The organism is Acinetobacter sp. SwsAc6 (assembly GCF_013391565.1).
Lineage (GTDB): Bacteria > Pseudomonadota > Gammaproteobacteria > Pseudomonadales > Moraxellaceae > Acinetobacter > Acinetobacter cumulans.
In genome coordinates, this window is sequence record NZ_JACAXE010000001.1 from 115,344 (window position 1) to 173,014 (window position 57,671).

The window sequence follows — 57,671 nt, forward strand, 5'->3', positions numbered from 1 at the left end:
CTTAGAAAGTGGTAAATATACGGCCAATACGGTGGTTAATACCTCGCCAGGGTCGATGCGTGTGGGCAACCATACCATTCGTGACACCCATAACTATGGGGCATTAACCCTAGGTGGGATTATTCAAAAATCATCGAACGTTGGTGTCGCAAAAATTACCTTATCGTTGCCATATCCGACATTACCCACTTTTTATAAGCGTTTAGGTTTCGGTCAGCGCTCTGCTGTGAAATTCCCTGGCGAAAGTGGTGGTTTAATTTTACCGCCGAGCAAGTGGAATGTATCAGAAGTTGCGACCATGTCTTATGGTTATGGTTTGAATGCGACCGTGCTTCAAGTTGCAGATGCATACGCCATGATTGCCAATAAAGGCAAAAAGATGCCGTTGAGTTTATATAAATTAGACGAAGCGCCGAAAGGCGAGCAAATGATTGATGCAAAAATTGCTGATCAAGTGCTATTGATGATGGAAGCAGTAACCTTACCAGGCGGGACTGCACAGCAGGCGAATATTCCTGGTTATCGTGTCGCTGGTAAAACGGGTACGGCACATAAATTACGTCCAGACCGTAAAGGTTATTCGCAAACAGATTATCGTGCACTCTTTGCAGGGGTTGCACCTGTAAGTGATCCACGTTTAGCCATGATTGTGGTGGTGGAAAACCCGAAAGGCGCATACTACGGCGGTTTAGTTGCAGCGCCAGTATTTGCACGTGTGATGCAAGAATCATTGCGTTTAATGAACGTTCCTTTAGATAAACCTTTAGATACTCCTAAAATCCAGTAAGAGACAATCCATGACGATTTGTTTTAATGAGATATACAGCCTAACGTCTACTGCTGACTGGATGAAACAACCTTTTCAGGGTTTTAATTTGGACAGCAGATATGTATCCAAAGGGCAAATTTTTATTGCTCTGACGTCATATTCGCAACCTGAAAAAACCATACAGTTTGCCCAAAGTGCGCTAGATCGAGGTGCTTTGGCTGTAATTTCTGAAATGGATTTGAACTTAGCCAATGCCGTGACCATTCCAAATGTACGTCAATTGATGGGGCAATGGCAGAAGCAGTATTTACAAGCGACTCAACCTGTTGTTGCTGCGCGCGTGATTGCAGTAACTGGCACCAACGGTAAAACCACGATTTCTCGTCTTATTGCTGAGTTGTTGATGCTACAAGCTAAAAAGTGTGCCGTGATGGGAACGACTGGTAATGGTATTTTGCCAAATTTAGAAGCATCGTCGCATACAACTTTAGATGCGTTGCACTTACAAAATGCTTTACATGATTATGCACAGCAAGGTGCAGAGTTTGCTTCTATTGAAGCCAGTTCGCACGGTTTGGAGCAAGGGCGTTTAAATGGTTGTGCAATTGAAATTGCGGCTTATAGTAATTTAAGCCGTGATCATTTGGATTATCACAAAACCTTAGAGGCTTATGCCGAAGCGAAGTCTCGCTTATTTGCCTTTGAGTCTCTTAAAGTGGCTATCATTAATATTGATGATGAGCATGCCTCAGTTATGTTAAATGCTGCGCGTCAAAATCCAGCGCAACCTAAAATTCTAAGCTATTCAACCACGCAAAAAGCGGATTATGAAGTGTGTGATATTCAATATAGTTTGAGTGGCGCGCATTTTAAATTAATCACTGTAGATGCTGTATATGACGTGCATAGTCCGCTGTTGGGGCACTTTAATATTGAAAATATTGTGGCGAGTTTAATTGCAGCCGAGCAGGCAGGTTTTGCACTGGCAGATTTAATCGCAGTCACTCCTAAATTAAAGGGCGCACCAGGCCGCATGCAAGTGATCCGTGATGGTGAGCGCTTATTTGTTGTCGATTATGCCCATACGCCAGATGCGCTGATTCAAGTACTCGTTACCCTTAAGCGACATGTTTCCCAAAATCTTTGGGCTGTTTTTGGTTGTGGCGGGGATCGTGACCGTGGTAAACGTCCATTAATGACACAAGCAGCATTAGATTATGCGGATGTGGTCTTAATTACGTCGGATAACCCACGTACTGAAAACCCAGAACAAATTTTTGCAGATATGAAAGCCGGTATTCAGTTTGCAGGCCATATCGTGCATGAAATTCATGATCGTCGTGAAGCAATTAAATTTGCAGTCCAACACGCTCAAGATGGAGATATTGTTGTGATTGCAGGTAAAGGTCACGAAAATTATCAAGAAATCGATGGCGTACGTCATTGGTTTGACGATGTTGTTGAGGTGCAGTCTGCGATTAATGCATTGCAGGGCACAGATTCAAGCTATCCAGCTCAATAGGAAATCATCATGCATACATCTACTACAAGTACGGTGCCTTTAGAGCCATGGACAGCATCTGAGTTAGCTGAGGCTACTCAAGGCTATTGGTTAAATGATCGTGTGCCAGACACGGACATTAAGCGTATATTGACTGACTCGCGTCATGCAGAACTGGGTGATGCCTTTTTGGCATTAAAAGGGGAACGCTTTGATGCACATAATTTTGTGGCTCAAGTTGCAGCGCAGGGTTGTCAGTTGGCGATTGTTAGCCAACCTATAGACGCAGATATTTGCCAGTTGGTGGTTGCTGATACACGTTTGGCTTTGGGTCATTTGGGGGCTTATCGCCGTGCCAAACACCCAGCGCTTAAAGTGATTGCGCTGACAGGCAGTAGTGGCAAAACCACCACCAAAGAAATGTTAGGCAGTATTTTGTCTCGCCTTGCCCCGACTTTAATTACCCGTGGTAACTTAAATAATGATTTAGGTGTACCGATGATGCTGCTTGAACTCCGCTCAGAGCATCAATATGCGGTGATGGAGCTGGGCGCAAGTCATAAAGGTGAAATTGACTATACTTCAAATCTGGTACAGCCACAGGTTGCGGGCATTTTGAATATCGGTACAGCACACCTAGGTGAGTTTGGTGGTCGTGAAGGCATTTGCTTAGCAAAATCTGAAATTTATACGCATATTGCAAAAGCGGGCACATCGATTGTGCCGGCGGCAGATGATTTTACCGATCAAATTCGGGGTGCAGTACAAACAGAGCAACAGATCAGCTTTGGTCTAGGTGGTGATGTTTATGCAACCGATATTCAGTTACATGCACAGTCTGCAACGTTTAAGTTGCATACCCCTTCTGCAGAACACCTTGTAAACCTACCTTTTGCAGGTGAGCACAATGTACAAAATGCGGTGGCTGCAACTGCATTTGCTTTAGCAATAGGTATAGGTTTAGATGACATCGTCACTGGCTTAGAACAAGCGCAAGGTGCAAAAGGTCGTTTAAACTTTATTCAACATAAAACACATTTGTTTATTGATGATACTTACAATGCGAATCCGACCTCAATGCGTGCGGCAGCAGAAGTGCTGGCACAGCAAGAGGGTGTACGGGTCATGGTTGTTGGTGATATTGGCGAACTCGGTGCATCTGCGGCTCAGCAACACTACATGCTAGGTCGTGATTTAGTTTCGGTTAAAGGCATCAATTTTGTCATAGCAGTTGGTGAATTTGCACCTGCTATGCAAGAGGGTGCGCGTAGTACACAATATGGTAAAAAAATGCAGGCTTTTCTGAATCAACAGCAAGCCTTGCCTCTTTTGATTAGTCTCGTTGAAACACATCAACCTCAGTCCATGAGTTTCCTGTTTAAAGGTTCTCGTTTTACCCACATGGAAACGTTGATGGCTGAATTGATGGAGAAGCTCTAAATGCTGTTATGGTTATTTGAACACTTGGCGGGCTATCATAGCTCATTCCAAGTGGTCCGTTATTTAACACTTCGTTCTTTACTGAGTGTATTGACGGCATTATTAATTGGCTTGACCTTGGGTCCAGTCATGATTCGTAAACTCCAAGCTTTGAAATATGGTCAAGCGGTAAGTTCATTCGCACCAGAAAACCATGCAAAAAAAATGGGTACACCAACCATGGGCGGGATTTTAATCCTACTATCGATTGGTGTTTCTACCCTGTTATGGGCAGATTTATCCAACCCTTATGTGTGGATTGTACTCGGTGTAATGGTGATTTTTGGTGCCGTAGGCTGGGCAGATGATTGGATTAAAATCCGATACAAAGACAATGCGGGTTTGCCTGCAAAGAAAAAGTTCTTTTGGACATCAATTGCTTCATTAGGTGCAGGTATTGCGTTGTATGTGATTGCAACACAGCAACCTAACCCTGAACATACTGCAGATATGCTGGATGTGCTTATACCATTCTTTAAAGAATTAAGTTTGCCACTCTCTGCAATTCCATTAGGTTTAGGGTTTATTGCCTTTACATATTTGGTGATTAACGGTGCTTCAAATGCAGTGAACTTAACTGACGGTCTCGATGGTTTGGCGATTATGCCAATCGTATTGGTGGCGGCTGGTTTAGGTGTATTTGCATATCTAGCAGGTGATATTCGTTTTGCGACCTATTTACATGTACCTTATGTGAAATATGCATCCGAGCTGGTGGTCATCTGTGCGGCGATGATTGGCGCAGGTTTGGCATTCCTTTGGTATAACGCACATCCAGCCCAAATCTTTATGGGCGATGTTGGCGCATTATCTTTAGGTGCAATGCTAGGTACAATTGCGGTAATGGTTCGACAAGAAATTGTCTTTGCCATTATGGGGGGTGTATTTGTGGTTGAAGCGATTTCAGTTTTCTTGCAAATTGGCTCACTACGTATGCGAAATAAGCGCGTATTCTTAATGGCGCCATTACATCACCATTATGAAAAGAAAGGCTGGCGTGAAACCCAAGTCGTGATCCGTTTCTGGATTATCACAATTATGCTGGTAGTTTTAGGCCTAATGACCTTAAAATTGCGTTAAGCAAAATTGAAATGAAAAGCCGGTCAATTGCCCGGCTTTTTTTATGCCTCAATGGCCTTGGAGAAAATGATGAATCTGCTGATGTGCCCAGTTTGTAAAACAAACTTGGTGCTTGAGGAAAGAACATGGCGCTGTGAAAACAACCATAGTTATGATGTAGCCAAACAAGGCTATGTAAATTTACATGTGGTACAGCATAAGCACAGTAAAAACCCAGGGGATACACCTGAGTCTGTGCAAGCACGTCGTGCTTTTTTAAGTGCAGGGCATTATGCGCCCCTCCAGCAAGCTGTTGTGCAAAAAATTCGTGATTTACGTATAGAAAATCTATTGGATATTGGCTGTGGTGAAGGTTATTACACCGATGCGATGCAACAAGAAGTGTTGCAATGCGTAGGGGTAGATATTGCTAAAAATGCAGTGCAAGTGGCGGCAAAACTCAATAAAAATGTCACTTGGGTTGTGGGTACAGGGGCGACTTTACCTGTGCTTGATCAGAGTATTGATTTGTGTACGAGTTTATTTAGCCCAATCCCGCAAGAAGAAATCTTACGTGTGCTGAAACCCGAAGCTTATCTTTTGGTGGTAACGCCTGCACCTGAGCATTTATACGCGATGCGCGAAGCTTTATTTGAGGAAGTAAAAGCGCATGAGCCAAATAAATTTGCGGAGCAATTGGCTGGCAACTTTACTTTAATTGATCAAGAAATTGTGCAGTCTAAGATGTGTCTTCAGCAAGAGGATTTAAAAAATCTGATTGCCATGACGCCGTATGCATACAAAGCAAAACCTGAGCGCCGCCAGGCCCTAGAGCAGAAAAATGGCTTTGAACTGACTGCACATTATCAAATCTACATCTTTCAAAAGAAGTGATTGTTTAAGGTTGTCGCAAGATCACTAAATCTGACGATAATAAAAAAGCCCTCGAATTCGAGGGCTTTTTTATTATTGTACTTGCTGGATCAAATGATCTAAGGCATCTCCACCTTGTTTAGGCGGGGGATTGTTATTTAGTGCAGGTGGTTTAGTTTGGTTTGGCACCAAAGGTTGATCACCTGGTAAATCTTCGAAGTCATTTTGCACAGTTGGACGTGGCGCAACTGGGGCAGGGCGATATAAAGGTTGTGCTAGAGCAGGTGCTGCACGATCCTGTTTATTTGCATCTTTATTTGGTACCGCCTGACCACGTTGTACAGGAAGTTTGGCATTTTTATCAAAACGAACCCAAGATTCTGGAGTGCCTTTTAATGCATTTTCCATAAAGTTGGTCCAAATTGGTAGGGCTGCGACACCACCATATTCGCGGCGGCCCAATGTGGTTGGTTGGTCAAAGCCCACCCATGCAATCGATACCAGCTTGCCATTGAAGCCCGCAAACCATGCGTCTTTAGCATCATTGGTGGTCCCTGTTTTCCCGCCAAGGTCATTACGACCAATTTTGAGGGCAGCACGACCTGTACCATGCTGAATAACATCACGTAAGATATTGGCCATATCAAATGCAGAGCTTGATTTTAAAATACGCTGTGCTTGGCGATAATCGCCAGTATCAACTTCTGCGCTATCACTTGAAGTGGCTTCACTTGCCGAATTTGAAACTTGGAAAGCTTCATCATCTGGCGTTGCCGGATTATCGCTTTCAGGAGCAGGTTCCTTTTCATTAATACATTGGATACATGCATATTCAGGATTAGCCTGATAAATGACTTTGCCATAAGCATCTTCAATGCGACTAATAAAATGCGGTTGAATACGATAACCACCATTGGCAAAGGCAGCATAACCTGTGGCCATTTGTACAGGCAGTACTTGAGGTGTACCCAAGGCAATCGTGTAGTTACGTGGAATTTGATTTTCTTGTAAGCCAAAATCCATCAGCAATTGGCGTGTACGTTCAATCCCCACCATTTGTAATAGGCGTACAGATACCGTATTACGTGAAAGATATAATGCACGACGCAGTGGAATCATTCCGAGGTAGCGACCATCAGAGTTTTTAGGGGTCCATTTGCCAATCGTAATAGGGCTATCATTAACCATACTATAAGGCGTTAAACCACGTTCTAAGGCCAATGCATATACAAAAGGCTTAATGGTTGAGCCGGGTTGACGCCAACCTTGAACAGCACGGTTAAAGGTGGATTGATAAAAATTATATCCACCCACCACCGCTTCAATGGCACCATTATTGGGGTTAATCGCAATTAACTGCCCTTGAACTTTGGGAATTTGTACCAGTGCCCAAGCTGTTTTATTGTCATTTGGTCTTAACCGTACAATATCGTCTTTTTTGACAATTTGTGAAGCATTGCTGGGCGCATTACCCACACTATTTGCATTGCGATAAGGGCGTGCCCAAGACATGCCTGACCACGGCACCGTCACTGTGGTGCCATCTTGTAAAAGTGCATCAAAACTTGAGCGATCGACTTTTACTACTTGAGCGGGGAAGGTGTTAGCAAATGCTGTGAAATTTTTAAGCGGTTCGCCATGCGCTTCAGCACCTCGCCAACCATGACGACGGTCATAATCCTCTAAACCCTCTTGTACGGCTTGTTCCGCATAGGTCTGACGTTGGCTGTTAATCGTAGTATAGACTTTATAACCAGAGTCAATCGCTTGCTCACCCAAGGTACTAATCAGTTCTGAGCGGACCATTTCGCCGACATAGGGAAAACGATTATTTACACCTCGTTCAGGCATATCTAAATTAATAGGTTCAGCAATTCCAAGCTCATATTCTTTTTGGTTGATATAACCTAGTTGTAGCATACGCCCCAAAATCCAATTACGACGTTCAAGTGCACGTTTTGGGTTAGCAACTGGATTATATTTTGAAGGTGCTTTAGGCAGGCCAGAAATCATCGCCATTTGGCCCAATGAGAGTTCATTTAGACTTTTGTTATAATAAATCTTAGCGGCTGCGGCGATACCGTATGCATTTTTACCTAAAAATATTTTATTGACATATAAAGAGAGAATTTCTTCTTTGGTGAGATTTTGTTCTATTTTACGAGCTAAAAATACTTCGGTGAGTTTGCGTTTTAATGTACGTTCAGGGCTTAAATAATAATTCTTGGCCACCTGCATGGTAATGGTGGAACCACCTGTCTGTACATCTGAGCCTGTAATAGACTCACTAACAGCCCGACCTAAGCCTTTGAAACTAATGCCACTATGCTCAAAGAAAGAGGAGTCTTCAGCTGCTAGAAAAGCATGGATAAAGTTGGGTGGTATTTGATTGTATTCTACAGGCACAGAAAGTTTGCCACCATATTCCGCAATAAGCTCATTATCGGCACTATAAACTTGTAATGGTTTTAATAATGGTGCCTTCTTCAGAGTGGACATTTCTGGCAAAGATGGTGCAATATAGAGATACATGCCATAAAAACCCATTGGAATAGAGATCAAAATTAAAATTAAGATCAAAAAAAATGGATGAACAAGGCCTGAACAAGATAGCTTTTTCATAACAAGTAAGTTTTAATAAGAGCTAATGGCAAACTAATTAGCGGTCAGTATATCCTTAAGGCGCGCAGATTGTTATATGAGATATTGTATCTGCGATAAATTATAGGCCGATTATAGTTAGTTAGTTACTTTTTTGGGGATAAAAAAATAATAGGAATGATATTGTGCTCAGGTTATATCGTAAGCCAAATAAGGGGTTAATAGGAGTAGATATTAGTTCAACTTCTGTTAAGGTTCTGGAACTTTCTGTAAAAGGCGGCAGGCATTGGGTCGAAAGCTATGCTTTGGTACCACTGCAAGAAGGCAGTGTTGTTGAAAAAAATATCTTAAACCCTGAAGCGGTTGGGGATTCTCTTGAGCGCGCAATTAATTTAGCCAATACGCAATCTTCAAATGCAGCATTTGCAATTCCAACATCTATGGTGATCACAAAGGTCATTGAGATGGATGCGGATATGACAAGTGATGAGCGTGAAGTACAAATTCGTATGGATGCTGAACAATACATTCCATTCCCGCTGGATGAAGCAAGTCTAGATTTTGAAGTTCTCCCTGACGTTTTATCTAATCCAAATCGCGTTAATGTTTTATTGGTTGCAACGCTGATTGAAAATATCGAAGGGCGTTCTGAAGTTTTAGAAATGGCGGGTTTAACACCTAAAATTGCGGATGTCGAAAGTTTTGCATTAGAAAATGCCTTTAAGGTTTTTTCAGATACGCTACCGATGGGTGTAAAAACGGTTGGGATTTTAGATATTGGTCATAGCATGACGACCTTATATGTAATGCAAAACAATAAAGTTATCTACAGTCGTGAACAGGTATTTGGTGGTAAACAACTTACCCAAGAAATTCAAAACCGTTATGGTCTTTCTTTTGAAGAAGCTGGGCGTGCGAAAAAAACGCGTGCTTTACCAGACGATTATGATGTTGAAGTATTAGAGCCTTTTCTAGAGGCCGTAGTGCAACAAGTTGCACGTTCATTACAATTCTTCTTTTCATCTTCACAGTTCAATGAAATTGATCATATTTTATTGGCTGGGGGAAATGCCAATATTCCTGGTCTTGCAAAATTGTTACAACAAAAGCTGGGATATCGAGTCACGATTGCCAATCCATTCTTACAAATGGGTTTTTCACCTCAAATTGATATTAAAAAAATTGAAAATGATGCTTCATCATTATTGGTGGCATGTGGCTTAGCATTGAGGAGTTTTGATTAATGGCAAAAATTAACTTACTCCCTTGGCGCGATGAGCTAAGAGAGAAACGAAAAAAAGAATTTATTGCGATTTGCATTGGGGCATTTTTTCTAGGGGTTATTGCAGCAGCTGCGGTTTGGTTCTACTACGATCAGAAATTACAAGATCAAGAGCAAGCCAATCAGTTGATTGTGAGTACTAACCAAAATTTAGATGTGCAGTTAAAGTCACTCGATGGTTTACAAGAACAACGTAATGCAATTATTGAACGCATGAAGCTTATTCAAGGCTTACAAAGTCAACGTCCAATCGCAGTACATCTGATAGATGAATTGGTTCGTGTGGTACCGAGTAATGTTTATATTACAAGGTTTACTCGATCTGGAGATAAGTTTACTTTTGAAGGTAAGGCGGAAAGTCCAAACGCTGTTGCAGAATTTTTGCGTAATTTGGAAGCTTCACCTTGGTATCGAAATGCTTTCATGAATTCGTTCTTGGCTGTTGAAGTAAATAAAGATCAAGCCCCAAAATCCGTGGTTCCTCGTGTTGAAGAAAGTTATGGTAATTTTGTGGTCACTGCAGATCTAGATACGATCCCACAACCCGTAGCAAATGCAGAAGGAAGTGCTACAGGAGCTGATTCAGCAGCATCTACAGCGGAGGTGGCGAAATGAGTCGTGAAGAATTTGATGAATTAAATCAAGCATCTGTTGCGCCCGCAAAGAAAAAAATGACGCTGGATAAATTCTTACAACAATTCAATACTTTGGATCCAAATAACTATGGTAGTTGGCCCTTATCGGTCAAAATTACTTGTTGGATTTTTATTGTACTGCTGGTATTAGCTTTAGCTTATTTTGTCATGATCAAAGGCAAAATTGAATCAATCGCAAATGCAAATGCACAAGAACAAAACTTATTAAATGAATTCCGTGAAAAAGAATCTAAGTTGCGTAATTTACAACAATATCAAACTCAATTGCAGGATATGGAGGCGCGTTTTAATCAGCAATTGGATCAATTGCCGAAAGAAACTGAAATTCCAGGTTTGGTTGAAGATATCAACGTAACAGGTGTGAATTCGGGGTTGAAGTTTAAGAATATTCGACTTGAACCGGAAGTAAAGCAAGAGTTCTTTATTGAACAGCCGATTTCGATGGAAGCAACTGGTGATTATCACGCCTTTGGTAGTTTTGTAAGTGGAATTGCAGGATTATCTCGTATTGTCACTTTGCATGATTTTACGATTAGCTCTTCTGAAAATCCTCAGAAAAAATCTGAAATTCCAAGCATAAATTATACTCTTCAGGCCAAAACTTATCGTTATGTAGGTAATAGTGATAATGCATCCACGGAAGGAGCACAATAATGAAAATGAATAAAATTGCCTTATTTTCACTCATTGGCTTTGTTTTAGTTGGATGTGATAGTCGTATTGATGCAGTTAATCAAGAAATGGCAAATATTCGTAATCAACCACCTTTGCCAATTGAGCCAGCACCAGATTTTACTTCGACAGAAACCTTTGTTTATGCTGCACATCAACTAAAGAGCCCTTTCTTGCCAAGTTCATTGGCAGCAGAGCTGAAAATTATGGCGGGTAAACGTGTTTATCCAAACTTTAATCGTCAGCAACAGCCTTTAGAAAGTTATGCTTTAGAAACTTTAAATATGAAGGGAAGTTTGCGTAATCAAGCGGGTGGTATTATCGCATTGATTCAAACTCCTGATGGGCAAATTGAGCGTGTTCAACGTGGTAATTATATGGGGCTTAATCAGGGGCGTATTGTTAATATCACGCCGACACAGATTGACTTGATTGAGGTTATTCCAGATGGGCGAGAAGGATATGTGGAACGTCCGAGAAGTCTTATTTTAATTGGACCAGCACCTTAAGCTTAAAGGAATAAAAATGAAAAATAGTATGCAAGATTTTATTTTTGGGGATGGCAATACAATGAACCGTATGTTTCGTCAGTTTTCTATGGGTGCTGTAGCAATGGCTGTCATGCAAGCCGCAAGTGCGGGTGTTGCAGTGACGAATGTGGTGCCAATGCAAATTCCAGGACAGGGTACTGAAATTCGTGTCATGTTCAATGGTTTGCCACCACAACCTCAAGCTTATCAGTTGGAACAGCCATCACGTTTAGTTTTAGATTTTGATAAAGCACAGCAAAATCTTAAACAAAGCTCGATCCCAGTTGCGACCAGTGAAGCAAATTCTGTTGATATTAGTTCAGATGCGCAGCGCGCTCGTTTAACCGTCAATTTAGCTGATGCAGGCGCATTTACAACACGTGTTGAAGGGAATACGTTCATTCTAAAAATTAATGCGGCAAATGCATTGGCACCTACACCTGTAGCGGCGCAAAAGCAGGCACAAGGCATTTCTGATATTGGGTTTAAACGTGGTTCAGCTGGCGAAGGCTTAGTTGTTATTGATTTGTTAGGAAGCAATACCCCTGTTGATGTACAACAACAAGGTAGCAAAATTGTTGTACGTACTTTAGGGAATAAAGTACCAGCACATTTGGCACGTCGTTTGAATGTGAATGATTTTGCGACACCTGTTGCTACGGTAGATGCACAAAATGATCGTGGTAGTGGGTTGATTACGATTTCATCGAGTGGTAGTTATGAATACATGGCTTATCAGACAGATAATCGACTAACCATTAGCTTAAAGCGTCCTGAAGATAAAAACCCAGCGCGTGCAAAAGCTTCAAATCACTATACGGGCAAAAAGATCTCTTTAGATTTCCAAGATATTGAAGTACGTCGTGTATTACAGTTACTTGCAGATTTTACAGATATCAATATGGTTGCTGCGGATTCTGTAAATGGCAATATTACATTACGTTTAAAAGATGTTCCTTGGGATCAAGCATTAGATATTGTACTAAAAACTAAGAATTTAGATAAGCGTAGAAATGGTAATGTCATTTGGATTGCACCTGTTTCAGAGTTGATTAAAGCAGAAGAAGATGAAGCAAAAGCCATTGAGCAGAGTATAAAACTTGCACCAATTCAAACAGAATACTTAAAGCTAAGCTATGCCAAAGTTGCTGATATTGAAAAGTTAATTACACAAAGTAAGACCAACAATACGGGTGGTACAAATAGTGGTAATAATGCTTCTGATGCATTACTTAGTTCACGTGGTTCAATCTCAGTGGATGCGCGAACTAACACTTTAATTGTCAATGATACAGCTCAAAATATTGATAAAATCCGTAAGATGGTCGATTTACTTGATGTTGAAGTGAAGCAGGTCATGGTTGAGGCGCGAATAGTTACAGCTCAAACAGAATTTTCACGTGAGTTGGGTGTGAGTTGGGGCTTGCAACGTAATAATCCAAGCTTAAGTGCTGGTGCAAACGGTTCAAACGTTTGGGGTGGAGATTATTCGCCTAAGTTTGATCTAGGTGTGGACTTGGCGACTGGGACAGCGGGAACCTTTAATTTTGGTTTGTTAAAGATTTCTGATTTTATGTTGGATTTACAATTAACTGCGCTACAGTCTGATGGTCATGGTGAGGTTTTATCAGCACCAAAAGTGATGACTGGGGATAAGCAGAAGGCATCAATTTTACGTGGTGATCAAATTCCATATCAATCGTGGAGTGCTGAGGGTGGTACGACAACTAGCTTCGTTGATGCTAACCTAAAGTTAGAAGTCACGCCGAGTATTACGCCTGATGGCAAAGTACAAATGGATCTCAAAATTGAAAAAGATACCATTGGTGAACTGACTTCGGCTGGTTATCTAATCAATACAAACAAACTTGAAACCAATGTTCTAGTTGGTGATGGTGAGACGATTGTATTGGGTGGTATTTTTGATGATATCAAACGTAATCAGTATCAAAAAGTTCCATTCCTAGGTGATTTACCATTTGTTGGAGTGTTGTTTAAAAACAATGTGAAGACAAATGCGCAAACTGAGTTGCTAATTTTTGTTACGCCACGAATTGTTAATGACAGTGTTTCAAGAAATCATTAATATATTTTGAAATTAACAAAATCAAAAGGTGACTCCTTGCCAAGCAAAGAGTTTGAATCCCTACCAAATATATATTTGGTAGGGCCTATGGGGGCAGGCAAAACAACCGTTGGACGGCATCTGGCAGAATTGTTAGGGCGTGAATTTCTTGATAGTGATCATGAAATTGAGCGTAAAACAGGTGCTACCATTCCCTGGATTTTTGAAAAAGAAGGGGAAGCGGGTTTTCGTAGTCGTGAAACTATTGTTATCGATGAGTTAACGGCTCGAGAACATTTGGTTTTAGCCACAGGTGGTGGTGCAGTCACTCAAGCCCCTAACCGCGAATTTCTCAAGCATCGTGGTATTGTGGTTTATCTCTATACGCCAGTTGAAATTCAATTGCAGCGCACCTTTCGCGATAAAAATCGCCCTTTATTGCAAGTTGAAAATCCTGAACAGAAGTTGAAAGATTTACTTGCGATACGTGACCCACTCTATCGTGAAGTTGCACATCATATTATTGAAACGAATCAAGGTGCAGCGCGTGATTTAGCGCATAAAATCTTGAACTTAATCGTTTCCACTCCTGTACTTAGTCAGTCATAGATCGGCGATATTCATGCAAACCTTATATGTTGAACTTGGCGAACGCCGTTATCCTATATTTATTGGTAGTGATTTAAATCCACAAAGCTTGTTAGCACCTTATATTCATGGGCAGCAAGTGATGATTGTATCCAATGAGACAGTCGCACCACTGTATTTAGAGCACTATCAGCAATCAATCCAAGCCTTGGGTAAAACAGTTGCGACATGTATCTTGCCAGACGGTGAGAAATATAAAAATAGTGAGCATTTGAATCTTATTTTTGATGCCTTACTTCAGGCTGGCTTCAATCGAGATTGTACTGTACTTGCTTTGGGTGGTGGTGTGATTGGAGACATGGCTGGATTTGCATCGGCATGTTTCCAGCGTGGTGTGTACTTTATTCAAGTACCTACTACTTTATTGTCACAGGTAGATTCAAGTGTTGGTGGTAAAACAGGCATTAACCATCCTTTGGGTAAAAACATGATTGGTGCATTCCAACAACCTCAGGTTGTGTTGGCAGATATGTCTCAATTGGATACATTACCCGATCGTGAGTTATCAGCAGGTTTGTCTGAAGTTATTAAATATGCGTTACTTGGTGATTCAGGTTTCTTAGTTTGGCTAGAACAAAATATGGATGGCTTAGTGCAGCGTGATGCTCACTTGCTAGCAGAAGCGGTATATCGCTCATGTGCACATAAAGCGCGAATTGTGGCCAATGATGAAAAGGAACAAGGTGAGCGTGCTTTGTTAAATCTAGGTCATACCTTTGGTCATGCAATTGAATCATACTTAGGTTATGGTGAGTGGTTACATGGCGAAGCTGTTGCTGTAGGTATGATTATGGCTGCTGACTTGTCGCATCGTATGGGTTGGCTTAGTGCAGATGATGTACAACGTACAAAAAATATCATTTTACGTGCCAATTTACCTGTAGTTTGCCCTAAAATTCCATTAGATCAATTCTTGTCATATATGTCGCATGATAAAAAAGTGTTGAATGGTCAGTTGCGTTTGGTGCTAATGAAGCAACTCGGTAAAGCTGTCATCACGAAAGAATTTGATGTGGAATTAATGAAACAAGCCATTCTGGCAAATCAAAGATAAGTAAAAGGTTCATCATGGCGCTTCAAAAGGCAAAATTTCCTATCCAGCAATACGTTTGGCTCGTATTTGGAGGGGCTTGCCTGTTTGGCGCGCTCGTGTTCTGGGCGGTTACAGACACCAAAGAATTAATAGAGGTGGATAAACAGCCCGAAACAGAAGTTGAATTACAAATTCAGCCTGAAAAAGTTGCTGCAATGAACCATCTTGGTGCGTTATATGATGAGGTGAAACCTTTAGATATGACTACACGTGTGGTGGTGACTGCACAGCATGAAGCTGAGTTTCGTGGTACAAAATTCATCGCTGAACATAAAAATGATGTGGCAGTCGAGATTTTTCGTAGCTCAAATGAAGAAATTGTAAAAAGCTTCTTGAAAAAGCAAAGTGATCGTAAGCCTTTCATCTATTTGAGACTTTCTGGTGAGGATCACCCAGAGCAATATGTTTTATTGTATGGTGTGTATCGTAGTAATAGTGAAGCAAATCAGGCTATTGCAGATATGAAAATAGGGTTACCTGCTTCTGTAAAGCCAGTAGTTATTGCGATTGATCAATATCAGCCCTTGGTGAATGATTTAGGTACAGAAGAATTAAAAAATAACAGTAAGGTTTATTCAGTTAAATTAAAAACTGCACCTCTGCCACAGGTTGATGAGGCACAGTTGGCGGCAGCACGAATAAAAGCACAAGCCCAGCAGTCAGAAACACAAGTGGATTCAACGAAAAATGTTACCACGAGTACCACAGTAACTCGACGAGATGCATCGGGTAATGTGGTCAATGTGCAGAAATCTCAGAGTAGTGTAGAGCCAAGTCGCCCTAAAACAACGCCAACAAATAGTGCGGAACATGAGGTGAGTGACCCATTTAATTAGTTCGGGCTAAAATGGCGCACTAAGTTGTCATCTTATTTTAAAAGTGCGCCTTATTGGTGCAATTTTGATTAAAAATAAAACATCAAATAACAATATTGAATATAAAATCCTTAACTCCTAGATACTTGCTTGTAGGTTTCTTTAATGTGGCATGAAACTTGCTTTATTGGTGCATCAATTGAATATATCTCCCTATTTTGGCGCGAAAATGATTCGATGAGAGTGCGAAGCGGTCGGGCTGATGAGAACTGATGGTTCTGCAAAATATGTCTCAATTTACATGCAAGATTATGATTTTCGGTATATCTTAAGCATGTGAAGAAGAAATAAATTTGCTCAGCAAAACAATTTATGTGAGTAGATTAAGACTAAATCGCGAAGAAAAAATTAGATTTTGTTATTGGCTCGAAAGAGCAGTGTAGAAAAGAAGGGTACGCTATGCACATGCCATCGCCTAATACTGTAGCTCCCGCTCAAGGTTTATACCAACCGGATGAGTTTAAAGATAACTGTGGTTTCGGTTTAATTGCCCATATGCAGGGTGATGCAAGCCATGATCTCGTTAAGACCGCTATTCATAGCCTAAGCTGTATGACCCACCGTGGCGGTATTGCTGCCGATGGTAAAACGGGTGACGGCTGTGGTTTGCTTTTGGCCATGCCAAAGCAATTTTTTCGTGAAGAAGCGAAAAAAATTAGTGATATCACTTTAAGTGAAGTCTTTGCTGTCGGAACGGTTTTTCTAAATTTAGATCCAGCCCTTGCTGCGCACTCAAAACAAGTATTAACCAAAGAAATTGAATCTGAAGGCTGTAAAGTTTTAGGTTGGCGTGTTATTCCAACAAATAATGACGCTTTAGGTTCAATTGCTATGCAGTCATTGCCTGGCTTTGAACAAATTATTGTGAACTGCCCAATGGGTGTAACTGAGGTTGAATTTAACCGTAAGTTATTAATGGCGCGTCGTCGCGCTGAAGAAGCGTTAACTGCAGATCCGTATTTCTATGTAACAACTTTGTGTTCAACTGTGATCAGCTATAAAGGTTTGATGATGCCTGCATATATTGCAGACTTCTATACAGACTTAGCTGATGAACGCTTAGCCTCTCATATTGTGGTTTTCCACCAACGTTTCTCAACCAACACTTTACCGCGTTGGCCTTTGGCACAGCCATTCCGTTATTTGGCACATAATGGTGAAATCAATACCATTACGGCAAACCGTAACTGGGCAATGGCGCGTACGCCTAAATTTGAAAACCCGCTCTTGCCGGGCATTACAGAGTTGAATCCAATTGTGAACCGTACAGGTTCGGATTCATCAAGTATGGATAACATGCTTGAGCTCCTAGTCGGTGGTGGTATGGACTTGTTCCGTGCACTGCGTATGCTCGTTCCACCTGCTTGGCAAAACGTTGAAACTTTAGATGCAGATTTACGTGCGTTCTATGAGTTTAACTCGAAGCACATGGAAGCATGGGATGGTCCAGCAGGCTTGGTAATTCAAGATGGTCGTCATGCGATTTGTATGCTTGATCGTAATGGTTTGCGTCCAGCGCGTTGGGTGATTACTAAAAATGGTTACATCACGCTTGCATCTGAAATTGGTGTATGGGGTTATGAACCAGAAGATGTGATCTCTAAAGGTCGTGTAGGTCCGGGTCAAATCTTAGTGATTGATACGCATACGGGCAAAATGCTCGATACCAAAGATGTGAGCAATCACCTCAAACGCATGCGCCCATACCGTCAATGGTTACGTGAAAACTCAGTTCGTATTCAGGGTAGCCCAGAGCTTGAAGAATATTTATGTGAGCAAGGCTTAAAAGGCGATGACCTAAAAGCGGCACAAAAAATGTTCTTGGTGACTTTTGAAGAACGTGATCAATTGCTTCGTCCAATCGCAGAAAGCGGTCAAGAAGCAGTAGGTTCAATGGGTGATGATACGCCAATGGCAGTATTGTCTCGTCAAGTTCGTCACGTCTCTGATTATTTCCGTCAACAGTTCGCACAAGTAACCAATCCACCAATTGATCCATTACGTGAATCAATTGTGATGTCGCTTGAAACATGTTTAGGACGCGAGCAAAACGTATTTGAACAAAGCCCAGAACATGCAGATCGCTTGATTATTTCAAGCCCAGTTCTATCTAATTCAAAAATGCATCAAATCCGTACGATTGGTCGTACTGGCTATGAAATTGCAGATATTGATTTGAACTATGCTGTAGAAGAAGGTTTAGAAGCTGCAATTGCACGTATCTGTGAAGAAGCAGCGACGGCGATTCGCGCAGGCAAAACTTTGTTGGTTTTAACGGATCGTAAAATCCGTCAAGGCTTCTTGCCAGCCAATGCTTTGATGGCAACAGGCGCAGTGCATCATCACTTGATTAATGCTGGTCTACGTACAGATGCTAACATTATTGTTGAAACAGCTTTGGCACGTGATGCTCACCAATTTGCCGTGATCTTAGGTTTTGGTGCGACAGCAATTTATCCATACTTAGCTTATGACGTGATTAATGATTTGATCGCGAAAGGCGAGTTATTGGGTGACCCAATTCATGCACAAGCAAACTTCCGTAAAGGCATTGAGAAAGGCTTACTCAAAGTACTTTCTAAAATGGGTATTTCAACCGTTGCGTCTTACCGTGGTGGTCAACTATTTGAAGCCGTTGGTTTGTCGGATGAAGTGGTTGCGAAGTGCTTTACGGGTGTACCAAGTCGTATTAAAGGTGCAACATTTGTAGACCTTGAAAATGATTTGAAAAAATTGGCAGATTTGGCGTGGAAATCACGTAAGCCAATCGATCAAGGCGGTATGTTGAAGTTTGTCTTTGACAAGGAATACCATGCATTTAACCCAGACGTGATTAATGCTTTACACAAAGCAGTACGTTCGGGCAACTATGCAGACTTTAAAGAATATGCTGAGTTAGTGAATCACCGTCCAATCGCAACGATTCGTGATTTATTCAAACTCAAAACTGACAATTCAATTGCATTGGATCAAGTTGAATCAGTAGAAGCTATTTTACCTCGCTTCGATTCAGCAGGGATGTCTTTGGGTGCTTTATCACCTGAAGCACATGAAGCGATTGCAATTGCGATGAATACGATCGGTGGCCGTTCTAACTCAGGTGAGGGCGGTGAAGATCCAGCGCGTTATGGCACAATCCGTAACTCGAAAATCAAACAAATTGCATCAGGCCGTTTTGGTGTCACTCCTGCGTATTTAACTTCTGCAGAAGTGCTTCAAATTAAAGTGGCTCAAGGTGCAAAACCAGGTGAAGGTGGTCAGTTGCCGGGTGGTAAAGTGAACGGCTTAATTGCACGTTTACGTTACTCTGTACCGGGTGTAACGCTGATTTCGCCTCCGCCGCATCACGACATTTACTCAATTGAAGATTTATCACAGTTAATCTTTGACTTAAAACAAGTTAACCCACAGGCGATGGTGTCAGTTAAGCTTGTTTCTGAGCCGGGTGTTGGTACGATTGCGGCCGGTGTAGCAAAAGCGTATGCCGATTTCATTACCATTTCTGGTTATGACGGTGGTACAGCGGCTTCTCCACTTTCTTCAATTCACCACGCAGGCTCTCCTTGGGAGCTTGGTCTAAGCGAGGCGCATCAAGCACTTCGTGTGAATGACCTACGTGGTAAAGTCCGTGTTCAAACCGATGGTGGTTTAAAAACAGGTTTAGACGTGGTTAAAGCAGCTATTCTAGGTGCTGAAAGCTTCGGTTTTGGTTCTACACCAATGATCGCTTTGGGTTGTAAATACCTACGTATTTGTCACTTAAATAACTGTGCAACGGGTGTTGCAACACAGCAAGATCATTTACGTCAGGAACACTATATTGGTGAACCTGAAATGTTGATCAATTTCTTCCACTTTATTGCAGAAGAAACGCGTGAATGGTTGGCAGCATTAGGTGTGGCAAGTCTAAAAGACTTGATCGGTCGTACAGATTTATTAGAAGCATTACCTGGCGAAACTGAAAAGCATGCACATCTAGATTTAAGCAAATTACTTGAATCACACCCAGCAGCTGAAGGTAAAGCACAGTACTGTCAAGTTGAAGGCAATGCGCCATTTGACAAAGGCTTGCTTGCAGAGAAAATGGTGGCAGAAATGCTTCCAGCGATTGAAGCGGGTACAACGGGTGAATATAGCTTCACGATTGGTAACTGCGACCGTTCAATTGGCGCACGTATCTCGGGTGAAATTGCAAAACGCTATGGTAACTTGAGTATGGAAGCACACCCAGTTAAAGTGAATTTAACAGGTACTGCGGGTCAGTCTTTAGGTGTGTGGAACGCGGGTGGTTTGCATATTAGCCTTGAGGGTGATGCAAATGACTACGTGGGTAAAGGTATGGCGGGTGGTCGTATCTCAATTTTCCCACCAAAAGGTTCACCATTCCAAACGCAAAATACGGCAATTATTGGTAACACATGTTTGTACGGTGCGACTGGCGGTAAACTCTTTGCTGCAGGTACTGCGGGTGAGCGTTTTGCGGTACGAAACTCAGGCGCATTTGCGGTGATTGAAGGTGCAGGCGACCATTGCTGTGAATACATGACTGGCGGTATTGTGACTGTACTGGGTAAAGTAGGTCATAACTTCGGTGCTGGTATGACAGGTGGTTTTGCTTATGTACTTGATTTGGATAATGACTTCGTTGATCATTACAACCACGAACTGATTGAGTTGAACCGTATTTCTACAGAAGCGATGGAAGAGCATCAAGAATTCTTACTTCGTATCTTAGATCAACACATTAAAGAAACAGGTAGTGCTTGGGCGTATAAGATCCGCCATGAGTTTGACTTCTATAGCCGTAAATTCTGGCTTGTGAAACCAAAAGCTGCAAACTTGCAGACTTTGCTAAAAACAACTCAAGCTGATCCACAATAATTCCACTACTGCAGAGATATAGGCAGATGCAGTGCTGACTTGGAATCAGTCTGCATCTACCCACGGAGAGAGACATGGCAGAGCGCCTAAATAATGACTTTCAATTCCTGGATGTACCACGCCAAGATCCAGAGAAAAAAGATATTGATGTCCGCAAAGCAGAGTTTGTGGAAATTTATAAACCGTTCACTGCGGAAGTGGCTGCCAATCAAACACATCGCTGTTTAGGTTGTGGTAACCCTTACTGTGAATGGAAATGTCCAGTACATAACTACATTCCAAACTGGTTGAAGTTGATTGCAGAAGGTCGTATTTTCCAAGCGGCTGAACTGTGCCATCAAACCAATACTTTGCCTGAAGTTTGTGGTCGAGTATGTCCACAAGACCGTTTATGTGAAGGTGCATGTACACTGAATGATGGTTTTGGTGCTGTGACTATTGGTAATGCTGAAAAGTATATCAATGACACCGCATTTGCTTTGGGCTGGCGACCAGATATGTCATCTGTGACATGGACGGACAAAAAAGTTGCGATTATTGGTGCAGGTCCTGCAGGTTTAGGGTGTGCTGATATTTTGGTACGTAATGGCGTAAAACCCGTTGTATTTGATAAACGTCCTGAAATTGGTGGCTTACTGACTTTTGGTATTCCAGAATTTAAAATGGAAAAAGATGTGATGAAACGTCGCCGTGAAATTTTCACAGGCATGGGCGTTGAATTCCGTTTAAATACTGAAATTGGTACAGACGTGACCATTGATCAGCTACTTGCAGACTACGATGCTGTGTTTATGGGTATGGGAACATACACCTACATGAAAGGTGGTTTTGCAGGTGAAGATTTAGACGGCGTTGTTGATGCGCTGGATTTCTTGATCGCCAATGTCAATCGTACTCAAGGCTGGGAAAAAGACCCATCTGAATATATTAGTGTAGAAGGTAAAAAGGTCATTGTACTGGGTGGTGGTGACACTGCGATGGACTGTAACCGTACTTCTATTCGTCAAGGTGCTGAGTCTGTAACATGTGCATATCGTCGTGACGAAGAAAACATGCCAGGTTCGCGTCGTGAAGTGAAAAACGCGAAAGAAGAAGGCGTTGAATTTAAATTCAACCGTCAACCGATCGAAATCGTCGGTGAAAATGGCAAAGTGACAGGCGTTAAAGTTGTAACGACTCAGTTGGGTGAGCCAGATAGCCGTGGTCGTCGTAGTCCTGAACCAATTCCAGGTTCTGAAGAAGTTCTTCCTGCTGATGCGGTACTTCTTGCCTTTGGTTTCCGTACTTCTCCGGCAGATTGGTTTGCAGGTGTGAACATTAATTTGGATGGTTCCGGTCGTGTAGTGGCAGCAGAACAGCAAGAATTTAAATTCCAAACGTCAAATCCAAAAATCTTCGCTGGTGGCGATATGGTTCGTGGTTCTGACTTGGTAGTTACTGCAATTGCAGAAGGTCGTCAGGCTGCGGAAGGCATCTTAGATTACCTTGATGTTTAATTGAGCCTATATCGTTTTAAAACCCGCCTCGGCGGGTTTTTTATTGGGCTGACTGCCTAAAATGATACGTATGTGGTCTATTCGGATAAATCCATCTTCAGATTGTAAAACAAGACTGAAAATTGAACAATTTTGCAAATGGGCTAAGCTTTTTTGCCATGTGTGCATGGCTTTATGATGCTCATACTGGATTCTTGAATTCTAAATTAGAGATGTTCAAAATGACTGTAGTGACGACACAAAAATCATATCAAAATCGTCCAAAAGCCATTGGTATTACTGCACGTAAACTACAGTTTAATCCTAAGGCTATTCGCCGGCACTATTTTGCCAATTCACCTGTGATGTCACATTTATTGACCGCACTGTCTTCAACATTTCCAATTGGTGAGCAATTTTTTGTACATAGTGTACGTAATGTGCGGAATCAGGTGACGGATGAAAAATTGCAGGCGCAAATCGCTGCATTTATTGGTCAGGAGGCGATGCATTCTAAGGCGCATGCCGAATTTAATGATGCTTGGCGTTCAGACGATTATAACTTAGATCGTTTTCAAGCATGGTTAGCGTGCAAAGATAGCTATGTGAAAAACCTACATCCTAAAATTCAATTAGCAATTACCTGTGCCTTTGAGCATTTTACCGCGCTATTGGGGGGCTATATTTTGCGTCATCCAGAGGTGTTAAGTACTTTAGATTCAGATGCTGTAAAGCTCTGGGTTTGGCATGCGATAGAAGAGATTGAACACCGCTCAGTGGCATTTGATGTCTATCAGCATGTTTATGGTGATGACAAGATCCGCCGTATGATTATGCGTAGTGTGACTACAGGTTTTGCCAGTTTAACTTTTTATTCTGCCACTAAGCTGTTTATGCAATACCGTAAAAAGAGTTTGCCCAAAGTAGGCGGTAATATTTTTGGCACGTATTTGTTGGCTAAAATGTTTATACAGTTAATTCCAGAATATTTATCTTATTACAAACAGAACTTTCATCCTTCTGAAATTGATTACACGGACATTGTGCAGTATTGGAAACAGCAACTTGCAGATGAATACCATGTGGAAAGCTTTCAAACGGAGCAGACGCTTATACGATATAGTTGAATGATGATGAAAGGCCCAAGAATTGAGCTTTTTTAATGTGTTTTTATCTTGTTAAAGAAATGCAACAAAACCAAAAGAAAATAGCGCTAGAATAATTTTATTTAAACAAATACAAATAAATACTCGAGGTTAATTGAGATGAATTTAATAAAAAATAGTATGTTGGCACTGGCTTTGGCAGGTAGTTTAAGCTTAACAGGCTGTGGTTATAACACTTTGCAAGTGAAGGATGAGGCAGTCAATGCATCGTGGTCTGAGGTACAAAACCAATATCAACGTCGTGCAGATTTAGTGCCTAACTTGGTCAATGTTGTGAAGGGTTATGCAAAACATGAAGAACAAGTACTGACTGAAGTGACGCAGGCTCGTTCAAATGTTGCCGGTTTAAAAGTAGATAAAGAAGTACTTGAAAATCCTGAACTATTTAAAAAATATCAAGAAGCACAATCGCAAATGACCAGTGCGTTATCACGTTTGATTGCAGTTTCAGAAAATTATCCAGATTTAAAAGCCAATGAACAATTTAAAGATCTACAAGTGCAATTAGAAGGTACAGAAAACCGTATTGCAGTTGCGCGTAATCGTTATATTTCAACTGTTCAGGACTATAACGGCTATGTTCGCCAATTTCCTCAAGCAATGACTGCAAAAGTGATTGGAATGAAAACAAAACCAAACTTTAGTGCTGAGCAAAGTGCTCAATCTGCACCTAAAGTGACTTTTGATTAAATTGTTGCGCTAAAGCCTGTAAGGAATGCTGATGTCTAAACGTTTGCACAACTCTAAAGCTTACTTGGGGTTGTATTTCGCTCTGTGCTTAAGTCTATTGAGTCTGAGTAGTCATACCTGGAGTGAGACTGCTGTTGCTCAAGATGAGGCTGTGAATGAAATAGCCGTGGCCTCTAAGATCATAAAAGAGCAACAATCGGCGACAAAGACGAGTCAACCAACAGCAACGGCATCAGCTGACGCAGTAACACAGCCTGCACCTAATATTGCCAATGATATGGCAGAAGGCCAAAGTGAACGAGCTTTACCCACACTAAACACACCAATTGTGGATCAAGCAGGCTTATTAAGTGCAGCGGAAAATCAGGCCATTAGCCATAAAATCCTACAGCTACATAAAACTGCCAAAGCACAGGTTGGTATTATTATTGTACCGACCACGGGGCAAGAAGACATTTTCTCTTATGCCATGCGAGTTGCAGATCAGTGGAAGCTTGGAACAGCCAAACAAGACAATGGTCTGTTAATGGCGATTGCAGTGAATGATCATCGCATACAAATATTGTCGGGTTATGGATTAGAAGGTGTGTTACCTGATGTGGTATTGAGTCGAATTATTCGGAATAATATCACCCCCTATTTCAAGCAAAATCAGTATGCACAAGGGATTCAAGTGGGATTAAATGAGATTGAAAAAGTCCTGAATATGGATCCAGAAGTGGCAGCTCAAGCCGCTCAAGCTTTAAAAGAGCAACAGGAGCAGGCTTTACATGAGCAACAAGCCAAAGAAAAAACCATGATGACTGCTTTGTTTATTTTAATTGCAGGCATTATTGGCTCGTATATTGTAGGTAATCGATTGAGTGCAGCAACAGCAGCTGTTGCAGGTACGGTTGCGGGGCTAGTGAATGGTGCAGGCCTAATTACTAGCTTGCTCATTGGTGGTGGTATTTTCTTTTTATTAATTACAGCATTGGCGCAATTAATCTTTCAAGCCTTCCTCTCAGGTGGTGGGCGAGGAGGCGGTGGCTCTGGTGGCGGCTTTGGCGGTGGAGGTTACCGTGGAGGCGGAGGTGGTTTTGGTGGGGGAGGTGCTTCAGGCTCATGGTAACGACATCTGAAACAACAAAAATTTTAACGCAACCTAAAATTCAAGATTTGCACCAGCCAAGCTTCAAACGTTGGCTTAAGCATTTTTGCTTTTTACCTGCGACAAAACGCTATTTTGATCAACAAGATCAGCATGCGATAGCACAAGCTGTGACGCGTGCAGAGCAGGGGCATGTAGGGGAAATACAAGTCGTTATTGAGGGGCATATTCCTGCACATCAAGCCTATTCACAAAATACCTATGCACGGGCACAGCAATTATTTGCAGAATTAGGCGTATGGGATACTGAGCATAATAGTGGTGTGTTGTTATATCTAAATTTATGTGAACGTAGTGTAGAGATTGTGATTGATCGAGGCATTAAAAACTTAACTGAACAAAAAGTTTGGCAAGATATTTGTGAATCCATGCTGGTTGCATTAAAGCAAGGGAATTATCGCGATTCTGTGGTGAATGGGGTAATGGAAATAGGGGAAGTGCTTGGAAAATTTTATGAGGAAGTGCAAGTAGACAAAAAAAACGAAATTTCTGATTCGCCAGTGATCTTGTAGGCATGAAATATGAGTAAGATAGTGACATTAATTGTCACTTTTAAACACAAAAAGAGACAAAGTTTTCACAAAAAAATAAATATTTTTTTAAAATGCTGTTTTTTTGAGTTTTTTTATTATAATCATTCTTGGCACACTTAGTGCTAAAAATAAATTAGCTTTAAAGGCTTAATAATTAAATTATACATTTGTGGAGAATGTTATGAATGCTCAAAAAGGTTTTACCCTTATTGAATTAATGATCGTTGTTGCAATTATCGGTATTCTTGCTGCGATTGCGATTCCTGCTTATCAAAACTATACGAAGCGTTCACACGTTTCTGAAGGTTTAAGCCTTGCTGGTGGTGCTAAAGCAGGTATTGCAGAATTCTATTCTTCAAATGGTAAATTCCCTACAGGTAACACATCAGTTGGTCTTGCGCCAGCAGCAAGTATTAAAGGAAATGCTGTAAACTCTGTAAATGTATCAGGTAGCTTAATTACAATTACATATGGAACAAAAGTTGAAGCGGGTAAACAGTTAAATCTTAAAGGTACACCTTCTGGTGGCGGTATTACATGGACATGTTCTGCTCCTACAACAAATGGTGTAGATCAAAAATTCTTGCCTTCAAATTGCCGTAACTAATTTGAATGTTAAAAACACCCTATTTATAGGGTGTTTTTTATTTTTAAGTGCTGGGGAAGTTTTTGAAGCAAATCACTCAAAAAACAAAGCCTCTTTTTGTTTTGTTTTCAATTTTAATTTTTACATTTTTAATTTATGCACCTGGATTATCAGGTGATTATGTTTTTGATGATATTGCAAATATTGTTGAAAATCAGAAAATAGCAATTACATCTTTAGATTATATGAGCCTTAAAGCGGCTTTTTGGTCTGGTGATGCAGGGCCTTTGGGGCGCCCGATCAGTATGCTGTCTTTTGCATTGAATTATTATTTAACAGCTTTTAACCCTTATTATTTTAAATTAACAAATTTAATCATTCATTTATTGAATGGTATTTTAATTTATTTTATATCATTAAAATTATTTTTTTGGATTTTTCTAAAAGAACAAAATATAAAAAAAAATCAATATCTCGCCTTGATCGTAAGTTTTATTTGGTTGATTCATCCTTTAAATTTAACCAGTGTGCTGTATATTGTACAAAGAATGACGAGCCTTTCGACATTTTTTGGGTTATTGGCATTGTTAATCTATTGTCACTGGAGAAGTAAAAGCCTAAATTTCTCAAGCTCAGTATTATCAATTTGCGGAATTTTATTGGCATTATGTTGTTCAGTTTTTAGTAAAGAGTCTGGTTTGCTTTTTGTCGGATTGATTTATTGGGTCGAGCTTTGCATTTTTAAAGCAAGAAATACCCGTCATGAATGCATAAAAATAGGAAAAATTGGCTTAAATTATATTTTGTGGAGTGGGGTTTTTGTTGTACTTTTGGGCTTGATCTATATCGCTTGGCCTTATGTTATAAACTTAAACCCTGGAAATAGAGATTTTAATATAGCAGAAAGATTATTAAGTGAATCTAGAGTACTATTTTATTACTTGAAAATGATTTTTTTTCCATTGCTCTCAGATTTAAGTCTTTATCACGATGATTTTGAAGTATCTAAAAATATAACAACACCAATAACAACATTATTTTCAATTTTAGGTTTACTATTCATTAGTATATTTAGCCTTATTTTATATAAGAAAAATTCCATAATTTTATTTGCATGGGGTTGGTTTATTATAAGCCATCTAATGGAATCAACATTTATTAGTTTAGAGTTGATTCATGAACATCGCAATTATTTTGCAAGTATAGGTTTTATTATTGCAGTTGTTTATGGTTTGTCTGAATTTAAGTTTAATAGGGTAAGGCCTTTAATTTATATTGTTTGTACTATCTATATTTTGAATTTGGCTTTTACAACGTGGCAGCGTGCAGTTATTTGGTCAAATTTAGTTGATCATGCGGCATTTGAAGTGGCAATGCACCCTAGTTCAGATCGAGCAAATTATCAAATGGCTCGAATTTATTTAAAACTTATGGAAAAAGAACCTGAAAGAAAAGTCTATTATGCCGATCAAGCTGAAAAATATTTAATTCAAGCGCATGAAAGCTATAAGCCTGCTAATGGTTCATGGTTTGCACAATTGCACCTAGCATCTTATTTGGATAAGCCTATTTCTGACGATGTCATTCAACAGTTAATATATAATTTAACAAATCATCCTTTTTATAATAGTAATATTGGCTTCTTAAGTGCTTTTACACAGTGTCAAATACAGCAGTTTTGTAAATTGCCACATGATCAAGCAGTATTAATTATTAGTGCGGGATTAAATAATCCCAATATTACACCTGAATTTCAATCTGAAATTTATAAAATACTGGCACAATATTTTGTATCAGTAGCAATGGATTATGAAAAAGCAGAGGAGTTTATGCTAGATGCTATACATTATAGAAATGATATTAATGGAAATTTGTTGATGGCGCAAATTTATAGATTGCAAGGTAAGTATTTTTTAGCAAAAAAACATATTGGAATTGCACGAAATTTAGACGTTAAAAATAGTTGGTATAAAGAAATAGCTATAGAAAATAGAAATGTTGAACAAGCTGAACTATTGGGAAAATAAATTGAAAATTAGCATTGTACTACCTGCAAAGAATGAATCTGGTGCAATTGGAGAAACAGTAAGTAAAATTCTCCAACTAGATATTATTGACGAGATAATTGTTATTAATGATGGATCTACAGATAATACTAAAAATATTGCTGAGCAAGCAGGTGCTAAAGTAATTTCACATCCTTATTCAAAAGGAAATGGAGCTGCCATTAAAACAGGTGCACGTAATGCAACTGGTGATATTATTGTGTTTATGGATGCTGATGGCCAACACGATCCAAATGATATTGAAAAATTGATTGAAAAAATTGAACAAGGGTATGATTTGGTTGTAGGTGCTAGACAAAAAGGTTCACAAGCGAGTTTGGGGCGTGGTATTGCAAATAGTCTTTATAATAATATTGCAACATACATGACAGAGCATAAAGTGGAAGATTTAACTTCTGGTTTTAGAGCTGTAAGAGCTGAAAAATTTAGAGAGTTTATTTATTTATTGCCTAATGGTTTTTCATATCCAACGACAAGTACAATGGCGTTTTTTAGAGCAGGGTATTCTGTAACTTATGTGCCTATTCATGCTGCAAAACGAATTGGAACCAGTCATATTAAACCATTTAAAGATGGAATGCGTTTTTTTATTATTATTTTTAAAATTGCAACTTTATTTTCTCCGTTAAAAATGTTTATTCCTATTGCGGTTATGCTCTTTATTATGGCGACGGCTTGGTATGGGTATACACTCTATGAATATCATCGTTTTACAAATATGAGTGCTTTACTTTATACCGGTAGTGTGATGATTTTTTTAATGGGCTTGATTTCTGAACAGATTACTGCATTGATGTACAAAGAGAAATAATCATTGTGTTGAAAAGTTTAATACAACTCTGGAATATTCTTTCTAAGCTGGATAAAAGAAAAGTAATATATGTGCTTTTTTTGATCGTGGGTATGGCATTTATAGAGTCACTGGGTGTAATGTCTATTATGCCTTTTCTAGCAGTGCTTTCTGATCCTAATATTGTAAATAGTAATCCCACATTAAAATTATTTAATGAATATTTAGACTTTAACGATACTAAAAAAACTATAGTTGTTTTAGGCTTAATCTCATTGGGGATAGTTATTTTTTCTACTTTTTTTAAAGTTATTACCCAATATGCAGTCAATCGCTTTGCAAGCTTACAAAGACATTATTTCTCTACAAAATTATTGAAAATATATCTGCAGCAAGACTATAAATTTTTTATTGAAAGAAATAGTTCGAATTTAGCTAAAAACATATTATCAGAAGTAGATCAGCTTATTTGGACAATGATATTGCCTACACTATCCATGCTGTCGTATGGCATAGTGTTAGTGAGTATGATTGGAATTCTTCTAGTATATGATCCTGTGATGGCAATTAGTACGGCAAGTGTATTGTTTGTTTTTTATTCGATCATCTATTTTATTGTAAGAAAAAAATTAGCACAAATTGGCATTGAGTTTACTGAAGCCAATCAAAATAGGTTTCAAATCTGCCAAGAAGCATTAAGCGGTATTAAAGATGTTATTATTAATAATGCAAAAGATGGATATATAGAGGAATTTGAAAAGTCATCACGAATTTTTGCAAGACATATTGCGACTAGAGAAACACTTAGTCAAATTCCATTAAATATTATTGAAACAGTAGGCTATGGCTGCTTAATTGGCTTAGCCATTATTTTAGTACTTTCAGATAAAGATGTATCTGAAATATTACCAGTATTAGGTTTATATGGATTTGCTGCATACAGAATGCTTCCTGCTGCACAAAGTATTTACCGCTCTTTAGCTCAATTAAAGTTTTCACAGCAAGTGCTGAATGTTTTATATCCAGAGTTTAAGATTGGCTATAAAGAGAAGATTATTCATAACTTAAATTCAGATCAGACATTAAACTTCTCTAAAACAATAAAATTAGAAAATATAACGTTCAGCTATAACAATGATCGTAAAATTATTAAAAACTTCAGTATGGAAATAGAAAAAAATACAAGTATAGGTATTGTAGGTAAGAGTGGCAGTGGAAAAAGTACTCTAATGGATATCATGCTGGGACTGCTAAAACCTCAGCAAGGGAAAATACGAATAGATGATGTTGAAATTGAATTAGAAAGTTGTCATGAATGGAGAGATATTGTTGGTTATGTACCACAGTCTATTTATTTAGCAGATAAGTCGATTGCTGAAAATATTGCATTTGGAATTCCTATTGATGAAATTAATATGGATCAAGTAATATTGGCAGCTCAACAAGCACAAATTCATGAGTTTATAAACAATGACTTACCTCAGGGTTATAATGAAATAATTGGTGAGAGGGGAATAAAACTTTCAGGTGGTCAAAGACAAAGAGTTGGTATTGCCCGAGCACTGTATAAAAAACCACAAGTTTTATTTATGGATGAGGCTACAAGTGCATTAGATGATGAAACTGAACGTCTTATTACACAATCTATTGCAAAGTTAAATGGTCAAATTACAATGGTTATTATTGCTCATCGGCTTAATACGCTTGCATATGTTGATAAAAAAATAGTGCTTTAATATGGACAAAAAATTGCGCAAAATTCTTTATTGTAGTTATGAGTTTAGAAGTAGTTATCAGAGAGGTATTTATCAATTTACGAAGTCTATGATGGATGCAACATGTCATTTAGGGTATGAAAATTACTTATTAACTCAAGCAAGAGAGCCAAGTGAAATTATTCAATCATTGGTCGATGCAGATCATTATGTTGATAATAAGTTTGAAGAATTGAATGCATATATAAAATTTCTATTAGGAAATAGAAATAATTTTGAAATATGTACAAGCAAAAGTTCTAATGTAGATGGATTTGAGTATCTTTCAAAATTAAAAGGTTATGTGAACTCTCCATTATTTTATAATTCATCACATTATTCTGTACTTTTTCCAAATTGTATTGGAATGACAAATATTGCATTAGATGGTTTTGGTGAAAATGACATTATCTTTTGTAGTTCACCAATGACAATCAAGTCAAATAAACATAAAGTCGTGCAAGTGGTACATGATGTTATGCACCTAAAGGATCGTTCAAAGTGGGAGCGATATATGTATAGGCGAATTTCTGCTGCCAACTTTGCAGATAAAATTTTGACTGTTTCCAATCATACTAGAAATGAGTTTTTAGAGTTTTTTCCGCATTTAGCAGAGCGTACAAGTGTAATTTATCAGCCAGTACCTGTTGATGAAGTATTACTTAAGTTAAGTGAAGATTTAACAGTGCAAGATCAAGTGCTAAAAAAATATAGGGTTAAGCGTGGGTGCTATATGTATTATGTGGGGGCCTTAAATGCTGGAAAAAATATTCATAGAATGGTTGAAGCTTATCATTTGGCTACACGTGGAGATTTGAGTAGGCCCTTACTGTTGTCTGGTAAGGTGGATCAAAATTATTTTAGTCAGCATAAAGTTTATAATTATTTATCTTCTTATGAGCAACCAGAGAAAAGTAAAAATGTTCATCTTACAGGCTATGTCACAGACTTAGAAAAATTATGTCTTTTAAGATGCTGTAGAGCATTTGTATTTCCAACGTTAGGCGAAGGGTTTGGTATACCTGTGATAGAAGCGCAAATGTGTGGTGCGCCAGTTCTAACATCAAATAATACTTCTTTGCCAGAGGTAGTGAGAGGGAGTGCTCTATTTATTAATGATCCATTGAATATATCTGAGCTTTGTAATTCTATAATAAAGATGTGGACGGATGGAAAATTATGTGAAATTTTGATTTGTAGAGGCAATAAAAATATAACAAGATTTTTAAAATATAATTTTGAGCAAAATGTTCAAAAATTATTAATCTATTAGTTTAGTTGTTTTACTAAAAACTTAACCAGCTATCAGGAATTAATTCTTTAGATAGTGTGTTAAGTTTTTGGTCTTTAAACCAATTTTTGGGACAAATCACAATTTTATCATTGTTGCTAGCTAACCATGCTGCCCACCAACTAAAAGTACTATTAGATATGATAAAATTTTTACAATTTTTCATTAATAAGAATTCTTCAATATCACTGTTACATATATCACTTATAAAAATAAAATTACCGTTTATAATTATATTATTTTTGCACCATTCAATATCATCGCTGAAAATAAAAAAATAAGGATTATTTTTTGAGAAATAATTTATTGCTTGATTATAAAAACTAAGATCACATGCTCCATGTTTTTCATGAGTTGAAACGTCTGTAATATAGTCACCTCTTCTAATGTGAAGAGCAACTGAATTATTATTTTTTATCATATCTAAAATATCTTTGCTTTTAATTTTCTCGTTAAGTAAGTTAAAATTACTTCTCATTTCATTTTTTATTTTTATAAAATATTTTTCGTTCTGATAGTAACCATTTAAAATAGTACTTCTATTTATATTTTTAATATTTTCATCGAAAGAATATTCAATAGTCTCATGATGAAAAAATGGTAAAGAGAGCTCTCGAATTGAGTTGAAAAATATAAAAAATTTTCTGTAATAATTATTATTAATTATAGGGGAATTGATATTTAAACGATGTAAGCTAAAATCCCTTAAATTATCATTTTTTAGGTTGCATGTATCCAATACTAATCTGTAGTTCTTTTCTTTCGCTAGACTGTATGCTGTATAGTATTGAAATAATTGATTTCCAAGACCGCCTTTTAGTCTAACAATAATATAATTTCTTTTTTTCATGCTAAGATATGAGATAGACGTAGTTATATATATAATACACAAATTGAAGATAATTTTTTAATAAATAAACATTTTTGAGAGATTTGATTGCTATGTTAAGAAAATTTTTTGCAATTTTTGGAGCAGACTGGGGGAAATTTAAGTTAACGCTAATGGGCTGGATGTGGTTTCTAAAAGATTTTCTTAAGTTCCGATCTGAAAATAACAATCATAGTGAAAGATGGCAGATTAAAATATTACCTATTTTATTTGATAAGGCTGATTCAGCAGGTGATGTCACAAATCAATATTTTCATCAAGACTTATATGTTGCTCAAAAAATTTATAAAGAGAGACCTCAAAATCATTTAGACATAGGCTCAAGATTAGATGGCTTTGTTGCACATTTAGCAACTTTTATGACTGTTGATGTTTTGGATATACGTCCTATTAAGAGCCAGATTAAGAATGTTAACTTTGTACAATGTGATTTAATGTCAAATCATGAAGTAAAAAAAAAGTATCACTCTATTTCATGTTTGCATGCTATAGAGCATTTTGGTTTAGGGAGATATGGTGATAGTGTTAATGTGGATGGGTATATAAAAGGCTTAAAAAAGATAAGTGAATATCTTGCATGTGATGGTGTTTTATACTTTTCAGTACCAATAGGTCCACAACAAGTTTGTTTTAATGCCCATAGGATATTCAGTATAAAATATATATTAAATTGGTTGGATAAAGATTTTGAAATACTTAACTTCTCTTATATCGATGATTTTGGAAATTTATATGAAGATGTATCTTTAATTCAGGAAAAATCATCTAATAATTTTGATTGTAATTACGGGTGTGGTATTTTTATTGTTAGAAAGTTGAAAAAATAAAATGAAGATATACTTAATATCATTGAAACATGATGAACTTCGTCGTAGTAAGTTATCTGTAAAATTTTTAAAAAAATATAAAGATATGCAATGTATTCAAGCTGTTAATGGTAAAGAGTTATTGGCAAAAAATTACTTTTTCTATCTTCATCAATTTTTTAGCAAATTTAATAAAATAATTACTCCTAGTGAATTGGGATGTACACTCAGTCATATAAAAGCTTTAGAGGTTTTTTTAGACACAGAAGAAAAATATTGTTTAATTTTGGAAGATGATGTTGTTGGCTCTGATTCTGATATTTTACTATTAGAAAATATATTTTCAAATATTGATCTTCAAGGCATATTTATTTTAAGAGATCAATCAAACTTTGGTTTTGAAAAGTATATCTTTGGGCGGAAATTAAAATTCTTCTATGAGATACCTGAATTTTCAGTAAAATTTATTTTTGGGGCTTGTTCATATGTAGTGGATAGGGAGACAGCTAAAGCTCTAGTAGATTATCATAGTAAAACCCTAGATATAGCTGATTTATGGTATAAAATTAATAAAAAAATTAATAAAAAAATATATTATTATCCGTTGTTTATTCATCCTGAAGATTTATCAGATAGTAATATTGAGGAAGAGCGTTCTAAATTTTTTAATAATAAAATATTTGTAAAAAGGCTTTTAGATCAGAGGATTTTTGGGAAAGTATTTAATCGTTTTAGAAATGATTTTTATCGCTTTTTTCTTGTATTTAATGGTTATAGGCAAATACATAAGGATGGTAAAAATGACTATTAAAGTTAGTATTATTATTCCAAGTGCAGGTAGAAGATCTGATCTTTTAAAACGCGCAATTAAAAGTGCAATACTAGATGATGCCATTATAAAAACAGAAATTATAGTAGTATTAAATGGTAAAGATGGAATGCTATTTAACTTAGAGAATGCTTTCCAGCATCCTTTAGTAACTTATCATAAAGTTGAAGATGGGGGGGTTTCCAAAGCAAGGAATTATGGTATATCTAAATCTAAAGGTCAGTTCATTCGTTTTCTGGATGATGATGATTTTTTATATCCTGATATAGCTTATCAACAATATCTAGAGATGTTGAAGTCAGATGCAGATCTGTCTACATATGGGGGAGCAGTTGAAGATCAGTCAGTGCGATATCAGATAGTCCTACCAATACATTATAAGGATTTTTGTGCTGCTGTTTTAAGTGCTAATTGTCCGGCTTTAACATTCGCGACAGTTTATAAAACTAGCTTAATTAAAACGCTTAAATGGCCAGAAATGATCAGTATTGCTGAAGATGAATCTTGGATGCGACTGATTGCTGAAAGTTGTGAAGTAAATTGGATAACAAATAAAAATGTCGTTGGTGTTTGGTATCAACATAATGTTGATAGGTTGTCCTATGCATATGCACATCCACAATTTGGAAAGAACCGATTTTCTTCTATCTATAGATGTTTAGAAAATCTATCTTTAAATAATAGATTGACAATTGATAGAAAAAAATCGGCTGTTGAAGGTATTTGGTCAAGTATCCATAGTAGTTTTTTCTTCGCACCTTTTTATTGGACATCTAAATCTTTTGTAGCAAGGAACTTAAATAAAACAGTTCAACCGATACATTTAAGAAAATATGAAATTCCATATTGGTTTAACCCAATTATAATTGAATGGATTTTATTACCTAAAAGATTGGCAAATCATATTTTTAGAGTTTTACGATTTAAGTTAAAAATTGGTTTATTTATTAGAAAAGGATAGTGTTATTTAATGTCTAAAATAAAAGTTAGTATTATTATACCAACTATGGGTACGCGATTTGATTTTTTACAGAGAGCAATTGAAAGTGCTTTATTGTGTGCTAAAGATATTGTGTGTGAAATAATTGTAGTAATTAATGGAAAGAATAGACATAATTTTAACATTGAAAGATCTTTTAGTCATCCATCAGTTGCATATCACTTTTTAGAATTTGGTAATGTCTCAAATGCAAGAAATTATGGACTTTCTATTGCTAAAGGTGATCTTATTCGGTTTTTAGATGATGATGATTATTTAATACCTAAAATTGCTTATAAACAGTATATTGAGCTCTATAATTCTAATGCTGGTATGTCGACATATAATCTAAAAAATGTTGATTTTAACTTTAAAGAATATCCGAGCAACTTTACAGATAAATTTGACAATGGCTATCAAGCTATATTTGCAGGTTCTACCTTAGGAATTCCGCTAATTCATGTTTATAAAAGAAAATATATAGAACGTCTGAAATGGAATATTTATTCTAATAATGGCGAGGATTTTGAGTGGCTTTTTAATGTTCTTCTTAATTCTAATATAGAGTGGATATTTAGGCCAGATATCGTCGGTATTTGGTTTCATCATAGAAATGAAAGATTATCAAAACCATATACTTCTAACACAGCATTAAAGTGTAATGTTGAAAATATGATAAAATTGTATGCTAAAATTAATGATTCTGAAATTTTGGATAACTACATAAAAGGATTAATATTTTTTAGTAGGAAAGCATTTTGTTTAGATCCATGTTATTGGTCAAAAATTATAGATATGGCACAGTCAAAAGCACATAAAGATCAGTTGCGTTATTTTTATAGATTGGGTATTCATATTAAGCTCATCGAATGGAGTTTATTACCTCTGAAGAGAATATCTAGAATATCAAAAAAATATATCTTTAATTTTAATAGTTATTTGAGGTAGTAGATTGATAGTTCATATTATCGTTGTAACTTTTAATCGAAAAGAGTTGTTATCTAAGGTTTTAAATTGTCTAGTTGGCCAATCAAGTTTTAGCTTGAAAGTGATCGTTATAGACAATTGTTCTACAGATGGTAGTAAAGAGTTTATCCAACAAAAAAAATTACTAGATAAAGTTCAATGGTTCTCCCTAGGCAAAAATTTAGGTGGAGCTGGTGGATTTTTCGAAGGGATCAAATATGCCTTAGAGCAAGGTGCAGAATATATATGGATGATGGATGACGATGGTTATCCCGATGCATTGTGTTTAGAAAAACTTTATAGAGTTTTAATTGATAAAGAATTGGATGCGGTTTCTCCATTACAAATTAATATCAATAATCAAGAGCAACTTGCTTTTCCTGTTTGGATAAACAAAAAACAAATTCGTGGTCATGTGGACCAAATCCCTAAAGATACTTTTCTCATTCAAGAAGCTAACTTGTTTAATGGACTTTTAATTCATCGTTCTGTGGTCGAAAAAGTAGGATTGCCACGTAAAGAGTTTTTTATACGTGGTGATGAAGTTGAATATACAAAACGTTTTTTTAAAAATAATATTAAATTTGGAACACTAACGAGTGCCAAGTTTTATCATCCTAGTGATGATACAGAGCGAGTACCATGTTTGTTTGGCCGAATAATTATTCGCGATGCACATTCAGATTTTAAAAATTATTATATGTTTAGAAATAGAGCAGTTGCATTTATAGAAGATGGAAATGCTGCCTTATTGCCGTTAGATTTTATACGCTATTTATATTATTTTCTCATTCATAAAAAATGGAATTGGAAAGGTTTAAAACTTTGGTGTACTGCAACATATGATGGTATAAAAGGTAAGTTAGGACGACATCCAAAGTATTGATCATTGGGGAATATTTTGAAAATTTTAATTGTAGGGGCAGGTTTTGCAGGGTCTGTGTGTGCACGTGAACTGGCTGAAGCTGGGCATGAAATCTTAGCAGTTGATCGTCGAGATCATATTGCTGGTAATGCTTTTGATGTAAAAGATGAACATGGCATCTTAATCCATCAATATGGCCCGCATATTTTTCATACCAATAGTGAAAGAATTTTTAACTATCTATCGAAATATACAGAGTGGTATCCATACGAGCATCGAGTACGTGGCGTGGTAGATGGAAGAGAATATCCATTTCCAATTAACCGCGATACTTTAAATCAGCTCTATAATTTAGACTTAACGGAAGTGCAAGCAGCTGAATTTTTTGAGAAAGTACGTGAGCCAAAAGAAAGAGTATTAACCAGTGAGGATGTGGTGTTGAACTCTGTTGGCCGTGATCTTTATGAAAAATTCTTTTTAAACTATACTAAAAAACAGTGGGGGCTTGATCCTTCTCAGTTAAAAGCGGGTGTTGCTGCACGTATTCCGACACGAACCAATTCGGATGATCGCTACTTTACAGATAAGTATCAAGCTATGCCATTACATGGTTATACGGCAATGTTTGAAAATTTACTCGATCACCCAAATATTCAGGTGCAAACTTCAACTGAGTTTAAAGATGTCTTGAATGAAAAAAATCAATTTGACCACATTGTGTATACAGGTCCAATTGATGCTTTTTATGATTATCAATTTGGTCATCTGCCTTATCGTTCATTACGCTTTGAGCATGAACATTTAGCCCATACTAAGCAATATCAAAGTGTAGGTACGGTGAATTATCCAAATGATTTTGACTTTACTCGTATTACTGAATTTAAACATTTAACAGGTCAAAAACATTTATCAACTTCCATTGTCAGGGAATATCCTACAGCAGAAGGCGATCCATACTATCCAATTCCACGTGATGAAAACGAAAAATTGTTTAAACAATATCAAGCGTTAGCAAGTGCTGAAGAAAACGTGACTTTTGTAGGACGACTTGCAGAATACCGTTATTACAATATGGATCAGGTTGTTGGTGCTGCATTAAATGCAGTGGGTAAAATTTTAGGGAAATAAGCTTTCATTTCTTTATCATAAAATTCATCAATGGTTTTTCATAGTGTTTATGAATCATCAAAGAAATAATCATACATATTGTAATGAAAACCATTGATGAATATATGTTAGGTGAAATTTTTAGATAATTGAATGCCCCAATGAGAAGTGGGTGGATTAGATAAATAGGATATGAAAATTCACCAAACTTTTTAAAGGTAAAGCATATGTAAGGATTTTTAATATTTTCTATATGCGCAACTAAAAATATCAAAAAACTAAATAATAATGGTGCTAAATATTCAAGATTTTTATTGTAGTTGATATCTTTGTAGATCAGAACTATAGTGGTTAACGTGAAAAAAGTTAATAAAATAATAGTTTTATTTTTTTTAAATTTTAATTTTTGATAGGTTAAAAAACACAATATTCCGAGAGAGTAGTCTAGAAAACAACGTATGACTCCAAAGTATAGATAATTATATAGTAATATTGAATGTACATTCATGTAGTTGGGTGAGTAATGAATCATTAAAAAGTAGGTGTATGCAATAACAAGTAAAAGTAGTATGTATTTGAATTTATTTTTTAATAAAAAAAGCACTGGGAAGATTATAATTCCTACCCATAGTTCAGCACTAATAGTGTAGGAAATGCTTAGAGGGTCTACATAATTTGTGCCTAAGTTAATAGGGAGCATTTTTCCTATAATTAAAACTTGAATTAAATCGATTATATTTGGAGGAGTATATTTTTCCAAAATTAAAATTTTTGGTATGGCAATCAATATATAACATAAGATGAAAACTGGGAATAGTCTTATCCATCTATTCATTGCAAAGTAAAATGGATTGAATTTTTTTTTTGAAAAGATAGATTGACTAATGACAAACCCACTTAATACTAGAAAAAAATCAACTGCTAAAATAAAAGAGCTCGGGATAATGTTATAATTTTGGTTCCAATCATAAAAATGCCCAATACAGACTAAAAGTGCAGCGCATCCGCGCATAAAATCGAAAGTATAATTTCTTGCCATACTCATATATTGATTGGGAAATATGCTACATTATCTTTTTTTATGTTCTAAATTCAATAGAAGAGTAAGAAGTAATTGAAAGTAGCCTTCATTTGTAAGCGTCAATATATGTCTAAAGATGTGATTTTGGATAAATATGCTCGTTTGTACGAAATCCCTAATCAGCTCTCATTACTGGGACATGTAGTCACCTGCTATTGCTTAAGTTATCAAAATCATGATGATGGATTTTGGGATGAAAGTAATGATGAAAAGCAAATAAAGTGGCATTCAAATAGCTATAAGTATTTGAAAAAAATAAAAATATTTGAATACCCTTTTGCGTTGTTAAAAAAACTAAAAAGCGAAAAACCAGAGATGATTATTGCTGCCTCAGATATTCCACATATTATTATGGGTGCGTGGCTAGCAAAAAAATTAAATATTCCTTTTGTAGCTGATCTTTATGATAATTTTGAATCATATGGTCAAGCGCGTATTCCTTTATTTCGTCGCTTTTTTCATAAAGCGCTTGATACTGCTCAACTGATTACAACTACAAGCTATAGCCTTGCCGATAAAATAAAAATAGAACATCCAAGTGTTGCTCACATTGTACCCATGCCAAGTGTGATTAATAAAAGTTTATTTAAAGTTGGTAATCAGTCATATGCTCGGCAGGAACTGAATCTACCACAAGATGCTAAATTAATTGGTACAGCAGGTGGCTTAACTAAAATGAAGGGTATTCATGATTTATTAAATGCTTGGGAAATTATTCGTACTAAACGAGAGGATATTTATTTAGTCCTTGCAGGACCAACTGAGATTGCTACTCCATTGCCTAATGATGACCGTGTAATATATCTTGGTTTACTTGCGCATGAAAAAATTCCAACATTATTTCAAGCTTTAGATGTTGGCGTTCTATGTATTCCTGATGATGAGTTTGGTCAGTATTGTTTTCCACAGAAGGCATATGAAATGCTGGCAACGGATCTAGCGATTGTTTCTACTGCTATAGGTGATATGTTGCCTTTAATCGGTGAACATAAGGCGTTATTATATTCTGCTGGAAATTACGAAGAACTAGCAGAAGCTCTATTAATACAAATTTCTGTGGAGTATAAACTAAATGTGCGTATTCCAGATTGGCAAGAGACGATTAAGATGATGAATCATTATTTGAATCAATAAGTTTTCCAAACTTGTAGCCTAAATTTTTCCAAGCGAATTGCGATGCAAAAAATTGACAATTTTTGGCCAGGTTATTTTCTTTTTGCAAAAAATTAATTATTTGTAATGTAAGTTTTTCATAGTCTTGGTTAGGAATTAAATAACCAGATTCTTCATTTTGCACAGCATCAACTATTCCTCCTGTTGCAAAAGCTATAGTTGGTAAGCCATACGAAGCAGCCTCAATAGCAACCATACCAAATCCTTCGGGATCATTTGGAATATGTTTTACAGGGAATACATGTATACTTGCCATATAGTAAAATTCCGTTAAAGCTTGTTCATCTACAGCTCCTGTAAAAATAATATGTTGATCAACCTTTATTTTCTTTGCTGCTTCGAGTAAATCTTCTTTATTTTGAAATTTATTGTTTAAGGCATTATTTGCTGTATCACCAATAATTAAAAGAACGCTGTCTGGACATTCTTGGACTATTTGCGGTAAGCAGTTTTGAATAAATTCTAATAGTCCTTTTCTTTCGGTAAGGCGCCCAACAGAAAGTAGAATTTTTTTATTATGGAGGCTAAATTTATCTTTTAATTTATTCGTGATATCTTCGTTTTTTTCTTTTGGTGGGAAATTTACACCTGGATAGATAATGGAGATTTTTGAGTCTTGAATTTTTTTGTCTAGTGCTAATTTTTTTGTGGGAGTACTATTGCAGATAATTGAATCTGCTGAGCGAATAAATGGAATCCATATTTTTTGGTATGCACGGCTATTGTTGCTTATATCTAGACCATGAAGATAAATAATGCTTTTTTTTCTAAAAACCTTGGCCCAAAAAACTACAATAGGTCCTGTTAAGCCGCTTCCTGCAAGTAGGACATCAGGTTTTTGTGATAAACAAATAAAGAATGCTTTAAAAAAAGCAAAGATTAAAAAAAAAGGTAATGGATTGAGTGCGACGCCATAAAATTTACATTGGATAGGTGCCTGTTTTTTGGCTTCAATATGACTTAATAAATGAACTTCATTTTTTTGGCCCAATTCATCTGCTATATGCCAATTGAGTCGTTCCATACCTCCAATGAGTGGTGGTAGGTTTCGAGTAATCATTAAAATTTTTTTTGTGTTCATTTTGAATAAACTAAAAAATATAGACTCTATTGTATATAATTTGTGGCGGTAAAAAAGTGATATAGTTTGTTATATTTAGACAAAAAATGACATGTATCAAAAAATTTTTAAAATAAGCTTATGATTTTTATTCAAAAATATTTGGCATGATTTTTGATGGCACAATATATGATTTGGTTATTTAGGAAATTAAAATGCAAAAAGGTTTTACATTAATAGAGTTAATGATTGTCGTGGCCATCATTGGTATTCTGGCTGCTATTGCTATTCCTGCATATCAAAATTATACAACACGCTCTCAGGTATCTGAAGCATTGGGTATGGCAAGTACTTATAAAGGGGAGATGATTTCTGTATTTGGTGATACGGGGTCTTGTCCAACGTCTTTGATAGAAATGGGGGTTATATCAACAGGACTAATTAATTCTAAATATGTACAAAGTATAAGCTTAAATACAACGTATCCTAGCGCAGTTTGTGCTTTTGAATTTACGTTTAATAGTTCTGGAATGAATGCGGGAGTTGCTGGTAAAAAACTCATTTTTGCAATGATGAATTATGCAGGAAATGGTTCGGCGCGTTGGGAGTGTGCATCAACGGAGATTAAGCAACTCTACTTACCCTCAGCATGTAAAGGCATTTAATAAAAAGCCCGCAACTGCGGGCTTTAAAATATCAAATCTGACTCTGAATATAATTTTCAACACCAACACTTTCAACTAAATCTAATTGTGTTGTTGTCCAATCCAACCATTCTTCTTCTTTCTCAAGAATTTCTTGGACTAAATCACGTGTTACATAATCCATGTGTGCTTCTGCTAAGGCAACAGCTTTTTGAATGGCTTCAATGTTTTCTTTTACTTTACGTACATCGCAGTTTAATACTTCAACTGTATGTTGGCCGATATAAAGTTTTCCTAAGTGTTGTAAGTTTGGCAAACCTTCTAAGAATAAAACACGCTCAATAATTTTGTCAGCATGCTTCATTTGGCGAATCGATTCTTTATATTCAGCTGAACCAAGTTGCTCAATTCCCCAGTCATTAAACATACGAGAATGTAGGAAATACTGGTTGATTGCAGTCAAATGATGGTAGAGCACCTGATTTAACTGATTAATTACATCACGATTGCCTTTCATTGCATTTGCTCCATCAAAGTTGCCAAAGTAAATAGACCTAGGCACTAAAAACTGTATTAAAAAATATATTAAACAAGATGGACTTAGATGGCGAGTACTTTATTGAACAGCAAATGAAAATCGCAATCAAAAACAATAGGGTCTAAAAAACAAACCCGCCTAGAGTCATGGCGGGGGAGGAGGAATAATCTTACGATTATTGATTTATCATTATGATTATTTGGTTTAAGCCGCGATTGCGAGTCTAGAGGCAATCATAGCAACTTCTTCACTAATGATTGCACGTGCTTCAGGTGCACAGCGACCACAGCAAGTACCAAGGTCAAGTAAGTCACGCACTTCGCGATAACTTTCAGCCCCATTGGCAATGGCATCTTTAATGTCTTGATCTGTAATACCACGGCACAAACAAACGTACATTTGACGACAACCACAGTGAATGAATAAGATAAGTAATATTATTGATAATTATTATCGTTTGTCAATTAAAATCATTTCATTTTTAATTTATGGTTATTGGGAATTTGAATAAAAAAAGACCACTCTATCGGTGGTCTTTTTTATAAGAAGGTATCTTATTGATTAATAACAACCACACCATCCATTTCCACTAAAGCACCTTTTGGTAGTGCTGCGACACCTAGGGCTGCACGTGCAGGGTAGGGTTGAGCAAAATATTCGCCCATGATTTGGTTAACGAGTTGAAAATGAGAGAGGTCGGTAAGGAAAATATTTAATTTTGCAATATCTGCTAAAGTTCCACCAGCCGCTTCACAAACTGCTTTTAGATTATCAAAAACACGACGTACTTGTGCTTCGATGCCTTCAACCAACTCCATGCTATACGGATCTAAGCCAATTTGACCTGAAAGGTATAATGTATTTCCAGTTAAAATTGCTTGTGAATAAGTACCAATTGCAGCAGGTGCATTTTCAGTATGGATCACTTGGCGGGACATCATTTTCTCCTTGTAACATGGCATGCAAAATCAAGATCTCTTATGCAGTTGCGCATATTTAGCTCTGATCATGCACATTAACTTGCTTTCGATGTTTCTGCAAAATTGATAGGCTGTGATAAACGTGAAATACGAGGGAAACCAAACAGCATACGTAAGTCACGAATAATTTTCGCAATTTGTTTTCGGTCATGCACGACAATATTAACGTATGTCTTTCCTTCGTGTGTACGAACAGATTCTACCCCTACTTTTTCTTTACGGCATTGATAGATTAATTCTGAAATTTGCTCGTCCGTCATGCTCATACTAATACAAAGGAAAGCACTAAAGCTAATATCTTCAATTTCTTCAGCATTCCATTGTAAAGGCATGATGTTTTCAGGATGCATGTGTTGCTCATGTAAGAGATTGTGGCAACGTGAGCGGTGCACAATCAAGCCTCGACGTGATAAATGCCCTTGAATTTGATCACCAAGCACAGGGTTGCAACAGTGTGCATATTTAACATCTACACCTTCAGTGCCCTGAATAAGGCGATCTGAGCCAGTAGAGCTATGTGTTGAATCTTGTGCAAACAAATGATTAGCAACCAATTGTGGTAATAAATCACCCACAGCAATTTGTTCAAATAGCTGATTTTGATCTGCAATATGACGCCAATTTAAAATATCTTGCCAATCTTCTGTAGTGAGATCGTTCACAGAGCGATTAAATAATTTGAGCGCTCGGTTGAGGGCTTGTTGCCCAACCAGACGTTGTTCATCTAAATCTTGATCACGCAAAATATTTTGTAGTGCACGACGTGCTTTTTGCGTATTAATAAAACTTAGCCAATCGGGGTTAGGCGTAGCGAGTACATCTGTGATGATTTCAATGACTTGACCACTCATGAGTGGTGTTGATAATGGCTTTGTTTCACCATTAATTTTTGCACCTACAGCATGGTTACCTAAAAATAGGCTGGCTGAGTACGCGAAATCAACTGCAGTTGCCCCTTGAGGTAATTCGTGTAAATGACCTTGTGGGGTATAGACCCAGATTTTTTCTTGATGAAGATAATCTAATAATTCACTAAAAGTTGTTTTAGCACATTCCCCATCAACTAATACGTTGAGGTTTTGCATAGAGGCTTGAATGGCTGAACGACAAGCTTGAGGTGCATTTTCACCTAAAACCACACCAAAACGGGCAGCCTTGCGCATTAACTCAGTCTGAATGGTAAGCGATAGCGTCGTTTTTTCACCTTTCAAGCGCATCATTAAGGATTGATTGCCACCAGGGAGTGGGCGACGAATATGATCGGCATAATGAAGTACTTGAAAACTATCTCGAAGGATTTCTGCAATACGGTCGCAGTCTGCAATACTTTGTAGAATAATTTCAAATGCATGGCTATGAGTCAGCTCTTGCAAATCGATGTCATTTTTAACGAAGTGGCGTAAGAGCTCAATATTGTTATTTTTCTTTTTAATTCGGCCGGCGATGTGGTGTTCTTGAAGCAGGGTGTTGAGGTTGTTTTCCCATTTGGTTTGGTATTCACAACGTTTCGGTTTGGTCTGTGCTAGAGCGACTTGGACATTGTTATACATATCGAGGTCTAGATTTTGATAACACAGATGCTCAAGATTGTCCGCCATTTCATTCATACCAACAAGGCGGGCCATGGGTACAAAAATTTCAAAAGTTTCGTTGGCAATACGGGCGCGCTTATCGGGACGTAATGCGCCAAGTGTAGTCATATTATGATAGCGGTCGGCTAATTTAATAATAATGACACGTGGATCTTGTAGGGTGGCTTGCAGAATTTTACGGAAGGACGCGGCTTTATTGTATTCTTTATCACTGGATTGGCTCAGCTTGGTTACGCCATCCACCAGCTCTGCAACGGTTTTGCTAAATTTTTCGCTAATATCTTCTTTGCTAAAATCTGTGTCTTCAATAACGTCATGCAAAAGCGCAGCCATCAGTGTTTCTGAGTCCATGCGCATGTGGGCCAAAATACAACTGACCGCGATAGGATGCAGAATATAGGGTTCACCGCTTTTACGTGTAATGCCATCATGCGCGATGTCGGCATAGTCGCAAGCTTCAAGCACACGTTCGACATCACTTTCTGGTAGATAAGCGTCGATAATGATTTTCAGCTGTTGCTTGGCTTGACTGACCTCTGGGCCTGGCATAAAACACCTTTTACTACTAAATTTTACAAATGAAACGGTTAATCCTCTAATGAAATGCATATTGCATGACTTGTCAATTTATTCATTCAAAAAAATGAAAAAACTAACATCTGCATAGCATTTCTATCTGTTTATTTATAACTGTTATTGGTCAAATATAAAAGCATGAACATAAAAAAGCCTAGTTAAAAACTAGGCTTTTTTACATCAATCTATAATTATTGGAAAGAAAAACCATCCAAGTTAAGATTGTTTGCTGAAAGTGCAAGATCAAGGCTTGAAGTTTGGTAGTCTTGATCGCGTTGCTTTAGAATCTCTTTAGATACATGGCCTTCAGCAATTTCACGAAGTGCAACAACAGTCGGCTTATCATTGTCCCATTCAACAGTTGGTTCAATGCCTTGACGTGCTAATTGACGCGCGCGTTTGCTTGCCACTAGTACAAGCTCAAAGCGGTTGTCTACATGGTCTAAACAATCTTCAACGGTTACGCGTGCCATAAGAAATCTCGTTTGAATAATAAATTTTAACAGACTGTGCAGTATAAGAGTCTTTGGCTATAGACTCAAGTTTTAATCACAACGAAGTCGGAGTAATTAGCTTTTGAATCAACTCTTGGTGTCGATTGGCTTGTTGATTCAGCACCAAACGGTTCGCAATAATGACAGCTTCTAGATCATGCAGGGCTTTGTTAAAGTCATCATTAATAATGACATAGTCAAAGTTTGTATATTGTTGCATGTCTTCGACTGCGCAACTTAAGCGATGCTCAATGACTTCTACAGAATCTGTACCGCGGTTAGATAAGCGTTGACGTAAGTCAAACTGGCTTGGTGGTAAAATGAAAATTTGTTTTGATTCAGGAAAAAGCTTACGAACTTGCTCTGCACCTTGCCAGTCAATTTCGAGCAAGACGTCATGACCTTTCTCAAGTTGTTCTTTTACAGTTTGTTGTGCAGTCCCGTAATAGTTGCCGAATACTTCTGCATATTCAATAAAGCCACCTTTCGCAACTAAAGCCAAGAAATCATCTTTGTTTGAGAAATGATAGTGAACACCATCGAGTTCACCAGGGCGTTGGCCACGAGTGGTATGAGACACAGAAACATGTAAGTTGTTTACACGTTCGAGTAGGGCTTTAACGAGGGATGTTTTGCCTGTTCCTGACGCTGCAGAAACGACAAACAAGAGACCCGACATGATATTTTTCCTGATATGATAAAATATCTTCTCTATTTTAGAGCAGACACGCTTTAAACTAAAGAGTTAGACATCTATTGTTTACATTTATTTCAGTTGAATATCCAAATTATTGAATGGGCATTGAGGATTCTATGGAAATTGTTTTAGCCAATCCACGCGGTTTTTGTGCTGGTGTTGACCGTGCCATTGCGATTGTCAATCGGGCTTTAGAATGCTTTAACCCGCCCATTTATGTGCGCCATGAAGTGGTACATAACAAATTTGTGGTGGATGATCTTCGTCAGCGTGGCGCCATTTTTGTTGATGAGCTGGATGAAGTTCCTGATGATAATATTGTGATTTTTAGTGCACATGGTGTCTCAAAAGCGGTGCAACAGGAAGCTGAGCGCCGTGGTTTAAAAGTCTTTGATGCAACGTGTCCTTTAGTGACTAAGGTGCATATTGAAGTCACCAAGTATGCTCGAGAGGGTGTCGAAGCCATTTTAATTGGTCATGAAGGGCATCCAGAAGTTGAAGGGACTATGGGACAATATGACACCAAACAAGGTGGTTCTATTTATTTGGTGGAAGATGAAGATGATGTTGGTGCTTTAGAAATTAAAGATCCATCACATGTGGCTTTTGTAACGCAAACGACTTTATCAATTGATGATACTGCAAAAGTGATTGATGCTTTACGTGAAAAATTCCCAAAAATTCAGGGTCCACGTAAAGATGATATTTGCTATGCAACTCAGAACCGTCAAGATGCAGTTCGTGATTTAGCGACACAATGTGATGTGGTATTGGTGGTAGGTTCACCAAATTCGTCAAATTCGAATCGCTTGCGTGAACTAGCTGAACGTATGGGTAAGCATGCTTATTTGGTCGATAATGCTGAGCAATTGCAAAAAGAATGGTTTGAAGAAAACTCAAAAATTGGGGTGACAGCAGGTGCATCTGCACCTGAAATTTTAATTAAGCAAGTGATTCAGCGGTTACAAGATTGGGGGGCAAAAGCGCCGCAGGAATTGGCTGGTCGGGAAGAAAACATTACCTTTAGTTTGCCGAAAGAGTTACGTATTCCTGTAACACAAGCTTAAAGTGTTAATTATTTAACATTCTGATATTTTTAAACATTTGACAGATAATTGCTTTTTAGCAATTATCTGTTTTTTTATACCTTTTATCCCTATTTGTAATTGGTTTGTACGTGAACACGCTATGATTTGTAATAGGGTATTTGGTTTTTGAGTCTTTGGAGTGTGCATGTATAAAAGTAAGGGATTTACTCTTATAGAACTAATGGTCACGATTGCAATATTAGCAATAATTGCAACTATGGCAGTACCTTCTTTTAACTCCATAAGCTTAAATCAAAATTTAAAGAAAAGTACAAATACATTGACTCAAGAGATTAAAGCAGCAAGAACTAAAGCAATTTTGGAGAAAAGACAAATTACTTTAAAGTTAGCGTCTTCTGCCAATAATGCACCGACGACTTTAAATTGGATGCAAGAAGGTAAGGTTGCTTTAAAGACTCCAGCGAATGATGAGCTTAAATTTGATGGAAATGGCGTACTTGTGAGTACATTTTCAGTTGTTGAATTATGTAAAACTTCAGGTGCTTCAACGACTAATCCGACAAGTTCTAAAAAAATAACCTTAACTAAATTTGGTCAAATTGAAAAAATTGAAGATGGGAGTTGTCCATGAGCGCAAGATCATCACAAAAGGGTGTTGGTATGGTTGAAGTTTTGGTGGCGCTCATTATTTTAGCTATTGGTGTATTGGGTTATGTGATGTTGCAGGTCCGGGCAATGGAAGCAACGGTAGAAGGTACTCAGCGTATTCAGGCAATTAATATTGCACGAGATCTTGCTGAGCGCGTGAGAGTGAATCGTACTGCTTGGGATGGTACAACAAACACTTATTTAACAGAACTCGCAGGTACGCAATCGCGTGCTAGTACGACTCCAGACTGTGCATCTTCAGCTTGCAATGAAGCTCAACTTGCTGATTTTGATGTGGCTGAAATATCAACATATGCGACGCAGTATGGCATGACGTTGGGGATGTCTGCTTGTCCTAATACAACAGGGCGACAATGTTTATTTGTTGCTTGGGGAAGTACTTTGCCTACAAATAGTAGTTCTAATGCGAATTCCTGTGTGAATGGAAATGCATATAGAGCAAATTCAACGTGTGTAATGATGGAGGTTTACTAAATGAAAAAGCAAACCGGTTTCACACTCGTTGAGTTAATGATTTCGATTGTTCTTGGGCTGATTATCGTTGCTGCTGCACTTTTACTATTTCTAAGTGGTCAACGTAACGTTGCGATGCAAAAAAATACGACAGATTTACAAGATGACCAGAACTTTGGCTTGAACTACATTGCAAAAAATATTCGCAAAGCTAATTTAAATAGCCCTTCAGCCAGCTTGAGTAATACTTCTAACTTCTCTGGTATTGTTTTTAGTTCAGCGAATGTTAGTAATAAATTAGTCTTGAATACTAATTTTAATAGCAAATTTGTAACGGCAAATATTAGTACTAACACCAGTAATATGCGTATAAAAAATGCTACGACAACTCCTGCAAGTTTTGAAGATGTAGTGAATGATCAATTGGTCATTCAATATCGACCTACTGAAATAGGTGGTTATGATTGCGAAGGGAAAGTAATTGATAGTACCAATATTTATATTTTAGAACGTTATTTTGTACGCACTGATACGAATGGTAGTGGTACAGATGCTGAAAAGTCAGCATTGGCTTGTGCATCAAGTCGGTACTCATCAGGACTAACTGTAGCAACAGCGTTAGAGTCTTCAAATACAGCGGGTTTGTATGGTAGTGGTGAAATTATTATGAAGCGTGTTGATTTATTTCGTGTCCGCTTCCTAGTACAGGATACAAGTGGAAAGAAGTATATGACGGTGCTTGATTATAATGCACTTACGACAACTAAACCTCGTATTCTTGCCGTACAGTTAGGTGTGATTGCAAGAGCACAAGATACAAGCGTTGAGCGAGCAGTATCAACTTCGCAAGAGTTTTCAATGTTTGGGCAGACTATAACTCAAAAAACAACCTTTCCGAATCGTTATGTTAGAACACCGATTATGCAAACTGTTGCGTTAAGAAATGCTTTAGGGAGTCGCTCATGATAAGAAATCAACGGGGTGCGACGCTTATTATCGTCTTGGTTTTACTTGTTGCAATTACTGTCATTGGAAGTTTGGCTATTCGCTCTAGTGTTTTATCACTAAAGGTTTCAACATTGAGCCAAGCGCAACAGTTGCTTTTGCAAAACTCAGATGCTGCATTATTTAAAATTGAAGATCCTGACCAGTTAATGAGAAATATGGCCTTAAACGGAATGTTTGGTTATATCAAGGGTGAAGATAATGTTGGTAAAGAATTAGTATTTTGTTTTAAATCTGGTAATACCAATTTTTTTAGTCTTACAAATTCAAGTCTAATTAGTTGGAATGGCACATCTATTAAAAATGATGGTTTGAGTAGTGGTGGTTTTTGTAAGGTTGAAAGCGGTTTTTTTACCTCGGGTCGTAGTGCTGTAATTACGCAGATTGCTGTAAAAGCCATGGATACAAAGGATGCAGTAGATTTCCAATATATGCAAAAGGGAACTGATCCTGAGTCTTCAAAAAAAGATCCTGCTCAGATGTATACAATTTATGCAACGTCGATTTTTCCAAACTTAAGTGCCTCAACATTAAGTGCTACCGACTTAAATAGCAAAATTAATGCATGTTTTAATTCACGTTTTAATAGCATCCCAAGTACTAAGCAAGCTGAATTGGATGTTGATATTGCGACTGCTAATGGCAAGATTAATGACCCAGCAACATCAGCAGCAGATAAAGCCACTAATGAGGCTACAAAAGCAAACTTACAATTGTCAAAAGTCACAGTTTCAAGTTGCTTATCAAATTTAGGTGTACCTACCCATACACAAGTTGCCAATTATGCTTTGACGCAGACATTAAGCAAATAATGAGGACATGAAAATGAAAACCAAAAAATATAAACAAGGTTTAGTAACAGGTTTAACTGCTCTCTCAACTGCAATGTTGTGTCAAACAGCAACGACTTATGCCAGTGATATTGAGATTTATAAAGCGCCGACAAATGGTGGTGCGACATTAATGTTTGTGCTGGATTTATCTGGATCTATGTCACAGTCAATAGATAAGTCGGTGCAACGAGATTTTTTTGGAACAAATACAAGTTGTACCAGTGAGAGCTTAGTTGTTCGTAGTGTTTTAGGGGGAGTGAATTATGACTTTAATGGTTCATATTGTTATATCAATGAGAGCACGTTTGATGGATTAAGTACTACTAGGCGAGCTCAAATTACTTCACAAGTTGAAGCGAAGAACTGTTTGAAAGAGAGTCGTGATTTCGGAGGTTGGGAGTGGAAATGGGTTGGATGGGAGTTGAAGAAAGTTTGGGTTTCACAGCTTCAGCAAGCCTATAGTTGCCCTGACCGTGTAACAATGTTAAAGCGGAGCTTATTTGATTTAATTGCTGGAAATTCTTCTGTCGATGGTGGGAAACTTGCTACAGAAAATACTCCTTTACCGCCAACATCATCAATTGGTCTTACAACATTTCGAAATTCTACTCCTGAAATTAAGTCAAACCCACTGGTGTTGAATTCTGAAAATAGAGGGGCATTATTGAATGAAATAAAAACTTGGAGTGCTACAGGTGGTACGCCTATTTCGCGTGCGTATGCTACAGGTATATCTGGACTATTTGATCATATTTCAAGCCCTAATACTGAAACTGCTTGTGCTGGGTACGGTGTGTATTATCTAACGGATGGTGATCCGTCCGGAGATAACCCATCATCAGCTAAAACAACATACAATGCGAAAGTGCGTAATACGTTTGCTTTAACTGATACGCAGTGTACGGGCGGAGATTCAGATTCGTGGTCATGTGTGCAATCTATGGCTGCAAACTCTCAACAGAAAAAAAATAATAGCAATGTAGAGATTAAAACAGCAGTTGTAGGTTTTGGTACAGCTTTTAACTTTTCAAATTCAAATGGTCAGAGTGTAATTTATAATCCAACGACAACTTATACTGATGATACATTAAGTCAATCTTTCTCAGGAAATACACTTGCTGCAGCAAAAGCTGCTGTTGCTGGTAAAGGCGGTTGGTATAGTGCATCTAATACCAATGATATTGTTAATAGTGTGACCAACTTTGTAAATTCTATTAAAATTCCAATCCCAGCGATTACTACAGGTACATCTGCTATTCCGCAAGATGTTTTGAATACCTCAGTTATTCAGCCTTATGCATATTTCCCACAATTTCAACCAAAACCTTCTGAAGACTTTCGTGCTTGGACGGGTAATCTAAAAAAATATAATGTTTCTGGTGGTATCTTAAAAGATAAAAATAATACCGCTTTATTTAGCAGTGCTAGTGTTTTAAATACGGCTAATGAAGATTTATGGACGCCAAATTATGCTACAAATACGACGTTGACGGCTAATCAGCAAAGCTTAAAAGCATTAGGTGGCCTGCTAAGTCGTTTAAATCTTCAAAAAACGGGTTCAAGCTTAAACCGTAAAGTATTTACCAGTAATGGCACAACATTAACTGCTGTTAATGAAGACTATATTAAAGCCGATCCAACTAACCGTGGCTATTACTTAGGTTTGCTTGGTTATGACATTACGGCTGCTCAAGTACAAGGGTTAACTTCTAACTTTGATCTAAGTCAACTGCCTCAAACAACCAGTGAACTACGTCAAATTGGCGCTGTAATGCATTCAACGCCTGTATTACTTACTCAAGCAGGTAAAGTTTCTTATGTGGCAGCCCAAGCGGCTCAAGCAGCAACAGCAACAACTGCTGCTGTGGCCGCACGAGATGCATATATGGATACAACCAATAGGGATGACTATATCTTATTTGGTACAACGCAGGGCGTGTTGCATGTTGTAAAAGCTGGGAAGTCAGATGAGATAACGACTGTTGGAAACACTGCAGGGCAAGAAGTCTTTGCATTTGTGCCGCAAGAAATGCTGGCAACCCAAGGAAAAGCATTTTTAGATCCACCGCAAACGGTAGATGCAACTAATACTAGTTCAAATGGTATGAATCATTTGTACTATGGTGTTGATGGTGCTTGGACAGCTCATACTGAATATGTATATAACACGGCAGATGAAACGTTTAAGGTTTACGACTCTGCTACAAAGTTTGGTAAACAATGGGTGTATGGCGGACTGCGGATGGGGGGGCGGAGTTATTATGCGTTAGATTTGACCAATATGGACTCACCTACTGTTAAGTTCCGCATTAACCCAGTGAATAGTAGTGTGGATGGTTTTGCAACTCCATCAAGTACAGCTGAAACGTCACGTTATGCAAACTTAGCAAAAATGGGGCAAAGCTGGTCAAAACCGACCATTGCTAATGTGCAATGGAAAGGCAAACGCCGTTTAGTGATGTTTGTTGGTGGTGGATATGATCCTGGTTATGAAACCTTTAACTATAATCAGACAAACGGCATGGGTGCTGGCGTTTATATGTTTGATGCCAACACAGGTGAGTTTTTATGGTCGACTTATGATGCTGTAAAAACACCTGCAACAGCAGGAACAACACTCATTGGAGATGGTGATTACCTAAAATACAGTGTCGTAAGTCAAATTAAAGGGGTTGACCGCGATGGTGATGGCGATGTAGATCATCTTTATTTTGGCGATTTAGGTGGTCAGGTTTTCCGTGTAGATTTAAAGAGCACACATGGTGCTACAGATACTGTAGCTAATTATGCATCTCAAATCACACGAATCTATAATGGTCATGTAGATGGTGGTGTAAGCCCACGCTTCTATGAAATGCCTGCATTTACAGTGTATCAAGGAACTGGCGGTCTATTTGCTGTAATCAGTATTGGTTCAGGGAATAGAAGTACGCCACTATTAGGTAAGCAAGTGAACGGTACTTATATTGTAAACGGTGAAACAACAGCATTAAATACGACTTTAACAGATGATGCTATATATAATATTTATGACACTGTAGTTACGACAAAGACCCCTGCTACAGCAACACTGGGAACAAGTCCTACGCGAACTAATCTTTTTGCGATTACCGATAGTAATCGTGAATTAAATGCAATTACATCAGGACAGACTGCCCCTGCAAATTTGGCTGCTAATAAAGAGACTTCGAACTACAAAGGCTGGTATTACGCGTTTACCTCAAGTACAGGGCGTAAAGCAATTGAAAAAGTTCAAGGTGATTTAATTGCAATTGATAATGATTTATATGTAAGTACATTTAATGCAGAGGGCACTGATTCAACGGCAAGTTGTGGGGCTGGTATTTATGGTACGAGTCGTGCGCACCGTTTCTGTATGCCGTATGGTCAATGTCAAAATACAGATAATGTGACTGGTAATACCTTGGAATTAGGTAAAGGACTATTAGGTATTACAATGGGACCAGGTTCTGATCCAACATCTCGCCGCGTTATCGCATCTTTAGGCGTTTTACCATCAAGTAATAAAATTACAGGTACAATCTACAGAGCAAGTAATCAGCTAATCCCACAAAGTTGGTATGAAAAGAACTAGGATGAAGTGTAAATGATGAGACATTGGAAAGGTTTTACACTTCTGGAAATGATGATTGTAGTGATGATTGTTGGAATCGTCGCTGCAATTGCATTGCCAAGTTATCAAGTTTTTGTGCGCAAGTCGCAAGAAAGTAATGTGCAGCAGGAAATTCAAAAAATTGTCAAAGATTTAGAGCATCAAAAATCAAGGCAGTTTAATTATTTAGGCTATGTACTCTCTCCTGATCCGTTGTATTTGCCTTATGGTGCAACAGCAACTACGGCTAAATACAAAATAGAAGTAATGGATGGTGATGATCCAACGAAAAAATTGAATGCAACCACTCCACCACTAGGGCGGAATTGGGTTATTCGAGCATTGGCTACAGACGGTAAGCTATATAGTTATTTAATCAATAGTAGTGGTGCAAGTTGTAAAAATAAAACGTATGCGAATGTAACATTCACTGCGTGTGGTACGGGGGAAGAGACATGGAAGTTGCCTTGAAGCAGAAAGGTTTAACACTTGTTGAATTAATCGTTGTGATTGCAATTTTAGGGATTATTGCGGCCATTGCTTATCCGTCATATAAAAATGCAGGGCAAAAAACGAAGCGTGTTGAAGTCCAAACTGAATTGGTTAATATTGCGGGGCAATTGCAACGATTTAAAATGGCAAATTACTCTTTTACACCGAATGGTACGGCGGTAACCCTTGCCAATCTGGGGTATACCGTAAATGCAAGTGGTGAATACAGCTTTGCACCAAATCAACAAGCAACTTATATCATCACTTTAAATGCAGTGACAGCCAATACATGGAGATTGTCTGCTCGACCTGTAGGTGGTCAATTGGGAAATGGTTATTTAGGTTTAAACCAAGCTGATATGCGGTGTTGGAGCAGTTCTGATGTAATGTGGTGTGATCCTAACTCCTCAACGAGTTGGACGAAACAATCACCATAACAATTGAACCAAATTCAAAACTGTGGATAAGGGAATATTAACCTTTCCCTTTATATGATTTTAGCGTAAAATATCGCCCTCTATGAAAGGGGTTTGAAGTGTATCGATGGTCGGTACAGGGATAATCCGTAAAAACTATAAGGTTGTATCATGGTAGTTATTCGTCTTGCACGCGGTGGTGCTAAAAAACGTCCGTTCTATCAAATCATTGTGACTGATAGCCGTAATGCACGTGACGGTCGTTTCATCGAACGTATCGGTTTCTTCAACCCTACAGCTCAAGGTAAAGCAGAAAAACTTCGTTTAGATGCTGACCGTTTTGCTCATTGGGTATCTCAAGGCGCTCAACCGTCTGACCGTGTTGCTTCTTTAGCTGCTCAAGCTAAAAAAGCTGCAGCTGCTGTTTAATACGGTAGTAGCTTGCCCATGACACCAACACAGAATGTTCCAGAAGATCGTATTCAGATTGGACAGCTACGTTCAGCTTATGGATTAAATGGGTGGCTCTGGGTCTATTCCAATACAGAACCTATGAGCAACATCTTTGACTACCTGCCTTGGTACATTGAAACCAAAGCGGGTTGGCAAACAGCAGATGTAAAACGCTGGAAACCACATGGCAAAGGCTTAGTTGTTGCGCTGAAAGGGGTCTTGGACCGCACTGCAGCAGACAACTTGGTCGGCGCAAATGTTTGGATTTCTAAATCGCAACTGCCTCAAGCAGGCGTGGACGAGTATTATTGGTCTGATTTAAAAGGCTTAACAGTGTTAGGTCTAAATGAAGAAGAGCAAGAAGTGAATCTTGGTCAAATCCACGAATTGTTTGAAACAGGTGCTAACGACGTGATGGTAGTTCGCGCTACTGCTGACAGTATCGATAGCGAAGAGCGTATGATTCCATGGCATAAAGATGTGGTACAGCGAGTTGATCTCGAAGCTGGTCGTATCTACGTGAATTGGGGCGTAGATTATTAATCCTTAAAGGATTGACGCAGCAGGAAAATAGAGGAGTCTGCGATGTTTTTTGCAGTCATAACGCTTTTTCCTGAAATGTTTGAAGCGATTACAGCCTACGGTATTAGCGGGCGCGCAGCAAAGAAAGAGATAGTACAAGTCCATTGTATTAATCCTCGTGAATTTGCTGAGGGCAATTACAAACGAGTGGATGAACGTCCATTTGGTGGTGGCCCAGGTATGGTGATGATGGCTGAGCCTTTGGCAAAAGCAATCCACCGTGCTAAAGAGCTTGCAACGCAAGCGGGTGCAGTTCGTGTTCCTGTAGTGTATATGTCACCACAAGGGCAAACCTTAAATGAACCAGCAGTACAAGACTTTGTCGAATATGACGGGCTGATTGTG

Annotated in this window: 53 protein-coding genes (2 of these 53 cut by a window edge); 43 read left to right on the forward strand and 10 right to left on the reverse strand. The window is 37.9% G+C overall.

Annotation, left to right across the window (positions count from 1 at the left end):
- The 5 genes from ftsI to HYG93_RS00560 form a co-directional block, all read left to right on the forward strand.
- A protein-coding gene (gene ftsI, locus HYG93_RS00540) for a penicillin-binding protein PBP3 (protein WP_117006906.1) crosses the window boundary here: on the forward strand, positions 1 to 787 show its end. 1,040 nt of this gene lie to the left of the window's left edge; the window shows 787 of its 1,827 coding nt (coding positions 1,041-1,827); its start codon lies off the left edge, out of view; it ends in the stop codon at positions 785 to 787.
- A gap of 10 nt (positions 788 to 797) precedes the next feature.
- On the forward strand, positions 798 to 2,291 hold the full coding sequence (locus HYG93_RS00545) for a UDP-N-acetylmuramoyl-L-alanyl-D-glutamate--2,6-diaminopimelate ligase (protein WP_120363892.1): 1,494 nt from the start codon (positions 798 to 800) through the stop codon (positions 2,289 to 2,291).
- A gap of 9 nt (positions 2,292 to 2,300) precedes the next feature.
- A complete protein-coding gene (gene murF / locus HYG93_RS00550) occupies positions 2,301 to 3,710 on the forward strand; it encodes a UDP-N-acetylmuramoyl-tripeptide--D-alanyl-D-alanine ligase (protein WP_120363893.1) in 1,410 nt (469 codons plus the stop codon).
- The gene (gene mraY / locus HYG93_RS00555) at positions 3,711 to 4,829 is read left to right on the forward strand and encodes a phospho-N-acetylmuramoyl-pentapeptide-transferase (RefSeq protein ID WP_106983924.1); all 1,119 of its coding nucleotides are present in this window, start codon (positions 3,711 to 3,713) and stop codon (positions 4,827 to 4,829) included.
- 69 nt (positions 4,830 to 4,898) lie between these two features.
- Entirely contained in the window at positions 4,899 to 5,702 is an 804-nt protein-coding gene (locus tag HYG93_RS00560; RefSeq protein WP_106983925.1) for a putative RNA methyltransferase, read from the forward strand.
- A 72-nt stretch (positions 5,703 to 5,774) separates the two neighbouring features.
- Here HYG93_RS00560 and ponA read toward each other — a convergent pair whose 3' ends face one another.
- Positions 5,775 to 8,303, reverse strand: a complete 2,529-nt coding sequence (ponA, locus tag HYG93_RS00565) for a penicillin-binding protein PBP1a (RefSeq protein ID WP_120363896.1) — start codon at positions 8,301 to 8,303, stop codon at positions 5,775 to 5,777.
- A gap of 164 nt (positions 8,304 to 8,467) precedes the next feature.
- Between ponA and HYG93_RS00570 the strand changes: the two genes are divergently transcribed.
- From HYG93_RS00570 to HYG93_RS00660, 19 genes are all read left to right on the forward strand, one after another.
- On the forward strand, positions 8,468 to 9,526 hold the full coding sequence (locus HYG93_RS00570) for a pilus assembly protein PilM (protein WP_178961624.1): 1,059 nt from the start codon (positions 8,468 to 8,470) through the stop codon (positions 9,524 to 9,526).
- On the forward strand, positions 9,526 to 10,179 hold the full coding sequence (locus HYG93_RS00575) for a PilN domain-containing protein (RefSeq protein ID WP_120363897.1): 654 nt from the start codon (positions 9,526 to 9,528) through the stop codon (positions 10,177 to 10,179). Before HYG93_RS00570 ends, HYG93_RS00575 begins: the two co-directional genes overlap by 1 nt.
- Positions 10,176 to 10,874, forward strand: a complete 699-nt coding sequence (locus HYG93_RS00580) for a type 4a pilus biogenesis protein PilO (protein WP_106983929.1) — start codon at positions 10,176 to 10,178, stop codon at positions 10,872 to 10,874. The genes HYG93_RS00575 and HYG93_RS00580 overlap by 4 nt, the downstream gene beginning before the upstream one ends.
- On the forward strand, positions 10,874 to 11,401 hold the full coding sequence (locus tag HYG93_RS00585; RefSeq protein ID WP_106983930.1) for a pilus assembly protein PilP: 528 nt from the start codon (positions 10,874 to 10,876) through the stop codon (positions 11,399 to 11,401). Before HYG93_RS00580 ends, HYG93_RS00585 begins: the two co-directional genes overlap by 1 nt.
- 16 nt (positions 11,402 to 11,417) lie before the next feature.
- Positions 11,418 to 13,508, forward strand: coding sequence for a type IV pilus secretin PilQ family protein (gene pilQ, locus HYG93_RS00590; RefSeq protein WP_106983931.1), 2,091 nt, complete (start codon positions 11,418 to 11,420; stop codon positions 13,506 to 13,508).
- Positions 13,509 to 13,544: 36 nt separating this feature from the next.
- Positions 13,545 to 14,096, forward strand: a complete 552-nt coding sequence (aroK, locus tag HYG93_RS00595) for a shikimate kinase AroK (RefSeq protein WP_106983932.1) — start codon at positions 13,545 to 13,547, stop codon at positions 14,094 to 14,096.
- 13 nt (positions 14,097 to 14,109) lie between these two features.
- Positions 14,110 to 15,189 (forward strand): 3-dehydroquinate synthase, encoded by a 1,080-nt coding sequence (gene aroB / locus HYG93_RS00600; RefSeq protein ID WP_120363898.1) that lies wholly within the window; start codon positions 14,110 to 14,112, stop codon positions 15,187 to 15,189.
- A 14-nt stretch (positions 15,190 to 15,203) separates the two neighbouring features.
- Positions 15,204 to 16,064: a hypothetical protein gene (locus HYG93_RS00605; RefSeq protein WP_117006900.1), complete on the forward strand. Its 861-nt coding sequence runs from the start codon at positions 15,204 to 15,206 to the stop codon at positions 16,062 to 16,064.
- 444 nt (positions 16,065 to 16,508) lie between these two features.
- Positions 16,509 to 20,984 carry a glutamate synthase large subunit gene (gene gltB / locus HYG93_RS00610; protein WP_106983935.1) on the forward strand — a complete coding sequence of 1,492 codons (4,476 nt, stop codon included), beginning with the start codon at positions 16,509 to 16,511 and terminating at the stop codon, positions 20,982 to 20,984.
- A gap of 74 nt (positions 20,985 to 21,058) precedes the next feature.
- Positions 21,059 to 22,480, forward strand: a complete 1,422-nt coding sequence (locus tag HYG93_RS00615; RefSeq protein ID WP_117006899.1) for an FAD-dependent oxidoreductase — start codon at positions 21,059 to 21,061, stop codon at positions 22,478 to 22,480.
- A gap of 221 nt (positions 22,481 to 22,701) precedes the next feature.
- On the forward strand, positions 22,702 to 23,586 hold the full coding sequence (locus HYG93_RS00620) for a metal-dependent hydrolase (protein ID WP_178961625.1): 885 nt from the start codon (positions 22,702 to 22,704) through the stop codon (positions 23,584 to 23,586).
- A gap of 138 nt (positions 23,587 to 23,724) precedes the next feature.
- On the forward strand, positions 23,725 to 24,315 hold the full coding sequence (locus tag HYG93_RS00625) for a LemA family protein (RefSeq protein WP_106983937.1): 591 nt from the start codon (positions 23,725 to 23,727) through the stop codon (positions 24,313 to 24,315).
- 25 nt (positions 24,316 to 24,340) lie between these two features.
- Complete coding sequence (locus tag HYG93_RS00630) at positions 24,341 to 25,426, forward strand: YgcG family protein (protein WP_372658361.1); 1,086 nt, start codon at positions 24,341 to 24,343, stop codon at positions 25,424 to 25,426.
- The gene (locus HYG93_RS00635) at positions 25,420 to 25,977 is read left to right on the forward strand and encodes a TPM domain-containing protein (protein ID WP_178961627.1); all 558 of its coding nucleotides are present in this window, start codon (positions 25,420 to 25,422) and stop codon (positions 25,975 to 25,977) included. Before HYG93_RS00630 ends, HYG93_RS00635 begins: the two co-directional genes overlap by 7 nt.
- A gap of 202 nt (positions 25,978 to 26,179) precedes the next feature.
- Positions 26,180 to 26,605 carry a pilin gene (locus HYG93_RS00640; RefSeq protein WP_178961628.1) on the forward strand — a complete coding sequence of 142 codons (426 nt, stop codon included), beginning with the start codon at positions 26,180 to 26,182 and terminating at the stop codon, positions 26,603 to 26,605.
- Positions 26,606 to 26,667: 62 nt separating this feature from the next.
- Positions 26,668 to 28,611, forward strand: coding sequence for a hypothetical protein (locus tag HYG93_RS00645; RefSeq protein ID WP_137287896.1), 1,944 nt, complete (start codon positions 26,668 to 26,670; stop codon positions 28,609 to 28,611).
- Positions 28,580 to 29,461, forward strand: coding sequence for a glycosyltransferase family 2 protein (locus HYG93_RS00650; protein WP_178961629.1), 882 nt, complete (start codon positions 28,580 to 28,582; stop codon positions 29,459 to 29,461). The genes HYG93_RS00645 and HYG93_RS00650 overlap by 32 nt, the downstream gene beginning before the upstream one ends.
- Positions 29,462 to 29,466: 5 nt before the next feature.
- Entirely contained in the window at positions 29,467 to 31,176 is a 1,710-nt protein-coding gene (locus HYG93_RS00655) for an ATP-binding cassette domain-containing protein (protein WP_178961630.1), read from the forward strand.
- 1 nt (position 31,177) lies between these two features.
- Positions 31,178 to 32,467 carry a glycosyltransferase family 1 protein gene (locus tag HYG93_RS00660; RefSeq protein WP_178961632.1) on the forward strand — a complete coding sequence of 430 codons (1,290 nt, stop codon included), beginning with the start codon at positions 31,178 to 31,180 and terminating at the stop codon, positions 32,465 to 32,467.
- A gap of 13 nt (positions 32,468 to 32,480) precedes the next feature.
- Here HYG93_RS00660 and HYG93_RS00665 read toward each other — a convergent pair whose 3' ends face one another.
- Positions 32,481 to 33,377, reverse strand: coding sequence for an alpha-1,2-fucosyltransferase (locus HYG93_RS00665; protein ID WP_256733372.1), 897 nt, complete (start codon positions 33,375 to 33,377; stop codon positions 32,481 to 32,483).
- A gap of 50 nt (positions 33,378 to 33,427) precedes the next feature.
- On the opposite strand from HYG93_RS00665, the gene HYG93_RS00670 reads away from it, so the two are divergent.
- From HYG93_RS00670 to glf, 6 genes are read left to right on the forward strand one after another with little or no spacing between them, the layout of a single operon-like run.
- Positions 33,428 to 34,201 carry a DUF268 domain-containing protein gene (locus HYG93_RS00670; protein WP_256733374.1) on the forward strand — a complete coding sequence of 258 codons (774 nt, stop codon included), beginning with the start codon at positions 33,428 to 33,430 and terminating at the stop codon, positions 34,199 to 34,201.
- Position 34,202: 1 nt separating this feature from the next.
- The gene (locus HYG93_RS00675) at positions 34,203 to 34,991 is read left to right on the forward strand and encodes a glycosyltransferase family 25 protein (RefSeq protein WP_178961636.1); all 789 of its coding nucleotides are present in this window, start codon (positions 34,203 to 34,205) and stop codon (positions 34,989 to 34,991) included.
- Positions 34,981 to 35,970 carry a glycosyltransferase family A protein gene (locus tag HYG93_RS00680; RefSeq protein WP_178961638.1) on the forward strand — a complete coding sequence of 330 codons (990 nt, stop codon included), beginning with the start codon at positions 34,981 to 34,983 and terminating at the stop codon, positions 35,968 to 35,970. The genes HYG93_RS00675 and HYG93_RS00680 overlap by 11 nt, the downstream gene beginning before the upstream one ends.
- A 9-nt stretch (positions 35,971 to 35,979) precedes the next feature.
- The gene (locus tag HYG93_RS00685) at positions 35,980 to 36,936 is read left to right on the forward strand and encodes a glycosyltransferase family 2 protein (protein ID WP_178961639.1); all 957 of its coding nucleotides are present in this window, start codon (positions 35,980 to 35,982) and stop codon (positions 36,934 to 36,936) included.
- A 4-nt stretch (positions 36,937 to 36,940) separates the two neighbouring features.
- On the forward strand, positions 36,941 to 37,840 hold the full coding sequence (locus HYG93_RS00690; protein WP_178961641.1) for a glycosyltransferase: 900 nt from the start codon (positions 36,941 to 36,943) through the stop codon (positions 37,838 to 37,840).
- Positions 37,841 to 37,855: 15 nt separating this feature from the next.
- The gene (glf, locus tag HYG93_RS00695; protein ID WP_178961643.1) at positions 37,856 to 38,947 is read left to right on the forward strand and encodes a UDP-galactopyranose mutase; all 1,092 of its coding nucleotides are present in this window, start codon (positions 37,856 to 37,858) and stop codon (positions 38,945 to 38,947) included.
- Between the two features lie 4 nt (positions 38,948 to 38,951).
- On the opposite strand, the gene HYG93_RS19620 is transcribed toward glf, so the two are convergent.
- The gene (locus tag HYG93_RS19620; protein WP_372658366.1) at positions 38,952 to 39,971 is read right to left on the reverse strand and encodes an acyltransferase family protein; all 1,020 of its coding nucleotides are present in this window, start codon (positions 39,969 to 39,971) and stop codon (positions 38,952 to 38,954) included.
- 102 nt (positions 39,972 to 40,073) lie between these two features.
- Here HYG93_RS19620 and HYG93_RS00705 point away from each other — a divergent pair, with 102 nt between their 5' ends.
- Positions 40,074 to 41,141 (forward strand): glycosyltransferase family 4 protein, encoded by a 1,068-nt coding sequence (locus HYG93_RS00705; RefSeq protein ID WP_227865844.1) that lies wholly within the window; start codon positions 40,074 to 40,076, stop codon positions 41,139 to 41,141.
- Here the strand turns inward: HYG93_RS00705 and HYG93_RS00710 are convergent.
- Positions 41,110 to 42,204 carry a glycosyltransferase family 4 protein gene (locus tag HYG93_RS00710; RefSeq protein WP_256733373.1) on the reverse strand — a complete coding sequence of 365 codons (1,095 nt, stop codon included), beginning with the start codon at positions 42,202 to 42,204 and terminating at the stop codon, positions 41,110 to 41,112. The two genes, HYG93_RS00705 and HYG93_RS00710, sit on opposite strands and share 32 nt — an antisense overlap.
- Before the next feature lie 245 nt (positions 42,205 to 42,449).
- Between HYG93_RS00710 and HYG93_RS00715 the strand changes: the two genes are divergently transcribed.
- On the forward strand, positions 42,450 to 42,905 hold the full coding sequence (locus HYG93_RS00715) for a pilin (RefSeq protein ID WP_178961702.1): 456 nt from the start codon (positions 42,450 to 42,452) through the stop codon (positions 42,903 to 42,905).
- 31 nt (positions 42,906 to 42,936) lie between these two features.
- Here HYG93_RS00715 and bfr read toward each other — a convergent pair whose 3' ends face one another.
- From bfr to gmk, 6 genes are all read right to left on the reverse strand, one after another.
- Positions 42,937 to 43,401, reverse strand: coding sequence for a bacterioferritin (gene bfr, locus HYG93_RS00720; RefSeq protein WP_106983952.1), 465 nt, complete (start codon positions 43,399 to 43,401; stop codon positions 42,937 to 42,939).
- Between the two features lie 225 nt (positions 43,402 to 43,626).
- Complete coding sequence (locus HYG93_RS00725) at positions 43,627 to 43,821, reverse strand: bacterioferritin-associated ferredoxin (protein WP_117006877.1); 195 nt, start codon at positions 43,819 to 43,821, stop codon at positions 43,627 to 43,629.
- A 155-nt stretch (positions 43,822 to 43,976) separates the two neighbouring features.
- Positions 43,977 to 44,360: a RidA family protein gene (locus tag HYG93_RS00730; RefSeq protein ID WP_106983954.1), complete on the reverse strand. Its 384-nt coding sequence runs from the start codon at positions 44,358 to 44,360 to the stop codon at positions 43,977 to 43,979.
- A gap of 77 nt (positions 44,361 to 44,437) precedes the next feature.
- On the reverse strand, positions 44,438 to 46,543 hold the full coding sequence (locus tag HYG93_RS00735; protein ID WP_120363915.1) for a bifunctional (p)ppGpp synthetase/guanosine-3',5'-bis(diphosphate) 3'-pyrophosphohydrolase: 2,106 nt from the start codon (positions 46,541 to 46,543) through the stop codon (positions 44,438 to 44,440).
- A gap of 218 nt (positions 46,544 to 46,761) precedes the next feature.
- Entirely contained in the window at positions 46,762 to 47,043 is a 282-nt protein-coding gene (gene rpoZ / locus HYG93_RS00740) for a DNA-directed RNA polymerase subunit omega (protein WP_120363916.1), read from the reverse strand.
- Between the two features lie 76 nt (positions 47,044 to 47,119).
- Positions 47,120 to 47,743, reverse strand: a complete 624-nt coding sequence (gene gmk / locus HYG93_RS00745; RefSeq protein ID WP_106983957.1) for a guanylate kinase — start codon at positions 47,741 to 47,743, stop codon at positions 47,120 to 47,122.
- A gap of 134 nt (positions 47,744 to 47,877) precedes the next feature.
- On the opposite strand from gmk, the gene ispH reads away from it, so the two are divergent.
- The 11 genes from ispH to trmD all read left to right on the forward strand — a co-directional run.
- Positions 47,878 to 48,828 (forward strand): 4-hydroxy-3-methylbut-2-enyl diphosphate reductase, encoded by a 951-nt coding sequence (gene ispH, locus HYG93_RS00750; RefSeq protein WP_117006875.1) that lies wholly within the window; start codon positions 47,878 to 47,880, stop codon positions 48,826 to 48,828.
- Between the two features lie 166 nt (positions 48,829 to 48,994).
- A complete protein-coding gene (locus tag HYG93_RS00755; RefSeq protein WP_120363917.1) occupies positions 48,995 to 49,441 on the forward strand; it encodes a Tfp pilus assembly protein FimT/FimU in 447 nt (148 codons plus the stop codon).
- Positions 49,438 to 49,953 carry a type IV pilus modification protein PilV gene (gene pilV / locus HYG93_RS00760; RefSeq protein WP_117006873.1) on the forward strand — a complete coding sequence of 172 codons (516 nt, stop codon included), beginning with the start codon at positions 49,438 to 49,440 and terminating at the stop codon, positions 49,951 to 49,953. The genes HYG93_RS00755 and pilV overlap by 4 nt, the downstream gene beginning before the upstream one ends.
- Positions 49,954 to 50,898: a PilW family protein gene (locus HYG93_RS00765; RefSeq protein ID WP_120365236.1), complete on the forward strand. Its 945-nt coding sequence runs from the start codon at positions 49,954 to 49,956 to the stop codon at positions 50,896 to 50,898. It abuts the gene before it with no gap.
- Positions 50,895 to 51,749, forward strand: coding sequence for a PilX N-terminal domain-containing pilus assembly protein (locus tag HYG93_RS00770; RefSeq protein ID WP_178961648.1), 855 nt, complete (start codon positions 50,895 to 50,897; stop codon positions 51,747 to 51,749). The genes HYG93_RS00765 and HYG93_RS00770 overlap by 4 nt, the downstream gene beginning before the upstream one ends.
- 13 nt (positions 51,750 to 51,762) lie before the next feature.
- The gene (locus tag HYG93_RS00775) at positions 51,763 to 55,365 is read left to right on the forward strand and encodes a PilC/PilY family type IV pilus protein (protein ID WP_178961650.1); all 3,603 of its coding nucleotides are present in this window, start codon (positions 51,763 to 51,765) and stop codon (positions 55,363 to 55,365) included.
- Positions 55,366 to 55,377: 12 nt separating this feature from the next.
- On the forward strand, positions 55,378 to 55,854 hold the full coding sequence (locus tag HYG93_RS00780; RefSeq protein WP_106983963.1) for a type IV pilin protein: 477 nt from the start codon (positions 55,378 to 55,380) through the stop codon (positions 55,852 to 55,854).
- Complete coding sequence (locus HYG93_RS00785) at positions 55,839 to 56,312, forward strand: type IV pilin protein (protein WP_106984100.1); 474 nt, start codon at positions 55,839 to 55,841, stop codon at positions 56,310 to 56,312. Before HYG93_RS00780 ends, HYG93_RS00785 begins: the two co-directional genes overlap by 16 nt.
- Positions 56,313 to 56,462: 150 nt before the next feature.
- Entirely contained in the window at positions 56,463 to 56,720 is a 258-nt protein-coding gene (gene rpsP, locus HYG93_RS00790; protein ID WP_005013161.1) for a 30S ribosomal protein S16, read from the forward strand.
- A gap of 18 nt (positions 56,721 to 56,738) precedes the next feature.
- Positions 56,739 to 57,287, forward strand: a complete 549-nt coding sequence (rimM, locus tag HYG93_RS00795) for a ribosome maturation factor RimM (protein ID WP_106983964.1) — start codon at positions 56,739 to 56,741, stop codon at positions 57,285 to 57,287.
- Positions 57,288 to 57,329: 42 nt separating this feature from the next.
- Positions 57,330 to 57,671, forward strand: the 5' portion of a protein-coding gene (trmD, locus tag HYG93_RS00800) for a tRNA (guanosine(37)-N1)-methyltransferase TrmD (protein ID WP_117006867.1). 399 nt of this gene lie beyond the right edge of the window; the window shows 342 of its 741 coding nt (coding positions 1-342); its start codon is at positions 57,330 to 57,332; its stop codon lies beyond the right edge, outside the window.

Coding starts and splice junctions, on each gene's coding strand:
- HYG93_RS00575 (WP_120363897.1), top strand. CDS start 9,526: ATGGCAAAAATTAACTTACTCCCTTGGCGCGATGAGCTAAGAGAGAAA.
- HYG93_RS00560 (WP_106983925.1), top strand. CDS start 4,899: ATGAATCTGCTGATGTGCCCAGTTTGTAAAACAAACTTGGTGCTTGAG.
- HYG93_RS00735 (WP_120363915.1), bottom strand. CDS start 46,543: ATGCCAGGCCCAGAGGTCAGTCAAGCCAAGCAACAGCTGAAAATCATT.
- HYG93_RS00615 (WP_117006899.1), top strand. CDS start 21,059: ATGGCAGAGCGCCTAAATAATGACTTTCAATTCCTGGATGTACCACGC.
- HYG93_RS00585 (WP_106983930.1), top strand. CDS start 10,874: ATGAAAATGAATAAAATTGCCTTATTTTCACTCATTGGCTTTGTTTTA.
- HYG93_RS00755 (WP_120363917.1), top strand. CDS start 48,995: ATGTATAAAAGTAAGGGATTTACTCTTATAGAACTAATGGTCACGATT.
- HYG93_RS00780 (WP_106983963.1), top strand. CDS start 55,378: ATGATGAGACATTGGAAAGGTTTTACACTTCTGGAAATGATGATTGTA.
- HYG93_RS00640 (WP_178961628.1), top strand. CDS start 26,180: ATGAATGCTCAAAAAGGTTTTACCCTTATTGAATTAATGATCGTTGTT.
- HYG93_RS00605 (WP_117006900.1), top strand. CDS start 15,204: ATGGCGCTTCAAAAGGCAAAATTTCCTATCCAGCAATACGTTTGGCTC.
- HYG93_RS00685 (WP_178961639.1), top strand. CDS start 35,980: ATGTCTAAAATAAAAGTTAGTATTATTATACCAACTATGGGTACGCGA.
- rpoZ (WP_120363916.1), bottom strand. CDS start 47,043: ATGGCACGCGTAACCGTTGAAGATTGTTTAGACCATGTAGACAACCGC.
- ponA (WP_120363896.1), bottom strand. CDS start 8,303: ATGAAAAAGCTATCTTGTTCAGGCCTTGTTCATCCATTTTTTTTGATC.
- rimM (WP_106983964.1), top strand. CDS start 56,739: ATGACACCAACACAGAATGTTCCAGAAGATCGTATTCAGATTGGACAG.
- HYG93_RS00680 (WP_178961638.1), top strand. CDS start 34,981: ATGACTATTAAAGTTAGTATTATTATTCCAAGTGCAGGTAGAAGATCT.
- aroB (WP_120363898.1), top strand. CDS start 14,110: ATGCAAACCTTATATGTTGAACTTGGCGAACGCCGTTATCCTATATTT.
- HYG93_RS00670 (WP_256733374.1), top strand. CDS start 33,428: ATGTTAAGAAAATTTTTTGCAATTTTTGGAGCAGACTGGGGGAAATTT.
- mraY (WP_106983924.1), top strand. CDS start 3,711: ATGCTGTTATGGTTATTTGAACACTTGGCGGGCTATCATAGCTCATTC.
- HYG93_RS00775 (WP_178961650.1), top strand. CDS start 51,763: ATGAAAACCAAAAAATATAAACAAGGTTTAGTAACAGGTTTAACTGCT.
- HYG93_RS00675 (WP_178961636.1), top strand. CDS start 34,203: ATGAAGATATACTTAATATCATTGAAACATGATGAACTTCGTCGTAGT.
- pilV (WP_117006873.1), top strand. CDS start 49,438: ATGAGCGCAAGATCATCACAAAAGGGTGTTGGTATGGTTGAAGTTTTG.
- HYG93_RS00710 (WP_256733373.1), bottom strand. CDS start 42,204: ATGGAACGACTCAATTGGCATATAGCAGATGAATTGGGCCAAAAAAAT.
- HYG93_RS00770 (WP_178961648.1), top strand. CDS start 50,895: ATGATAAGAAATCAACGGGGTGCGACGCTTATTATCGTCTTGGTTTTA.
- rpsP (WP_005013161.1), top strand. CDS start 56,463: ATGGTAGTTATTCGTCTTGCACGCGGTGGTGCTAAAAAACGTCCGTTC.
- bfr (WP_106983952.1), bottom strand. CDS start 43,401: ATGAAAGGCAATCGTGATGTAATTAATCAGTTAAATCAGGTGCTCTAC.
- HYG93_RS00580 (WP_106983929.1), top strand. CDS start 10,176: ATGAGTCGTGAAGAATTTGATGAATTAAATCAAGCATCTGTTGCGCCC.
- HYG93_RS00635 (WP_178961627.1), top strand. CDS start 25,420: ATGGTAACGACATCTGAAACAACAAAAATTTTAACGCAACCTAAAATT.
- HYG93_RS00705 (WP_227865844.1), top strand. CDS start 40,074: ATGTCTAAAGATGTGATTTTGGATAAATATGCTCGTTTGTACGAAATC.
- gmk (WP_106983957.1), bottom strand. CDS start 47,743: ATGTCGGGTCTCTTGTTTGTCGTTTCTGCAGCGTCAGGAACAGGCAAA.
- HYG93_RS00730 (WP_106983954.1), bottom strand. CDS start 44,360: ATGTCCCGCCAAGTGATCCATACTGAAAATGCACCTGCTGCAATTGGT.
- HYG93_RS00725 (WP_117006877.1), bottom strand. CDS start 43,821: ATGTACGTTTGTTTGTGCCGTGGTATTACAGATCAAGACATTAAAGAT.
- pilQ (WP_106983931.1), top strand. CDS start 11,418: ATGAAAAATAGTATGCAAGATTTTATTTTTGGGGATGGCAATACAATG.
- HYG93_RS00650 (WP_178961629.1), top strand. CDS start 28,580: ATGTTGAACAAGCTGAACTATTGGGAAAATAAATTGAAAATTAGCATT.
- HYG93_RS00545 (WP_120363892.1), top strand. CDS start 798: ATGACGATTTGTTTTAATGAGATATACAGCCTAACGTCTACTGCTGAC.
- ispH (WP_117006875.1), top strand. CDS start 47,878: ATGGAAATTGTTTTAGCCAATCCACGCGGTTTTTGTGCTGGTGTTGAC.
- HYG93_RS00660 (WP_178961632.1), top strand. CDS start 31,178: ATGGACAAAAAATTGCGCAAAATTCTTTATTGTAGTTATGAGTTTAGA.
- HYG93_RS19620 (WP_372658366.1), bottom strand. CDS start 39,971: ATGAGTATGGCAAGAAATTATACTTTCGATTTTATGCGCGGATGCGCT.
- HYG93_RS00625 (WP_106983937.1), top strand. CDS start 23,725: ATGAATTTAATAAAAAATAGTATGTTGGCACTGGCTTTGGCAGGTAGT.
- HYG93_RS00630 (WP_372658361.1), top strand. CDS start 24,341: ATGCTGATGTCTAAACGTTTGCACAACTCTAAAGCTTACTTGGGGTTG.
- HYG93_RS00765 (WP_120365236.1), top strand. CDS start 49,954: ATGAAAAAGCAAACCGGTTTCACACTCGTTGAGTTAATGATTTCGATT.
- gltB (WP_106983935.1), top strand. CDS start 16,509: ATGCCATCGCCTAATACTGTAGCTCCCGCTCAAGGTTTATACCAACCG.
- HYG93_RS00785 (WP_106984100.1), top strand. CDS start 55,839: ATGGAAGTTGCCTTGAAGCAGAAAGGTTTAACACTTGTTGAATTAATC.
- murF (WP_120363893.1), top strand. CDS start 2,301: ATGCATACATCTACTACAAGTACGGTGCCTTTAGAGCCATGGACAGCA.
- HYG93_RS00620 (WP_178961625.1), top strand. CDS start 22,702: ATGACTGTAGTGACGACACAAAAATCATATCAAAATCGTCCAAAAGCC.